This is a genomic window from Pseudomonas sp. 37 R 15 (genome assembly GCF_900004865.1).
Classification (GTDB): domain Bacteria; phylum Pseudomonadota; class Gammaproteobacteria; order Pseudomonadales; family Pseudomonadaceae; genus Aquipseudomonas; species Aquipseudomonas fluorescens_AM.
In genome coordinates this window covers 1-57,085 of the sequence record NZ_CVTV01000027.1, presented here as the reverse complement: position 1 = coordinate 57,085, position 57,085 = coordinate 1, and the positions used below count along the sequence as shown (strand labels likewise).

At 60.8% G+C, this 57,085-nt stretch carries 49 protein-coding genes and 1 pseudogene (1 of these 50 cut by a window edge); 29 read left to right on the top strand and 21 right to left on the bottom strand.

From position 1 onward, the window contains the following. Both BFQ04_RS08995 and BFQ04_RS08990 read right to left on the bottom strand, forming a co-directional pair. Positions 1 to 199: the beginning of an AAA family ATPase gene (locus BFQ04_RS08995; RefSeq protein ID WP_048725782.1), read on the bottom strand. Its footprint begins 647 nt before the window's first position; the window shows 199 of its 846 coding nt (coding positions 1-199); it begins with the start codon at positions 197 to 199; its stop codon lies off the left edge, out of view. Positions 200 to 410: 211 nt separating this feature from the next. Beyond that, complete coding sequence (locus BFQ04_RS08990) at positions 411 to 1,487, bottom strand: DUF748 domain-containing protein (RefSeq protein ID WP_065950509.1); 1,077 nt, start codon at positions 1,485 to 1,487, stop codon at positions 411 to 413. Between the two features lie 125 nt (positions 1,488 to 1,612). Here BFQ04_RS08990 and cysK point away from each other — a divergent pair, with 125 nt between their 5' ends. Beyond that, complete coding sequence (gene cysK / locus BFQ04_RS08985; protein ID WP_065950508.1) at positions 1,613 to 2,587, top strand: cysteine synthase A; 975 nt, start codon at positions 1,613 to 1,615, stop codon at positions 2,585 to 2,587. A gap of 250 nt (positions 2,588 to 2,837) precedes the next feature. After that, positions 2,838 to 3,776 carry an aspartyl/asparaginyl beta-hydroxylase domain-containing protein gene (locus BFQ04_RS08980; RefSeq protein ID WP_065950507.1) on the top strand — a complete coding sequence of 313 codons (939 nt, stop codon included), beginning with the start codon at positions 2,838 to 2,840 and terminating at the stop codon, positions 3,774 to 3,776. Positions 3,777 to 3,906: 130 nt separating this feature from the next. Here the strand turns inward: BFQ04_RS08980 and acnA are convergent, their stop codons facing one another. Continuing rightward, positions 3,907 to 6,648, bottom strand: a complete 2,742-nt coding sequence (acnA, locus tag BFQ04_RS08975; RefSeq protein ID WP_065950506.1) for an aconitate hydratase AcnA — start codon at positions 6,646 to 6,648, stop codon at positions 3,907 to 3,909. A gap of 191 nt (positions 6,649 to 6,839) precedes the next feature. On the opposite strand from acnA, the gene rlmM reads away from it, so the two are divergent. Both rlmM and tusA read left to right on the top strand, forming a co-directional pair. Continuing rightward, positions 6,840 to 7,916, top strand: a complete 1,077-nt coding sequence (gene rlmM, locus BFQ04_RS08970) for a 23S rRNA (cytidine(2498)-2'-O)-methyltransferase RlmM (RefSeq protein ID WP_065950505.1) — start codon at positions 6,840 to 6,842, stop codon at positions 7,914 to 7,916. Between the two features lie 126 nt (positions 7,917 to 8,042). Continuing rightward, positions 8,043 to 8,297, top strand: a complete 255-nt coding sequence (gene tusA, locus BFQ04_RS08965) for a sulfurtransferase TusA (RefSeq protein WP_065950504.1) — start codon at positions 8,043 to 8,045, stop codon at positions 8,295 to 8,297. Positions 8,298 to 8,387: 90 nt separating this feature from the next. On the opposite strand, the gene BFQ04_RS08960 is transcribed toward tusA, so the two are convergent. After that, entirely contained in the window at positions 8,388 to 9,791 is a 1,404-nt protein-coding gene (locus tag BFQ04_RS08960) for an MATE family efflux transporter (protein WP_065950503.1), read from the bottom strand. Positions 9,792 to 10,003: 212 nt separating this feature from the next. On the opposite strand from BFQ04_RS08960, the gene pdxB reads away from it, so the two are divergent. Continuing rightward, positions 10,004 to 11,146: a 4-phosphoerythronate dehydrogenase PdxB gene (pdxB, locus tag BFQ04_RS08955; protein WP_065950502.1), complete on the top strand. Its 1,143-nt coding sequence runs from the start codon at positions 10,004 to 10,006 to the stop codon at positions 11,144 to 11,146. Positions 11,147 to 11,200: 54 nt separating this feature from the next. On the opposite strand, the gene BFQ04_RS29635 is transcribed toward pdxB, so the two are convergent. Then, positions 11,201 to 11,374 (bottom strand): PA1571 family protein, encoded by a 174-nt coding sequence (locus BFQ04_RS29635; RefSeq protein ID WP_175413266.1) that lies wholly within the window; start codon positions 11,372 to 11,374, stop codon positions 11,201 to 11,203. A 244-nt stretch (positions 11,375 to 11,618) separates the two neighbouring features. Here BFQ04_RS29635 and BFQ04_RS08950 point away from each other — a divergent pair, with 244 nt between their 5' ends. After that, positions 11,619 to 13,385, top strand: coding sequence for an ABC transporter transmembrane domain-containing protein (locus BFQ04_RS08950; protein WP_065950501.1), 1,767 nt, complete (start codon positions 11,619 to 11,621; stop codon positions 13,383 to 13,385). Between the two features lie 64 nt (positions 13,386 to 13,449). Then, positions 13,450 to 14,205 (top strand): annotated as a pseudogene (locus BFQ04_RS08945) (Fic family protein); the annotation flags it as partial. An 86-nt stretch (positions 14,206 to 14,291) separates the two neighbouring features. Here the strand turns inward: BFQ04_RS08945 and BFQ04_RS08940 are convergent. Beyond that, positions 14,292 to 16,220: a transglycosylase SLT domain-containing protein gene (locus BFQ04_RS08940; RefSeq protein WP_065950499.1), complete on the bottom strand. Its 1,929-nt coding sequence runs from the start codon at positions 16,218 to 16,220 to the stop codon at positions 14,292 to 14,294. Between the two features lie 213 nt (positions 16,221 to 16,433). Between BFQ04_RS08940 and BFQ04_RS08935 the strand changes: the two genes are divergently transcribed. Then, on the top strand, positions 16,434 to 18,353 hold the full coding sequence (locus BFQ04_RS08935) for an ATP-binding cassette domain-containing protein (protein WP_065950498.1): 1,920 nt from the start codon (positions 16,434 to 16,436) through the stop codon (positions 18,351 to 18,353). A 181-nt stretch (positions 18,354 to 18,534) separates the two neighbouring features. On the opposite strand, the gene BFQ04_RS08930 is transcribed toward BFQ04_RS08935, so the two are convergent. Continuing rightward, on the bottom strand, positions 18,535 to 18,975 hold the full coding sequence (locus BFQ04_RS08930; protein ID WP_065950497.1) for a universal stress protein: 441 nt from the start codon (positions 18,973 to 18,975) through the stop codon (positions 18,535 to 18,537). 106 nt (positions 18,976 to 19,081) lie between these two features. Between BFQ04_RS08930 and BFQ04_RS08925 the strand changes: the two genes are divergently transcribed. From BFQ04_RS08925 to BFQ04_RS08895, 7 genes are all read left to right on the top strand, one after another. Continuing rightward, complete coding sequence (locus BFQ04_RS08925; RefSeq protein WP_065950496.1) at positions 19,082 to 19,519, top strand: hypothetical protein; 438 nt, start codon at positions 19,082 to 19,084, stop codon at positions 19,517 to 19,519. 572 nt (positions 19,520 to 20,091) lie between these two features. Further along, positions 20,092 to 22,239: a fatty acid oxidation complex subunit alpha FadB gene (gene fadB, locus BFQ04_RS08920; RefSeq protein WP_065950495.1), complete on the top strand. Its 2,148-nt coding sequence runs from the start codon at positions 20,092 to 20,094 to the stop codon at positions 22,237 to 22,239. Positions 22,240 to 22,268: 29 nt separating this feature from the next. Next, on the top strand, positions 22,269 to 23,444 hold the full coding sequence (gene fadA / locus BFQ04_RS08915) for an acetyl-CoA C-acyltransferase FadA (protein ID WP_024074080.1): 1,176 nt from the start codon (positions 22,269 to 22,271) through the stop codon (positions 23,442 to 23,444). 98 nt (positions 23,445 to 23,542) lie between these two features. After that, positions 23,543 to 23,779: a DUF1653 domain-containing protein gene (locus tag BFQ04_RS08910; protein WP_065886336.1), complete on the top strand. Its 237-nt coding sequence runs from the start codon at positions 23,543 to 23,545 to the stop codon at positions 23,777 to 23,779. A 114-nt stretch (positions 23,780 to 23,893) separates the two neighbouring features. After that, positions 23,894 to 26,515: a type I DNA topoisomerase gene (gene topA, locus BFQ04_RS08905; protein WP_053136569.1), complete on the top strand. Its 2,622-nt coding sequence runs from the start codon at positions 23,894 to 23,896 to the stop codon at positions 26,513 to 26,515. Between the two features lie 191 nt (positions 26,516 to 26,706). Further along, on the top strand, positions 26,707 to 27,228 hold the full coding sequence (locus BFQ04_RS08900; RefSeq protein WP_065950494.1) for a DUF6586 family protein: 522 nt from the start codon (positions 26,707 to 26,709) through the stop codon (positions 27,226 to 27,228). 63 nt (positions 27,229 to 27,291) lie between these two features. Continuing rightward, entirely contained in the window at positions 27,292 to 27,525 is a 234-nt protein-coding gene (locus BFQ04_RS08895) for a hypothetical protein (RefSeq protein WP_065950493.1), read from the top strand. 21 nt (positions 27,526 to 27,546) lie between these two features. Here BFQ04_RS08895 and sulA read toward each other — a convergent pair whose 3' ends face one another. Both sulA and lexA read right to left on the bottom strand, forming a co-directional pair. After that, the gene (gene sulA, locus BFQ04_RS08890) at positions 27,547 to 28,020 is read right to left on the bottom strand and encodes an SOS-induced cell division inhibitor SulA (RefSeq protein WP_065950492.1); all 474 of its coding nucleotides are present in this window, start codon (positions 28,018 to 28,020) and stop codon (positions 27,547 to 27,549) included. 10 nt (positions 28,021 to 28,030) lie between these two features. Then, entirely contained in the window at positions 28,031 to 28,639 is a 609-nt protein-coding gene (gene lexA / locus BFQ04_RS08885) for a transcriptional repressor LexA (protein WP_017137423.1), read from the bottom strand. A 263-nt stretch (positions 28,640 to 28,902) separates the two neighbouring features. On the opposite strand from lexA, the gene BFQ04_RS08880 reads away from it, so the two are divergent. Beyond that, on the top strand, positions 28,903 to 29,610 hold the full coding sequence (locus tag BFQ04_RS08880; RefSeq protein ID WP_065950491.1) for a TetR/AcrR family transcriptional regulator: 708 nt from the start codon (positions 28,903 to 28,905) through the stop codon (positions 29,608 to 29,610). A gap of 135 nt (positions 29,611 to 29,745) precedes the next feature. Further along, positions 29,746 to 30,756 carry a beta-N-acetylhexosaminidase gene (gene nagZ / locus BFQ04_RS08875; protein WP_065950490.1) on the top strand — a complete coding sequence of 337 codons (1,011 nt, stop codon included), beginning with the start codon at positions 29,746 to 29,748 and terminating at the stop codon, positions 30,754 to 30,756. 35 nt (positions 30,757 to 30,791) lie between these two features. Here nagZ and BFQ04_RS08870 read toward each other — a convergent pair whose 3' ends face one another. The 3 genes from BFQ04_RS08870 to mfd are packed head-to-tail and all read right to left on the bottom strand — an operon-like array spanning position 30,792 to position 37,516. Then, on the bottom strand, positions 30,792 to 33,479 hold the full coding sequence (locus tag BFQ04_RS08870; protein WP_065950489.1) for a DEAD/DEAH box helicase: 2,688 nt from the start codon (positions 33,477 to 33,479) through the stop codon (positions 30,792 to 30,794). A gap of 9 nt (positions 33,480 to 33,488) precedes the next feature. Continuing rightward, complete coding sequence (locus BFQ04_RS08865; protein WP_065950488.1) at positions 33,489 to 34,055, bottom strand: CsiV family protein; 567 nt, start codon at positions 34,053 to 34,055, stop codon at positions 33,489 to 33,491. Positions 34,056 to 34,066: 11 nt separating this feature from the next. Beyond that, the gene (gene mfd / locus BFQ04_RS08860; RefSeq protein WP_065950487.1) at positions 34,067 to 37,516 is read right to left on the bottom strand and encodes a transcription-repair coupling factor; all 3,450 of its coding nucleotides are present in this window, start codon (positions 37,514 to 37,516) and stop codon (positions 34,067 to 34,069) included. Positions 37,517 to 37,856: 340 nt separating this feature from the next. Here mfd and BFQ04_RS08855 point away from each other — a divergent pair, with 340 nt between their 5' ends. Then, the gene (locus BFQ04_RS08855) at positions 37,857 to 39,320 is read left to right on the top strand and encodes a glyceraldehyde-3-phosphate dehydrogenase (protein ID WP_065950486.1); all 1,464 of its coding nucleotides are present in this window, start codon (positions 37,857 to 37,859) and stop codon (positions 39,318 to 39,320) included. Positions 39,321 to 39,493: 173 nt separating this feature from the next. On the opposite strand, the gene BFQ04_RS08850 is transcribed toward BFQ04_RS08855, so the two are convergent. Continuing rightward, the gene (locus BFQ04_RS08850) at positions 39,494 to 40,027 is read right to left on the bottom strand and encodes a chalcone isomerase family protein (RefSeq protein ID WP_065950485.1); all 534 of its coding nucleotides are present in this window, start codon (positions 40,025 to 40,027) and stop codon (positions 39,494 to 39,496) included. A gap of 215 nt (positions 40,028 to 40,242) precedes the next feature. Between BFQ04_RS08850 and sthA the strand changes: the two genes are divergently transcribed. Next, a complete protein-coding gene (gene sthA / locus BFQ04_RS08845; protein ID WP_065950484.1) occupies positions 40,243 to 41,637 on the top strand; it encodes a Si-specific NAD(P)(+) transhydrogenase in 1,395 nt (464 codons plus the stop codon). A 42-nt stretch (positions 41,638 to 41,679) separates the two neighbouring features. Here sthA and BFQ04_RS08840 read toward each other — a convergent pair whose 3' ends face one another. Both BFQ04_RS08840 and BFQ04_RS08835 read right to left on the bottom strand, forming a co-directional pair. Further along, positions 41,680 to 42,402, bottom strand: coding sequence for a glycerophosphodiester phosphodiesterase (locus tag BFQ04_RS08840; protein ID WP_065950483.1), 723 nt, complete (start codon positions 42,400 to 42,402; stop codon positions 41,680 to 41,682). Positions 42,403 to 42,446: 44 nt separating this feature from the next. Continuing rightward, positions 42,447 to 43,025 carry a PilZ domain-containing protein gene (locus BFQ04_RS08835; RefSeq protein WP_065950482.1) on the bottom strand — a complete coding sequence of 193 codons (579 nt, stop codon included), beginning with the start codon at positions 43,023 to 43,025 and terminating at the stop codon, positions 42,447 to 42,449. A 94-nt stretch (positions 43,026 to 43,119) separates the two neighbouring features. Between BFQ04_RS08835 and BFQ04_RS08830 the strand changes: the two genes are divergently transcribed. The 3 genes from BFQ04_RS08830 to BFQ04_RS08820 all read left to right on the top strand — a co-directional run bounded on the left by BFQ04_RS08830 (position 43,120) and on the right by BFQ04_RS08820 (position 46,367). Further along, positions 43,120 to 44,370, top strand: a complete 1,251-nt coding sequence (locus BFQ04_RS08830; RefSeq protein ID WP_065950481.1) for a lipoprotein-releasing ABC transporter permease subunit — start codon at positions 43,120 to 43,122, stop codon at positions 44,368 to 44,370. A gap of 7 nt (positions 44,371 to 44,377) precedes the next feature. Beyond that, a complete protein-coding gene (lolD, locus tag BFQ04_RS08825; RefSeq protein ID WP_164484517.1) occupies positions 44,378 to 45,061 on the top strand; it encodes a lipoprotein-releasing ABC transporter ATP-binding protein LolD in 684 nt (227 codons plus the stop codon). Positions 45,062 to 45,122: 61 nt separating this feature from the next. Beyond that, positions 45,123 to 46,367 carry a lipoprotein-releasing ABC transporter permease subunit gene (locus tag BFQ04_RS08820; protein WP_065950480.1) on the top strand — a complete coding sequence of 415 codons (1,245 nt, stop codon included), beginning with the start codon at positions 45,123 to 45,125 and terminating at the stop codon, positions 46,365 to 46,367. Between the two features lie 117 nt (positions 46,368 to 46,484). On the opposite strand, the gene BFQ04_RS08815 is transcribed toward BFQ04_RS08820, so the two are convergent. Together BFQ04_RS08815 and BFQ04_RS08810 are read right to left on the bottom strand one after the other, a co-directional pair. Then, entirely contained in the window at positions 46,485 to 47,840 is a 1,356-nt protein-coding gene (locus BFQ04_RS08815) for a heavy metal sensor histidine kinase (protein ID WP_065950479.1), read from the bottom strand. Further along, the gene (locus BFQ04_RS08810) at positions 47,837 to 48,517 is read right to left on the bottom strand and encodes a heavy metal response regulator transcription factor (RefSeq protein ID WP_065950478.1); all 681 of its coding nucleotides are present in this window, start codon (positions 48,515 to 48,517) and stop codon (positions 47,837 to 47,839) included. The genes BFQ04_RS08815 and BFQ04_RS08810 overlap by 4 nt, the downstream gene beginning before the upstream one ends. A 257-nt stretch (positions 48,518 to 48,774) precedes the next feature. On the opposite strand from BFQ04_RS08810, the gene BFQ04_RS08805 reads away from it, so the two are divergent. Next, positions 48,775 to 49,287, top strand: coding sequence for a copper-resistant cuproprotein CopI (locus BFQ04_RS08805; protein WP_065950477.1), 513 nt, complete (start codon positions 48,775 to 48,777; stop codon positions 49,285 to 49,287). Between the two features lie 66 nt (positions 49,288 to 49,353). Continuing rightward, positions 49,354 to 50,184, top strand: a complete 831-nt coding sequence (gene queF, locus BFQ04_RS08800; protein ID WP_065950476.1) for an NADPH-dependent 7-cyano-7-deazaguanine reductase QueF — start codon at positions 49,354 to 49,356, stop codon at positions 50,182 to 50,184. 137 nt (positions 50,185 to 50,321) lie between these two features. On the opposite strand, the gene BFQ04_RS08795 is transcribed toward queF, so the two are convergent. Both BFQ04_RS08795 and BFQ04_RS08790 read right to left on the bottom strand, forming a co-directional pair. Continuing rightward, positions 50,322 to 50,588, bottom strand: coding sequence for a DUF4404 family protein (locus tag BFQ04_RS08795; RefSeq protein WP_065886358.1), 267 nt, complete (start codon positions 50,586 to 50,588; stop codon positions 50,322 to 50,324). 111 nt (positions 50,589 to 50,699) lie between these two features. Next, a complete protein-coding gene (locus BFQ04_RS08790; RefSeq protein WP_065950475.1) occupies positions 50,700 to 51,308 on the bottom strand; it encodes a phosphatase in 609 nt (202 codons plus the stop codon). A gap of 196 nt (positions 51,309 to 51,504) precedes the next feature. On the opposite strand from BFQ04_RS08790, the gene BFQ04_RS08785 reads away from it, so the two are divergent. Continuing rightward, complete coding sequence (locus BFQ04_RS08785; protein ID WP_065950474.1) at positions 51,505 to 52,194, top strand: MlaA family lipoprotein; 690 nt, start codon at positions 51,505 to 51,507, stop codon at positions 52,192 to 52,194. 63 nt (positions 52,195 to 52,257) lie between these two features. On the opposite strand, the gene BFQ04_RS08780 is transcribed toward BFQ04_RS08785, so the two are convergent. After that, positions 52,258 to 52,554, bottom strand: coding sequence for a PilZ domain-containing protein (locus BFQ04_RS08780; RefSeq protein ID WP_065950473.1), 297 nt, complete (start codon positions 52,552 to 52,554; stop codon positions 52,258 to 52,260). Positions 52,555 to 52,830: 276 nt separating this feature from the next. On the opposite strand from BFQ04_RS08780, the gene rssB reads away from it, so the two are divergent. Beyond that, positions 52,831 to 54,012, top strand: a complete 1,182-nt coding sequence (gene rssB, locus BFQ04_RS08775; protein WP_065932314.1) for a two-component system response regulator RssB — start codon at positions 52,831 to 52,833, stop codon at positions 54,010 to 54,012. Then, the gene (gene rssC, locus BFQ04_RS08770) at positions 54,012 to 54,494 is read left to right on the top strand and encodes an anti-sigma factor antagonist RssC (protein ID WP_017848891.1); all 483 of its coding nucleotides are present in this window, start codon (positions 54,012 to 54,014) and stop codon (positions 54,492 to 54,494) included. Before rssB ends, rssC begins: the two co-directional genes overlap by 1 nt. 200 nt (positions 54,495 to 54,694) lie before the next feature. On the opposite strand, the gene tal is transcribed toward rssC, so the two are convergent. Next, the gene (tal, locus tag BFQ04_RS08765; RefSeq protein ID WP_065893548.1) at positions 54,695 to 55,621 is read right to left on the bottom strand and encodes a transaldolase; all 927 of its coding nucleotides are present in this window, start codon (positions 55,619 to 55,621) and stop codon (positions 54,695 to 54,697) included. A 292-nt stretch (positions 55,622 to 55,913) separates the two neighbouring features. On the opposite strand from tal, the gene BFQ04_RS30375 reads away from it, so the two are divergent. Together BFQ04_RS30375 and BFQ04_RS08755 are read left to right on the top strand one after the other, a co-directional pair. Beyond that, complete coding sequence (locus BFQ04_RS30375) at positions 55,914 to 56,216, top strand: transposase (RefSeq protein WP_065949522.1); 303 nt, start codon at positions 55,914 to 55,916, stop codon at positions 56,214 to 56,216. Further along, on the top strand, positions 56,213 to 57,049 hold the full coding sequence (locus BFQ04_RS08755; protein ID WP_065949523.1) for an IS3 family transposase: 837 nt from the start codon (positions 56,213 to 56,215) through the stop codon (positions 57,047 to 57,049). The genes BFQ04_RS30375 and BFQ04_RS08755 overlap by 4 nt, the downstream gene beginning before the upstream one ends. The last annotated feature ends 36 nt before the right edge of the window (positions 57,050 to 57,085 follow it).

The following is a 57,085-nucleotide window of genomic DNA, read 5'->3' as shown; positions in this document are numbered from 1 at the left end:
GGTGCGCCTTGGTGGTGGACTTGATGTGCCAGGTGATCAACCTGGCGCCGAAGGACTCGGCCAGTTGCTCGGCGAGCATGGTCTTGCCGGTGCCCGGTTCGCCCTTGACCAGCAATGGCCGCTCCAGGGTGATGGCGGCGTTGACGGCCAGTTTCAGGTCATCGGTAGCCACATAGGCCTGGGTGCCTTCGAACTTCATCGGTCATTCCTCACATTCATCAATGCCCGACTATACCGCGCAGCCCCGGCGACTGTGAACGCAGACGAGTTATTCAGTCTCTGAATGGCCGGTCACGTCAGTCCGGTCAACGCAGTCAATGTGGCAGGGGGCTTGCCCCCGATAGCGGGGGGTCAGTCACAGATGTATAAACTGACACACCGCCATCGGGAGCAAGCCCCCTCCCACAGTTTTAATCGGCGCTAGGCTTGGGTTGTTCGTAGCGGGCATTGAAGGCCTGGATAAAGCCATTGCGCAGGATCGCGATCACCGCAGAAAACGCACTGACATTCTGCTGGTGCACGCTGCCGCTCAGCTCCACGCGGGTCGCGAACTGGTTCTTGCGCTGGTTCTTCAATACCGTCTCGCTGGCGCCGACCACGGCCTCCCAGATCGAGCGGAAGATGTTCTTGTCTTTGTTTTCCACGTCCTGCTGCCAGTCGAATACCTCGACATCGCGCAACAGTGGCTTGATGTAGCCGCTCAGTTGGCCTTTTTCGGCCTGGGCTTCGACCACCACATCGCCGGTGCCGGCCTTGAAGTCGAACTTGCCGTAGGCCGAGGCGAAGTCATTCATGCGCTTGAGTTGCAGGTCGCGGGCGCGAAAGCGGAACTCGAACTCTTCGAAATCACTCAGCGGGTCAAAGGTGGCGCTGGCTTCCAGTGGCGCCTGGCCTTGCAGCAGCGCCTTGCCCTCAAAGCGCGCGTCGCGCTTGCCCTGGACGTCCACCACGTTGGTCAGGTTGTAGAGACTGGCGTTGACCCCGGTGGCGTTGATATTCACCTCAGGCTTGGAGCTGAAGTTATGAAAGGCGATCTTGCCGTCTTCGATGCGCACTTCGTTGAGGGTGATCGGCAGCAGTTTGCTCAGTTGTGCCTGCCAGTCGGTGCCTTTACCGGTCTGGGACGCCTGCTTGTTGGCGCCGCCGTCGACGAAGTTGATCTCCGGTCGTACGAAATGCCCTTCGGCCACGACGGCATGGTCGTACCACAGTGAATGCCAGCTCACCGCGAACTCGATCAGCGGCGCCTTGACGAACGGCACCGGTACCTTGCCGTCCACCTTGACGATCTGCAGACCGTTGATCCGGTAGGCGCCGCGCCACAAGGCCAGGTCCACATCGGCAATTTCGCCACGGTAATCGCCCATGTCGGCGAGCTTTTCATTCAGGTAGTTACGCACCAGGTAAGGCAGCGCGATGTGTATGGCAACCAGGACCAGCACCAGCCCGGCGACGGTCCAGAGCGGCCAACTGTAACGACGTTTCATGGGGCAGTTCTCCTTGCTCGTAGGAGATTGACTGCTGCAAACGGCGCAACGTTCCTCCGACTGGACGCCTAGTGGCACGAGGCATACCCTTGGGGCCTTTCCGACATTGCCAAACAGGACCCGTCATGAGCCGCATCTTTGCAGACAACGCGCACTCCATCGGTAATACACCCCTGGTGCAGATCAACCGCATCGCACCGCGCGGGGTCACCATCCTGGCCAAGATCGAGGGACGTAACCCAGGCTACTCGGTGAAGTGCCGCATTGGCGCCAACATGATCTGGGACGCGGAAAGCAGCGGCAAGCTCAAGCCGGGCATGACCATTGTCGAACCGACCTCCGGCAATACCGGGATCGGCCTGGCGTTCGTGGCGGCGGCACGTGGCTACAAACTGCTGCTGACCATGCCCGCGTCCATGAGCATCGAGCGGCGTAAAGTGCTCAAGGCCCTCGGCGCCGAGCTGGTGCTGACCGAACCGGCCAAGGGCATGAAAGGCGCCATTGAGAAAGCGGGCGAAATCGTCGCCGGCGACCCGAGCACCTACTTCATGCCGGCCCAGTTCGAAAACCCGGCCAACCCTGCCATCCACGAGAAAACCACCGGCCCGGAAATCTGGAACGACACCGATGGCGCTGTGGACGTGCTGGTGGCAGGCGTGGGCACTGGCGGCACGATCACCGGTGTGTCGCGCTATATCAAGAACACCGCAGGCAAGCCGATCCTGTCGGTGGCGGTGGAACCGGCCGTGTCGCCGGTGATCACCCAGGCGCTGGCGGGTGAAGAGATCAAGCCCAGCCCGCACAAGATCCAGGGCATTGGCGCCGGTTTCGTGCCGAAAAACCTCGACTTGGCGATGGTCGACCGCGTGGAACTGGTCACCGACGACGAGTCCAAGGCCATGGCCCTGCGCTTGATGCAGGAAGAGGGCATCTTGTGCGGCATCTCCTGCGGCGCCGCCATGGCCGTGGCGGTGCGCCTGGCTGAAAAACCGGAAATGCAGGGCAAGACTATCGTGGTGATCCTGCCGGATTCGGGCGAGCGTTACCTGTCGAGCATGCTGTTCAGTGACCTGTTCACCGACCAGGAAAACCAGGCGTGAATCGGCTGTAGGAGCGAGCGTGCTCGCGAAAAACCTGAGAGCGCCACGTTGAATCAGTCAACCCGCGTTATCGTTGACGTTCTTCGCGAGCAAGCTCGCTCCTGCAGGGGCAAGGCGTGTTGATCCAGGTCAGCCGGTCGGCATGGGCCTTCTGCATAATGCGCCAAGTGTTTATCATGGCCGGCTGCTACGTCTGGTTTCCCTGCGACGGGAAGCTGTTGGCCAGGCGCTTATCTTCAGGAGTTGCTGCATGACCTTTTCTTTGGCCGCCAAATTGTCAGTGTTGCTGCTGTTTATCGGCAGTACGCTGTATGTGCACCTGCGCGGCAAGGCCCGTTTGCCGATGCTGCGCCAGTTCGTCAACCATTCGGCGCTGTTCGCCCCGTATAACGCCTTGATGTACCTGTTTTCCGCGGTGCCGTCCAAGCCTTACCTGGACCGCAGCAAGTTCCCGGAACTGGACGTGCTCAAGGACAATTGGGAAGTGATCCGCGAAGAGGCCATGCACCTGTTCGACGAGGGTTATATCCGCGCCGCCGAAAAGAACAACGACGCCGGTTTCGGCTCGTTCTTCAAGAAAGGCTGGAAGCGCTTCTACCTCAAGTGGTACGACAAACCGCTGCCATCGGCCGAAGCCCTGTGCCCGAAAACCGTGGCGCTGGTCAGCAGCATTCCCAACGTGAAAGGCGCGATGTTCGCGCTGTTGCCGGGCGGCAGCCACCTCAACCCGCACCGCGACCCGTTTGCCGGCTCTTTGCGCTATCACCTGGGGCTGTCCACGCCAAACTCCGACGACTGTCGCATCTTCGTCGATGGCCAGGTCTATGCCTGGCGCGACGGTGAAGACGTGATGTTCGACGAAACCTACGTGCACTGGGTGAAGAACGAGACTGAAAAGACCCGTGTGATCCTGTTCTGTGACATCGAGCGGCCGTTGAGCAATCGCCTGATGACCCGCATCAACCGTTGGGTCAGCAAGCAACTGGGACGCGCGACCGCGCCGCAGAACCTGGACGACGAGCGCGTGGGCGGGATCAACCAGGCGTATGCCTGGAGCAAGACCTTCAGCGACACGTTCAGCGGCCAGGTCAAGCAGTGGAAGCGCAAGCACCCCAAGGCCTACCGCATTGCGCGACCGGTGCTGGCAGTGCTTGTCCTGGTATTGCTGTGGAAGTGGCTGTTCGGCTGATTTGAAATGTGGAATACCGTCAATGTGGGAGGGGGCTTGCCCCCGATAGCGGTTGATCAGGTATAGATATTCAACCTGACACTCCGCCATCGGGAGCAAGCCCCCTCCCACATTGGTTTGGCAGTGTTGCTTAAGAGGCGATCAACTGGCGCAGCACATAGTGCAAGATCCCACCCGCCTTGAAGTATTCCACCTCATTCAAGGTATCAATCCGGCACAGCACCTCGATCTTCTCGCGGCTGCCATCTTCGCGCGTAATCACCAACGTCAGGTTCATCCGTGGTTCGATCTCGGCATCGGTCAGCCCGAGGATATCGATCTTCTCCTTGCCGGTGAGCTTGAGCGCCTTGCGGTTCTGGTCCAGCTTGAACTGCAGCGGCAGTACGCCCATGCCCACCAGGTTGGAGCGGTGGATACGTTCGAAGCTCTCGGCGATCACCGCCTTGACCCCCAGCAGGTTGGTGCCCTTGGCCGCCCAGTCGCGGCTCGAACCGGTGCCGTATTCCTGGCCGGCGATCACCACCAACGGGGTGCCCGATGCCTGGTACTTCATGGCGGCATCGTAAATCGCCATCTTCTCGCCGGTGGGGATATACAGGGTGTTGCCGCCTTCTTCGCCACCGAGCATTTCATTGCGGATACGGATATTGGCGAAGGTACCGCGCATCATCACTTCATGGTTGCCGCGACGTGAGCCGTAGGAGTTGAAGTCCCGTGGCTCCACGCCTTGCTCGCGCAGGTAACGGCCGGCGGGGCTGTCGGTCTTGATGTTGCCGGCGGGGGAGATGTGGTCGGTGGTCACCGAGTCGCCAAGCAGGGCCAGCACGTTGGCACCCTTGACGTCTTTGATCACTGGCAGTGGGCCGGCGATGTCGTCGAAGAACGGCGGATGCTGGATATAGGTGGAGTCCTGCTGCCACACGTAGGTCGCCGCCTGCGGTACCTCGATCGCTTGCCACTGTTCATCGCCGGCAAACACTTCGGCGTATTCCTTGTGGAACATCCCCGTGGTGACCTGGGCCACCGCGTCGGCGATCTCCTGGCTGCTGGGCCAGATGTCCCTCAGGTACACCGGGTTGCCGTGCCGGTCGTTACCCAGCGGCTCGCTGCTGATGTCGATACGTACCGTACCGGCCAGCGCGTAGGCCACCACCAGGGGCGGCGAGGCCAGCCAGTTGGTTTTCACCAGCGGGTGCACGCGGCCTTCGAAGTTGCGGTTGCCGGACAATACCGATGCGACGGTGAGGTCGGCTGTCTGGATGGCTTTTTCAATCGGCTCGGGCAGCGGCCCGGAGTTGCCGATGCAGGTGGTGCAGCCGTAGCCCACCAGGTCGAAACCGAGTGTGTCCAGATAGTGAGTGAGGCCGGCCGCGTTGTAGTAGTCGGTGACCACTTTCGAGCCAGGCGCCAGCGAGCTCTTGACCCATGGTTTGCGCGTCAGGCCTTTTTCCACGGCCTTCTTCGCCAACAGCCCGGCCGCCATCATTACGCTGGGGTTGGAAGTGTTGGTGCAGGAGGTAATGGCGGCGATGACCACGGCACCGTTTTTCAGGCGATAGGTGTTGCCTTCGTATTCATAGTCGGCTTCGCCCACCAGGTCGGCATTGCCCACGGCGACACCGCCGCCGCCTTCGCTTTCCAGGCGGCCTTCTTCCTTGCTGGTGGGTTTGAATTGCAGGTCGAGGAAATCACTGAACGCCTGGCCGACGTTGGGCAGGGCGACGCGGTCCTGCGGGCGTTTCGGCCCGGCGAGGCTGGCTTCGACGCTGCCCATGTCCAGGGCCAGGGTGTCGGTGAAGATCGGCTCCTGGCCGGCGTGGCGCCATAGGCCCTGGGCCTTGGTGTAGGCCTCGACCAGCTTGACGGTTTCCGCCGGGCGACCGGACAGGCGCAGGTAGTCCAGCGTCACCTCGTCGACCGGGAAGAAGCCGCAGGTGGCCCCATACTCCGGCGCCATGTTGGCAATGGTGGCACGGTCGGCCAGCGGCAGGTCGGCCAGGCCGTCGCCATAGAATTCGACGAATTTACCCACCACGCCTTTTTTGCGCAGCATCTGGGTCACCGTCAGCACCAGGTCGGTGGCGGTGATGCCTTCTTTCAATTTGCCGGTAAGCTTGAACCCGATCACTTCCGGGATCAGCATCGATACCGGCTGGCCGAGCATCGCCGCTTCCGCTTCAATGCCGCCCACGCCCCAGCCGAGTACGCCCAGGCCGTTGATCATGGTGGTGTGGGAGTCGGTGCCCACCAGGGTGTCGGGGAAGGCGTAGGTGCGGCCTTCTTCATCCTTGGTCCACACGGTGCGGCCCAGGTATTCCAGGTTGACCTGATGGCAGATGCCGGTGCCCGGTAGCACCACGCTGAAGTTATCGAAGGCGCTCTGGCCCCAGCGCAGGAAGGCGTAGCGTTCGCCGTTGCGCTGCATTTCGATATCGACGTTCTGCTCGAAGGCGTCGGCGTTGCCGAACTTGTCGACCATGACCGAGTGGTCGATCACCAGGTCGACCGGCGACAGCGGGTTGATGCGCTGCGGATCGCCGCCGGCCTTGGCCACGGCGGCGCGCATGGCGGCCAGGTCGACCACGGCGGGCACACCGGTGAAGTCCTGCATCAGCACACGGGCGGGGCGGTATTGGATTTCGCGGTCGGACTGGCGTTCCTTGAGCCAGGCGGCGATGGCCTTGAGGTCAGTGCCGGTGACGGTTTTGTTGTCCTCCCAGCGCAGCAGGTTTTCCAGCAGCACTTTGAGCGACATCGGCAGCTTGTCCAGGTCACCCAGGCTCTTGGCGGCTTCGGGCAGGCTGAAGTAGTGGTAGGTGTTGCTGTCTATTTGCAGTGTCTTAAGGGTTCTCAGGCTATCAAGGGATGACATTACATGACTCCTTATGATCCGCACGGCCACGGACCTGACGGGACGAACAGAGCGTTCAACTTAGCGCTGTTTTCATTAGCAGGCTAATAACTGGACTCTATCGCTGAGTCCAAGGTTCCGAACTCGGCTATCATGCGCGCGTTTTCATGACAGGTATTGCGATAGAGCAATCCAGTTGCCAGGAGATTCAATTGAACACCCTTTTTATGCACTGCCGCCCGGGTTTTGAAGGCGAAGTCTGTTCCGAGATCGCGGAACACGCCGCGCGCCTGAACGTATCCGGCTACGCCAAGGCCAAGACCGGCAGCGCCTGCGCCGAATTTGTCTGCACTGAAGAAGACGGCGCGCAGCGCCTGATGCACGGCCAGCGCTTCGCCGAGCTGATCTTCCCAAGGCAGTGGGCGCGCGGGGTGTTTATCGACCTGCCGGAAACCGACCGTATCAGCGTGATCCTCGCCCACCTGCGGGAGTTCCCGGTGTGCGGTAGCCTGTGGCTGGAGATGGTCGATACCAACGATGGCAAGGAACTGTCGAACTTCTGCAAAAAATTCGAAGTGCACCTGCGCAAGGCCTTGCTTAACGCGGGCAGGCTGGTGGACGACCCGAGCAAGCCGCGCCTGCTGCTGACGTTCAAGAGCGGCCGCGAAGTGTTCATGGGCCTGGCCGAGCCGAACAACTCGGCAATGTGGCCCATGGGTATCCCGCGTTTGAAGTTCCCGCGTGACGCGCCAAGCCGCTCGACCTTGAAGCTGGAGGAGGCCTGGCACCACTTCATCCCCCGCGAACAATGGGATGAACGCCTGCACGGCGACATGACCGGTGTCGACCTCGGCGCGGCCCCCGGTGGCTGGACCTGGCAGTTGGTCAACCGGGGCATGCTGGTGACCGCCATCGATAACGGCCCCATGGCCGAAAGCCTGATGGACACCGGCCTGGTGCAGCACTTGATGGCCGACGGTTTCACCTTCGTCCCCAAGCAACCGGTGGACTGGATGGTGTGCGACATCGTCGAGAAGCCTGCGCGCAACGCGGCGTTGCTGGAAACCTGGATCGGCGAGGGGCATTGCCGCGAGGCGGTGGTCAACCTCAAGCTGCCGATGAAGCAGCGTTATGCCGAGGTGAAGCGTTTGCTCGAGCGGATCGAAGACGGCTTCAAGGCCCGTGGCATTCGTGTGGAAATCGGCTGCAAGCAGCTGTACCACGACCGTGAGGAAGTGACGTGCCACTTGCGTCGACTGCTGGACGTAAAGAAACCCAAGAGACACTGATATCCAATGTGGGAGGCTGGCTTGCCTGCGATAGCGGTATCACTGTCGAAATGTATGTTGAATGTGCCCCCGTCATCGCGGGCAAGCCCCCTCCCACAGGGAGTCGGGTTCGTTTAGGAGTGAAGTATGAGTCTTGAATTGCCCGTCGACGGCATCCTCGACGCCACCGGCCTCAACTGCCCGGAGCCGGTCATGATGCTGCACCAGCACATCCGTGACCTGCCGGCGGGCGGCCTGCTCAAGGTGATCGCGACCGACCCGTCGACCCGCCGCGATATTCCCAAGTTCTGTGTGTTCCTTGACCATGAACTGGTCAGTCAGCAGGAAGAGGCCGGCACGTACCTTTACTGGATCCGCAAGAAAGCCGCCGAACCCTTGTAGGAGCGAGCTTGCTCGCGAAAAACGCTAACGATCACGCAGCGCTTCCGGTTTAACCCGGCGCTCTCAGGTTTTTCGCGAGCAAGCTCGCTCCTACACGGCGCGCGTAAGCGCGGTGCCTGCATGGATACGCCGGCGCGCACTGCGCGCCAGGCGCACCAGCAGCATGCCGGCCGCGCAACTCAGGCCCACGATCAGGCCCTGCCACAAGCCGCTTGGGCCGCTGGGTTCGCCCAGCCAGTCGGTCAGCCCGAGGGCGTAACCTACCGGCAACCCCACGCCCCAGTAGGCAAACAGGGTCAGTACCATGGTCACCCGTGTGTCCTGGTAGCCGCGCAGCGCGCCGGCGGCGGTCACCTGGATGGAGTCGGAGAACTGGAACAGCGCCGAGAACACGAGCAGCATCGATGCCAAGTGGATCACCACCGGGTCGGGGGTGTAGATCGCCGCAATCTGCTCGCGAAACACCAGCATCAGGCTGCAGGACAAGCAGGCATAGGCCAGCGCTGTGCCCATGCCAACGCCTGCGGCAAAGCGTGCTTCACGCGGTTCGCCACGGCCCAGGGCCTGGCCGACGCGCACGGTGACGGCCATGCTCAGGGAGTAGGGGATCATGAATACCAGGGAGCTGACATTCAGCGCGATCTGATGGCCGGACACCACCGTGGCGCCCAGGCTGCCCAGCAGCAGGGCAATGACGGCGAAGATGCTCGATTCGGCAAAGATCGCCACGCCAATCGGCAGGCCGATCCCCAGTACGCGTTTGATCACCGCCCATTGCGGCCAGTCAAAGCGCTTGAACAATTCACTGCTCTGATACGCCGCGCCCCAGCGCGTCCACCCGGCCAGGCCGAGCATCATCACCCACATCGCGATTGCCGTCGCCCAGCCACAGCCCACGCCGCCCATGGCCGGCAGGCCGAGATGGCCGTAGATGAAGATGTAGTTCAGTGGAATGTTCAGCGCCAACCCGCACAAGCCCATGACCATGCTCGGCCGCGTACGCCCCAGGCCGTCACTGAAGCAGCGAAACACGTAATACAGCGCAATGGCCGGCATCCCGGCCGCGATGCCATGCAGATAGCCCATGGACGGCTCGATCAGGTCGGGCTCGACCTTCATTGCGTGCAGTATCGGCTCGGCGCACAGCAACAACAGGGCGCCGCACAGGCCCACCACTACGGCCAGCCACAATGACTGGCGCACCAGAGGCCCGATTTCGTTGAACTTGCCCGCGCCATAGCGCTGCGCGACTTTCGGCGTGGTGGCCAGCAGGGTGCCCGTCATCAGCAAGTACACGGGGATCCAGATCGAGTTACCCAGGCCAACCGCCGCCAGGTCCTGGGGGCTGACCCGCCCGGCCATCACCGCGTCGACAAAGCTCATCGCGGTGGTTGCCAGTTGGCCGATGATGATCGGCAGGGCCAGCGTCAGCAGGCCGCGCACTTCCCGGCGGATGCGGGCGGGGCGGGTGAGGGTAGCGGTGGCAGTGTTCACGTACAGATGTCCAATAAAAAGGCAGTCGCAAGGACGGCGGATTCTACGCTTTGACGCAAGGGTCAGGAAAAAACCTGTGTTGCTGATTTGTAATGCGACTACGCAGGCACCCCCTAACCTGTGTGGTAGAAGGCTTGCCCCCTCCCACAGGGATCCCGGGTGTTACTTGAATCCCATGCCTGTACACTGCTGATCCGCCAAAGGAGCCTGCCATGCTGATTGTTGCCGACGAAAATATTCCGCTGCTCGATGCATTCTTCCGAGGGTTTGGCGAGATACGCCGCGTGCCCGGCCGCTCGATTGATCGTGCCACGCTGGAGCAGGCCGATGTGCTGCTGGTGCGCTCGGTGACCAACGTCAACCGGGCCTTGCTCGAGGGCTCGAAGGTGGGGTTTGTCGGCACCTGCACCATTGGCACCGATCATCTGGACCTCGATTATTTCCGGCAGGCCGGTATCCAGTGGTCAAGCGCGCCCGGCTGCAATGCACGGGGCGTGGTGGATTATGTGCTGGGCAGCTTGCAGACCCTGGCCGAAATCGAAGGTGCCGACCTTACCCGGCGTACCTATGGCATCGTTGGCGCCGGTGAGGTCGGCGGGCGGCTGGTCCAGGTGCTCAAGGGCCTGGGTTGGAACGTATTGGTCTGTGACCCGCCACGGCAGATCGCCGAAGACGGCGACTACGTGAGCCTGCAACAGATCATCGAGCAGTGCGACGTGATCAGCCTGCACACGCCGCTGATCAAGTCCGGCAATGGCGCCACCTGGCATCTGTTTGATCGCCAGCGCCTGGAACAACTCAAGCCCGGCGCTTGGCTGATCAACGCCAGTCGCGGCGCGGTGGTGGATAACGCCGCCCTGCGCGAAGTGTTGCTTGAGCGCGAAGATCTGCAAGCGGTACTGGATGTGTGGGAGGGTGAGCCGCAGGTGGATGCCGACCTGGCTGACCTGTGCGTACTGGCCACCCCGCACATCGCCGGCTACAGCCTCGACGGCAAGCAGCGCGGCACTGCGCAGATCTATCAGGCGTTCTGTGCCCACCTGGGCCAGGCGCCGAGCATTCACTTGAGCGACCTGCTGCCGCCACCGTGGCTGGCCGAGGTGCACCTGAACGCGTCGACCGACCCGGCCTGGGCGTTGGCGACCTTGTGCCGCAGCGTGTATGACCCGCGCCGCGATGATGCGGATTTGCGTCGCAGCCTTGTGGGAACGGTGGACGAGCAGCGCAAAGCCTTTGACTTATTGCGCAAGCATTACCCTGAGCGCCGCGAGATCGATGGCCTGAAGGTGCGCATCAACGGCGAGTCGGCCGTGTTGTCGAGCATGGTGACCGCACTGGGCGCGGTCTGCGTTTAGACAGCCGATAAAAAACCCGGCCACCTGGGCCGGGTTTGAAAGAGCGTCGGCGTTTCAGCCTTGCTGCGCAGGCTTGACCAGGCGCTGTTCCAGTTCGCTGCACGCTTGCTGGATCATCTCTTCGGTAATCTGCACTTCGAGGCCCTTGGCATCGATGTAAGAGCAAGGCAGCTCCTGCGGTTGGCGGATCACTTCAATCTTGGCATCGCTGCTGTTCTGCAAGGTCATGGCCTGTCTCCTCATCAGGTTGTGTACCTACTTTAATTCCCCCGCGTGACCGAGCTATTACAACTCCATACACGTTCACCGGTTCGAACACCCAGTCCACCAGAAACCGGCACATATTTCCAGATCAGTCTTAGACCGATAGCCTCTAGCGGCCTCTATCGGCGGGCATAATTAACCTGACTCATTGTTATTTACACAAGTTCCCCCAATGTTGAGGGTCAGACTCCGTCAGTGGTGAAGCCCTATGTTTTCAACCCGTCAACGCCGCGCAATTCGCTTGGCCAGCCGCTTTATTGCGCCCTATCGCTGGCAGGCGCTGGGCGCCCTGCTGGCGCTGATTGTCACCGCCGGTATTACCTTGTCCATGGGGCAAGGCATACGCCTGCTGGTCGACCAGGGGTTCATGACCCAGTCCCCGCACCTGCTCAACCAGTCCATCACGCTGTTCATGCTGCTGGTGCTGGGCCTGGCGGTGGGTACGTTCACGCGCTTCTACCTGGTGTCGTGGATCGGCGAGCGCGTAGTGGCGGACATTCGCCGGCAGGTGTTCAACCACCTGATTTACCTGCATCCCGGTTTCTACGAGAACAACCGCAGCTCGGAAATCCAGTCGCGCCTGACCACCGACACCACCTTGCTGCAATCGGTGATCGGCTCATCGCTGTCGCTGTTCCTGCGCAATGCCTTGATGGTCATTGGCGGTATCGTGCTGCTGTTCATCACCAACCCCAAGCTCACCAGCATTGTCGTGGTGGCATTGCCGTTGGTGCTGGCGCCGATCCTCATCTTCGGCCGGCGTGTGCGCAGTCTGTCGCGGCTGAGCCAGGACCGCATCGCCGATGTCGGCAGCTATGTTTCCGAAACCTTGGGCCAGATCAAGACCGTGCAGGCTTATAACCATCAGGCGCAGGACGAACAGCGTTTTGCCCTGACCGTGGAGGAGGCGTTTGCCACTGCGCGCAAACGCATCCTGCAGCGCTCCTGGTTGATTACCCTGGTGATCATGCTGGTGCTCGGTGCCGTGGGCGTGATGTTGTGGGTCGGCGGGATGGACGTGATCAACGGGCGCATTTCCGGCGGTGAGCTGGCGGCGTTCGTGTTCTACAGCCTGATCGTCGGCAGCGCCGTCGGCACCTTGAGCGAAGTGCTTGGCGAATTGCAGCGGGCCGCCGGCGCGGCAGAGCGGATTGGCGAACTGTTGCAGTCGAGCAACGAAATCCAGGCGCCGGCCAGCGGCAGCGTGCGCTTGCCGGAGCGTGTCAGCGGGGGCATGGCGCTTGAGGACCTGCGCTTTTCCTACCCGTCGCGGCCAGACAGCTACGCCATCGATGGCCTGAACCTGACGATCAACCCCGGCGAAACCCTCGCGCTGGTGGGCCCTTCCGGCGCGGGTAAATCGACGCTGTTTGACCTGCTGCTGCGCTTCTACGACCCCCAGCAAGGCCGCATCCTGCTCGAAGGCCAGCCGCTGACCGAACTCGACCCGCTGGACCTGCGCCGCCACTTCGCCCTGGTCTCCCAGAGCCCGGCGTTGTTTTTCGGCAGCATCGAGGACAACATCCGCTACGGTAACCCCACCGCCACCCGCGAACAGGTCGAAGCCGCTGCGCGTATCGCCCATGCCCACGACTTCATCCTGCAAATGCCCGACGGCTACCAGACCCACCTGGGCGACGGTGGCCTGGGCCTCTCCGGCGGTCAGCGTCAACGCCTGGCCATCGCCCGCGCGTTGCTGGTGGATGCGCCCATCCTGCTGCTCGACGAAGCCACCAGCGCCCTCGATGCCCAGAGCGAACACCTGATCCAGCAAGCCCTGCCGCAATTGATGCAGGGCCGTACCACCCTGGTGATCGCGCATCGCCTGGCCACGGTGAAAAACGCCGATCGGATTGCGGTGATGGACCAGGGCAAGCTGGTGGCCGTGGGCACGCATCAGCAGTTGATTGCGAGCAATCCGCTGTATGCGCGGTTGGCGGCGTTGCAGTTCAGTGATGGCGGGCAGGAGGAATGAAGCTGCAGTGTGCTTGCGCCTTAGGGCATCATATGGCCTTTCGATAAATGATCTGGATGAGGATATGAGCCGTTATCAACCTCCGTTGACGCTGACGACAAAGATGCTGGCTCTAGTGGCCGATATCAGTGAGCAGATCGGTCAGCTCTCGGCGGGCAATGATAGCCGCCAGACGCCTCAGCTGAGGCGCGGTAACAGGATTCGCACCATTCAGGCTTCGCTCGCGATCGAGAACAATACGCTCAGCGTCGAGCAAGTCACCGCTGTCCTGGAGGGTAAGCGAGTACTGGGCCTGCCACGGGAAATCCAGGAGGTGCGCAACGCCTTTGCAGCCTATGAGGCGATGCCGCACTGGACGCCGAGTGATCGTGCTGACCTGCTGAAAGCCCACGAACTGCTGATGTTCGGATTGATAGACGATGCCGGACGGTTTCGTCACTCGGGGGTTGGCATTTATCGCGGCGAGCAATTGGTCCATATGGCGCCGCCCGCGAGTCGCGTTGCGCAGCTGATCGATGATTTGCTGCAATGGCAGTCAGCTTCAGATTGGCACCCTTTGATCGCCAGTTGTGTATTCCATTACGAGTTCGAATTCATCCATCCCTTTGCAGACGGCAATGGACGAATGGGGCGGCTCTGGCAGACGTTGATACTCAGCCAATGGCGTCCGGCGCTCGCTTATCTGCCAGTGGAGGCGGTCATTCGGGATCAGCAGGATGCCTACTATGCTGCGCTTTCGGCGGCGGATCAGCAGGCAGAAGCGACGCCCTTTGTTGAATTCATGTTGCAAGCCTTGAGCCTGGCGCTGGCTGAGGCGGTGTAAAGCCGACTCATAAAAAATGCCCGCATCTCTCAATGCGGGCATTCCTCTTGAAGCTTCAAACTTGCCGCTTGAAGCTGCCCCTCTTACTGGTCATCAAAATACCGCTCATGCCAATCCACCAACGGCTGCGGCGAATTGAGCTTCTGCCCGTAGATCACCGAATAAGACAGCACGTTCTGCACATACTGGCGGGTTTCGTCGAACGGGATGCTTTCCACCCACACGTCGAAACTCAGGTGATCGGCACCGCGCAGCCATTGACGCACGCGGCCGGGGCCGGCGTTGTAGGCGGCGGAAGCGAGTACACGGTTGCCGTTGAACTGGCTGTGCACCTGGCTCAGGTAGGCGGCGCCGAGCTGGATGTTCTTGTCCGGGTCCAGTACCTGGGCCGGGGAAGCCAGGGGAATGCTGAACTTGCGTGCGGTTTCCTTGGCGGTACCGGGCATCAGTTGCATCAGGCCGCTGGCGCCGACGCCGGAGCGGGCATCGTCCATGAAGGCACTTTCCTGGCGGGTAATCGCGAACACCCAGCTCGAATGCAGGCCGCGCACCTTGGCTTCGCGCACCAGGGTGTCGCGGTGGGCCATCGGGAAGCGGATGTCCAGGTCGTCCCAATACTGCGCCTGACTGATCGTGCGGATCGCCGGGAAGTACCACTTCATGTCGTAGGCCAGCTTCGCCTGCGCGACCATTTCATCACGGTTGAAGTGACGGCTGACGTGGTACCACTCGCGGCGGCCATCGACGATCTGGCCACGGGCGTAGAACTCCAGGGCACGGCGCACGCCTGGGGTATTGCGCATTTTATTGACCAGCGCCTGGCTCATCACCAGCGGCTTGTTGTTCAACTGGTAAGGGGTCTTGGAACGGTCGGCGGCGAGGAAGCCGTAGAAGTCGCGCTCCTTGGCCACGTTTTTGTACAGCACCAGCGCCTGCGGGTTTTTCGGTTCGGCCAGCTCCAGGCTGCGCGCCTGCCAGTAGCGCCAGCGGTTGGTGGTGGCCAGGTCCTGGGGCAGCTTGCGGGTCAGTTGGTAGGCATCTTCCCAGCGCGCCAGGCGCAGCAGCAGGCGCAGGCGCCATTCCGAAACGGTGTTGTCACGCAACTCCGGGTCGTACTTGGTCATTACCTCCAACGCACGAGGGTCGTAGCGACGGGCGAGCGTCAGGCCGATTTCCCGGGCAATCGAGACTTTTTCGTCACGGGAGAAGTGCATGCTGCTGGCGTAGCCGTCCAGCAGGGCCATGGCCTTGTCCGGGTCCTGGCGGGCCAGTCGGCGCAGGCCCAGGCCCACGGCGTCGGACATGGCCTCGGTGGCCGGCAGGAAGCGCGACGGGTCGCTGAGCATGTCGGGTTTTTGCGCCACGTCGATCATCAGGCGGCCCTGGGCGCCGAGCGTCGGCAGGGTTTTCACCAGGCTGTTGGCCAGTGCGTAGTTGCGTGCTTCGGCGGCAAGCTTGGTGCGGTCCCAGATTTTTTGTTCGGTCAACTGACCGTCAGATGCCCATTGGCCAAAGGTCACATCACAGGCGGCCGGCTGGGATTTGCCGGTCATCCACAGCTTTTCGGCGGTCTTGTAGCCCTCGGCCTTGAGGTTGTGGGTCAGTTGGTACTGGCCATGCAGGCAGTCCAGCTCGACGAAGTTGAGCTTGGTATCGTAGTACTTTTCAAAGGTTTGCCAGTCACCCCGTTCGGCCAGCCAGCGCAACCAGCGCAGCTTCATCCAGTTGGCTTGGGGCAGGTCGCCGTTTTTGGCGAGGAACTGTTCGATTTCCTGGTTGCTCGCGGTTTTAAGCCGCGCGGTCAGTTCGTCATACGCCAGGTACGGCGTCAGCGGGTAGTCGGCCAGAGCCTGGCTGTATTGCATGTACGGGCCACTGTCACCCTTGGCGAGGGCGCGCTTGGCTTCATCGTAATATTGACGTTGGGTGGTGAGGTCCACGGCCTGGGCAGATTGAACGGCGGTGGCGGAAAGAAGCAGGCAGGATAAAAAGTTGAAAAGGCGACTGCGCATGAGACGTCCGTGCAGAGAAATCACGACTAGCACCGGCATCGCCGACACTGATTGCCCCTAGCTTAGCCTTTTGCCAGCGACCGGCGAAAGCTTTGCCGGCCGGTTGGTTCAAGTTCGCGGCAAATGTCCTGCAGAACGTGTCGGCAGCGAAAATGCAGGCCGCATCCCACCCTCAACTCAGGTAGAATGCGCGCCCAGTTTTTGGAGAAGCGTATGACCCTGCTCAAATTCAGCGATGTGTCCCTTGCTTTCGGCGCTATGCCGTTGTTGGACAAGGTGTCCTGGCAGATCGCCCGTGGTGAGCGGGTGTGCATCATCGGCCGCAACGGCACCGGCAAGTCGAGCATGATGAAGCTGGTAAAAGGCGACCAGAAGCCCGATGAGGGCTCTGTCTGGCGCGCTCCGGGCCTCAAGATTGGCGAATTGCCGCAGGAATTGCCGGTAGCCGACGAGCGGACAGTGTTCGACGTGGTTGCCGAAGGCCTGGACGGGGTTGGCGAATTGCTTGCGCAATACCATCACCTGGCGCAGAACTGCGTCACCGAAGCCGACCTGGACAAGCTGATGCATGTCCAGCAAGACCTCGAAGCCCGCGATGGCTGGCGCTTGCAGCAACTGGTCGACAGCACCCTGAGCCGCCTGCAACTGCCGGCCGACAAGACCCTCGCCCAGTTGTCCGGCGGCTGGCGTCGTCGCGTGCTGCTGGCCCAGGCCCTGGTGTCCGAGCCGGATCTGCTGCTGCTCGACGAGCCGACCAACCACCTGGATATCGGCGCCATTGCCTGGCTGGAAGAAGCCCTCAAGGATTTCCAGGGCGCCGTGCTGTTCATCACGCACGACCGTTCCTTCCTGCAAAACCTGGCCACCCGCATCCTCGAACTGGACCGTGGCGGCCTGATCGACTGGAACGGCGACTACGCCAGCTTCCTGGTGCACAAGGAAGCCGCACTCTCGGCTGAAGAGACCGCCAACGCGTTGTTCGACAAGAAACTGGCCCAGGAAGAAGTCTGGATCCGCCAGGGCATCAAGGCGCGTCGCACCCGTAACGAAGGCCGTGTGCGTGCGTTGAAAGCGCTGCGGGTTGAGCGCAGCGAACGTCGCGAACGCACCGGCAAGGCCAATATCCAGCTCGACACCGCCGACAAGTCGGGCAAGCAGGTGATGGTGCTGGAGAACGTCAGCTTCCATCATCCGGAAGGTCCGTTCCTGATCAAGGACTTCTCCATGGTCCTGGCGCGCGGCGACCGTATCGGCCTGCTGGGCGCCAACGGTACCGGCAAGACCACCTTGCTCAAGCTGATGCTCGGCGGTTTGCAGCCAACCAGCGGCACGGTGGAAGAGGGCACGCGTATCGACGTGGCTTACTTCGATCAGTTGCGCCACCAGTTGGACCTGGAGAAAACCGTGATCGACAACGTCGCCGAAGGTCGCGACTTTATCGACATCGACGGCCAGAGCCGCCACGTACTCAGCTACCTGGGCGACTTCCTGTTCAGCCCGCAACGTGCACGTACGCCGGTCAAAGCCTTGTCCGGTGGCGAGCGCGCGCGCCTGCTGCTGGCCAAACTGTTCAGCAAGCCGGCGAACCTGCTGGTGCTCGACGAACCGACCAACGACCTCGACGTGGAAACCCTCGAGTTGCTCGAAGAAGTGCTGTTGACCTTCAACGGCACCGTACTGATGGTCAGCCACGACCGGGCATTCCTCGACAACGTGGTGACCAGCACCCTGGTCTTCGAAGGTGAGGGCAAGGTACGCGAGTACGTCGGTGGTTATCAGGACTGGCTGCGCCAGGGCGGATCGCCGCGCCTGCTGGGCGTGACCGAGAGCAAGTCCGGCAAGGCCGACCTGACCTCTGCGGTCGTCGCGCCTGTGGCCGCCGCTGCTCCGGTACAGGAAGCTGCGCCCGCCACCAAGAAAAAGCTCAGCTACAAGCTGCAGCGCGAGCTGGAAGCCTTGCCGGGTGATATCGATGCCAAGGAACAGCAGATTGCGGCAGTAGAGGCCGAGATGGCTGACGCCGGTTTCTACCAGCGCCCGGCAGCGGAAACCGCTGCGGTCATCGCCTCCCTGGAGACGTTGAACCAGGAGTTGGAAGCGCTGGTTGAGCGTTGGGCCGAGTTGGATGCCTGAGTGATCGGCCCGCAATGAAAAAGCCCGGCGCTGTTCTATGAGCGCCGGGCTTTTTCATATGAATGCGATTCAAGTGTGGGAGGGGGCTTGCCCCCGATAGCGGTGTACCCGTCAGCAGATATATCAACTGACAGAATGCTATCGGGGGCAAGCCCCCTCCCACATTGGATCGCCATCGATCTTACGAACTTTTAACCAACTTGACGGCCAGCACATCACACGGCGCGCCATGCAGCACATCATTGGCAGTGGAGCCCAACAGCAACGCCAGGCCATGGCGGCCATGGCTGCCGACCACGATCAGGTCGCAGCCTTGCTCCTTGGCCAGATGATGGATTTCCTGGCGCGGCTGGCCGTAGGTGAGGTGGCACGCGTCTTTAGTCAACTGAGGATATTTGACGATCAACCGCTCAAGACGCTCCTTGGCCTGGTCAAATTGCTGTTGCTGCAACTGGGAAAGATCCATGGGCACGTCGCCGCCGAAGGCCATGGCCATCGGCTCAACGATATGCACCAGCGACAGTTTGGCGCCATTGGCAATTGACGATTCCTGCGCGCGCTTGATCACTGGATCGCACTCTTCGGTCAGGTCGACGGCGACCAGAATATGGGTATAGGGCATGGGGCGTTCCTCCAGGGAGACTGCAATAGGTTCAGTATGGCTGCTTTCAAGCGGATCGGCTTGCGTCAGGTCAAATCCGCTCATCTAGAAATTCGGGAGTACACATATGACGGTCTGGATAGTGGTGTCAATCCTTGTTGTGGTGCTGAGCCCTTTGGCATGGCTGCGCCCCTCGCGCCACCAGAGCGGGCGCATGGCGCTGCGCATGGAGGCGCGCCGCATCGGGCTGGCCATGCAACTGGCGCCCCAGGAATGGCCGCACTGGCTCAAGCAAGAGCCGCCGAGCCCCTGCGCGCAGTACTGCCGGCCACGGCGCGGCAACGCGCCGGCCATCTGGAGTTACTGGCAGTGGGAACCGGGTGTGTGGGTCAACCAATGGCGCGAGGTGTGCGTGGATGAGAAGTTGTTGCCGCATTTTTCAACGCTGCCGGCTAACGTCTACAAGGTCGAGGCGGACAAGCAAATGATCGCCTTGTACTGGGGCGAGAAGGGCGATGCCAGTGTGTTGAAGGATATCGACGCGCTGCTCAAAGCCCTGGCCTGATAGGACCCACTCATTGTAGGCGCGAGCTTGCTCGCGAAAAACCCGAGAGCGCCGCGTTAAAGCCGAGTTAGCTGCGTTATGGGTGGCGATTTTCGCGAGCAAGCTCGCGCCTGCAGAAAAACCGGAAGGCCGGGCAATAAAAAGCCCGACTCATCATCGGGCTGGAGCTGGCCAGGCAGGCCGGTAAATCCTCAGGTTGCGGTTAGCCTAGCCGCCAATCCCTTTCTGTACAGCCTTTTCCCACATCTTTCCTATTATTGATCCTGTGAATAGTTGGATATTGACGGCTTGCTATCCTGTGCTCCGGGTTCTGAACTGACTGGAAAGTCGCGTTTTTCCTAGCCTTTGGAGCGATTGACAATTGCCTGGAATTGGATGAAGGTGGCGTACCCAAATCAAACGGGCGTATGAATTGAGCGTTTGTCCTACAGACGGCTCTGACATAACCCCGACTATCGCACTGGCGGGTGTGCCTGGCGGATTGGCGTGAGCATTGATGCAGGTGTCAATGTCCAACCAGAGGCCAGCGTTCGGTGTGTACTGTTCAGCTTCCATATCGTGGAGATCAGTTGATGATTTACGAAGGTAAAGCCATCACGGTTAAGGCTCTTGAAAGTGGCATCGTCGAATTGAAATTCGACCTCAAGGGTGAGTCCGTCAACAAGTTCAACCGTCTAACCCTGAACGAACTGCGTCAGGCCGTAGACACCATCAAAGCAGATGCTTCGGTCAAGGGCGTGATCGTCTCCAGCGGCAAGGACGTGTTTATCGTCGGCGCTGACATCACCGAATTCGTCGACAACTTCAAGCTGCCCGATGCCGAGCTGGTGGCTGGCAACCTTGAAGCCAACAAGATTTTCAGCGATTTCGAAGACCTCAACGTACCCACCGTTGCTGCGATCAACGGTATCGCCCTGGGCGGCGGCCTGGAAATGTGCCTGGCGGCGGACTTCCGCGTCATGTCGACCACTGCCAAAATCGGCCTGCCTGAAGTCAAGTTGGGCATCTACCCAGGCTTCGGCGGTACCGTGCGCCTGCCGCGCATCATCGGTGCCGACAACGCCATCGAATGGATTGCCGCCGGCAAGGAAAACCGTGCTGAAGACGCGCTGAAAGTCGGCGCCGTCGATGCTGTGGTTGCCCCGGACAAACTGGCCGAAGCCGCGCTGAACCTGATCAAGGGCGCCATCAGCGGCGAATTTGACTACAAGGCCAAGCGTCAGCCGAAGCTGGAAAAACTCAAGCTCAACGCCATCGAGCAAATGATGTCGTTCGAAACCGCCAAGGGTTTCGTGGCTGGCCAGGCCGGCCCGAACTACCCGGCGCCGGTTGAAGCGATCAAGACCATCCAGAAAGCCGCGAACTTCGGTCGCGACAAAGCCCTGGAAGTGGAAGCTGCGGGCTTCGTCAAACTGGCGAAAACCTCGGCGGCCCAGAGCCTGATCGGCCTGTTCCTGAACGATCAGGAGCTGAAGAAAAAGGCCAAGGCCTACGACGAGATCGCCCGCGACGTGAAACAGGCCGCCGTACTCGGCGCCGGTATCATGGGGGGCGGCATCGCTTACCAGTCGGCGTCCAAAGGCACGCCGATCCTGATGAAGGACATCAACGAGCACGGTATCGAGCAGGGCCTGGCGGAAGCCGCCAAACTGCTGGTGGGCCGCGTTGATAAAGGTCGCATGACCGCTGCAAAAATGGCTGAAGTGCTTAACGGTATTCGTCCTACGCTGTCCTACGGCGATTTCGGCCACGTCGACTTGGTGGTCGAAGCCGTTGTCGAAAATCCGAAGGTCAAGCAGGCGGTATTGGCTGAAGTCGAGGCGCAGGTCAAAGACGACACCATCCTGGCCTCCAACACCTCGACTATTTCCATTTCGCTGCTGGCTCAGGCCCTCAAGCGTCCGGAAAACTTCGTCGGCATGCACTTCTTCAACCCGGTGCACATGATGCCGCTGGTGGAAGTGATCCGTGGCGAGAAGTCCAGTGAACTGGCCGTGGCCACCACCGTTGCCTACGCCAAGAAAATGGGCAAAAACCCGATCGTGGTCAACGACTGCCCGGGCTTTTTGGTCAACCGTGTGCTGTTCCCCTACTTCGGCGGTTTCGCCAAGCTGGTCAGCGCCGGTGTGGACTTCGTGCGCATCGACAAGGTCATGGAGAAATTCGGCTGGCCCATGGGCCCGGCGTACCTGATGGACGTGGTCGGCATCGACACCGGCCACCATGGTCGCGACGTCATGGCTGAAGGTTTCCCGGACCGCATGAAAGACGACCGTCGTTCGGCGATCGACGCGCTGTACGAGGCCAAGCGCCTGGGCCAGAAGAACGGCAAGGGTTTCTACGCCTACGAGGCCGACAAGAAGGGCAAGCAGAAGAAAGTAGCCGACCCGTCGGTGCACGAAGTGCTGGCCCCGGTCATCTACGAGCAGCGTGAGGTGTCGGACGAAGACATCATCAACTGGATGATGATCGCCCTGTGCCTGGAAACCGTACGTTGCCTGGAAGACGGCATCGTCGAGACCGCCGCCGAGGCCGATATGGGCCTGGTGTACGGTATTGGTTTCCCTCCATTCCGTGGTGGTGCGCTGCGTTACATCGATTCGATCGGTGTGGCCGAGTTCGTTGCCCTGGCTGACAAATACGCTGATTTGGGCCCGCTGTACCACCCGACCGCGAAGCTGCGTGAGATGGCCAAGAATGGCCAGAGCTTCTTCGGTTAAGCGCCCAATCGACTAGAGCGAGAATATTTATGAGCTTGAATCCAAGAGACGTCGTGATTGTCGACTTCGGTCGCACGCCGATGGGCCGCTCCAAGGGCGGCATGCACCGCAACACCCGCGCCGAAGACATGTCGGCGCACCTGATCAGCAAGCTGCTGGAACGCAACGTCAAGGTTGACCCGAACGAAGTCGAGGACGTGATCTGGGGCTGTGTGAACCAGACCCTGGAACAGGGCTGGAACATCGCGCGCATGGCGTCGTTGATGACCCAGATCCCGCACACCGCGGCCGGCCAGACCGTGAGCCGCCTGTGCGGTTCGTCGATGAGCGCGCTGCACACCGCTGCGCAAGCGATCATGACCGGCAACGGCGATGTGTTCGTGGTCGGCGGCGTGGAGCACATGGGCCACGTCAGCATGATGCACGGCGTCGACCCTAACCCGCACATGTCGCTGTACGCGGCAAAAGCCTCGGGCATGATGGGCCTCACCGCGGAAATGCTCGGCAAAATGCACGGCATCACCCGTGAAGCCCAGGACGCGTTCGGCCTGCGTTCCCACCAGCTCGCCCACAAGGCGACCGTGGAAGGCAAGTTCAAGGATGAAATCATCCCGATGAACGGCTATGACGAGAACGGTTTCCTCAAACTGTTCGACTACGATGAAACCATCCGTCCGGACACCACCCTGGAAAGCCTGGCGGCGCTGAAGCCGGCGTTCAATCCAAAGGGTGGCACCGTGACGGCCGGTACGTCGTCCCAGATCACCGACGGCGCTTCGTGCATGATCGTGATGTCGGCGCAGCGTGCCCAGGACCTGGGCATCCAGCCGCTGGCGGTGATTCGTTCGATGGCTGTGGCGGGTGTGGACCCGGCGATCATGGGCTATGGTCCGGTACCGGCCACACAAAAAGCCTTGAAGCGCGCGGGCCTGACCATCTCCGATATCGACTTCTTCGAGCTCAACGAAGCTTTCGCCGCACAGGCCCTGCCCGTGCTGAAAGATCTGAAAGTACTCGACAAGATGAATGAGAAGGTTAACCTGCACGGCGGCGCGATTGCCCTGGGCCACCCATTCGGTTGCTCCGGTGCACGCATCTCCGGCACATTGCTTAACGTGATGAAGCAAAATGGCGGCAACCTTGGGGTTGCAACCATGTGCATTGGTCTCGGCCAAGGTATTTCCACCGTCTTCGAACGCGTTTAACCGTTCGCTTGACGGAAGCCGGGGCCCAGTGCCCCGGTTTTTGTTTTTTGGATTTTTTTAATATTTTTTTTCAACAAATTTTGTACGAGGGCCAGAGCATGAAAGTCGAACCAGGGCTCTACCAACATTACAAGGGGCCGCAGTACCGCGTTTTCAGCGTGGCACGGCATTCCGAAACCGAAGAAGAAGTGGTGTTTTACCAAGCCCTGTATGGCGAATACGGCTTTTGGGTGCGCCCCTTGAGCATGTTCCTGGAGACCGTCGAAGTTGACGGCGAGCAGGTCCCGCGCTTTGCTTTGGTCCAGGCAGAACCCAGTCTTTTTTCAGGGCAATAACCACAGGTCGCGCAGAATACTGCGCTTGACCTCATCTTGTTGCCACTATATATAGCGTTGCCGCGACAGGCGCCAACTGCCTTTCACTTCTCGAATTCAGGAATTTTCCGATCCATGGGCAAATCGCTGGTCATTGTGGAATCCCCGGCTAAGGCCAAGACCATCAACAAGTACTTGGGCAACGAGTACGTGGTGAAGTCGAGTATCGGCCATATCCGAGACCTGCCCACCAGCGGTTCGGCTAGCGCCAGCAAGGAGCCTGCCGCCAAGCGCGGCAAGGCGGCTGCGGGCGAAGGTCCGGTGCTCACCCCTAAAGAGAAAGCGCGCAAGCAGCTGGTCTCACGCATGGGTGTGGACCCTGACCATGGCTGGAAGGCCAAGTACGAAATCCTTCCGGGCAAGGAAAAGGTCATCGAAGAGCTGCGCCGGCTTGCCAAAGATGCCGACACCATCTATCTCGCAACGGACTTGGACCGCGAAGGGGAGGCTATTGCCTGGCACCTGCGGGAAGCCATCGGCGGTGACGACAGCCGCTACAAGCGCGTGGTATTCAACGAAATCACCAAGAAAGCCATCCAGGAAGCCTTCTCCAAGCCGGGCGAACTGGACATTGACCGCGTCAACGCCCAGCAGGCCCGACGTTTCCTCGACCGCGTGGTGGGTTACATGGTCTCGCCGCTGCTGTGGGCGAAAATTGCCCGTGGCCTGTCCGCCGGTCGTGTGCAATCGGTTGCGGTGAAGCTGGTGGTGGAGCGTGAGCGTGAGATCCGCGCGTTCAACCCCGAAGAGTATTGGGAAGTCCACGCCGACCTCGGCACCGCCAAGGGCGCCAACGTGCGCTTTGAAGTGGCCCGCGAAAAAGGCGAGGCCTTCAAGCCGCTGAACGAAGCCCAGGCCATGGCTGCGCTGGAAAAGCTCAAGGCCTCCAGCTACAGCATCGTCAAGCGTGAAGACAAACCGACCAGCAGCAAGCCGTCGGCACCGTTCATCACTTCCACCCTGCAGCAGGCCGCGAGCAACCGCCTGGGCTTTGGTGTGAAGAAAACCATGATGATGGCCCAGCGTCTGTACGAAGCGGGTTACATCACCTACATGCGTACCGACTCGACCAACCTGTCGCAAGACGCGGTGGCGATGGCGCGTACTTATATTGAAAGCGAATTTGGCAAGAAGTACCTGCCGGAAAAGCCCAACGTCTACAGCAGCAAGGAAGGCGCACAGGAGGCTCACGAAGCGATTCGCCCCTCCGACGCCAACACCGAGCCCAGCAAGCTGAGCGGCATGGAGCGCGACGCTGAACGCCTCTACGAGCTGATCTGGCGTCAGTTCCTGGCTTGCCAGATGCTGCCGGCGCAATATCTGTCGACCACGGTAAGCGTGGGCGCCGGTGATTTCGAGCTGCGTGCCAAGGGCCGTATCCTCAAGTTCGACGGCTATACCCGTGTGATGCCGCAGATCGCCAAGCCTGGCGACGACGATGTGCTGCCGGATATGGCTCAGGGCGATACGTTGAAGCTGATCAAGCTCGACCCGTCCCAGCACTTCACCAAGCCGCCGGCGCGTTATTCGGAAGCCAGCCTGGTCAAGGAGATGGAGAAACGCGGTATCGGTCGTCCTTCGACCTATGCGGCGATCATTTCCACGATTCAGGACCGTGGCTACGTGGCGCTGCACAACCGTCGTTTCTATTCGGAAAAGATGGGCGATATCGTCACCGAGCGTCTGTCCGAGAGCTTCTCCAACCTGATGGACTACGGCTTCACCGCCGGCATGGAAGAGAACCTCGATGACGTGGCCCAGGGCGAACGCGACTGGAAAAACGTGCTGGACGAGTTCTACGGCGACTTCAAGAAAAAACTCGAAGTGGCCGAGAGCCCTGAGAGTGGTATGCGCGCCAACCAGCCGGTCATGACCGACATTCCGTGCCTCACCTGCGGCCGGCCGATGCAGATTCGTACCGCCTCCACCGGCGTGTTCCTGGGGTGTTCGGGCTACAGCCTGCCGCCCAAAGAACGCTGCAAGGCCACCGTCAACCTGGTACCGGGCGATGAAATCGCCGCGGATGACGAGGGTGAATCGGAGTCGCTGGTGCTGCGTGGCAAGCACCGTTGCCCGATCTGCAGCACGGCGATGGATGCCTATCTGCTGGATGAAAAGCACAAGCTGCACATCTGCGGTAACAACCCGGATTGCAACGGCTACGAGATCGAAGAGGGCACCTACCGCATCAAGGGCTACGAAGGTCCGAGCCTGGAGTGCGATAAGTGCGGCAGCGAGATGCAGCTCAAGACCGGGCGTTTCGGCAAGTTCTTCGGTTGCACCAACCCGACCTGCAAGAACACCCGCAAGCTGCTGAAAAGCGGTGATGCGGCGCCGCCGAAAATGGATCCGGTGAAGATGCCCGAGCTCAAGTGCGAGAAGGTCAACGACACCTATATCCTGCGCGACGGTGCTTCGGGCCTGTTCCTGGCCGCCAGCCAGTTCCCGAAAAACCGCGAGACCCGTGCACCGCTGGTGCTGGAGATCGTGCCGCACAAGGACGAGATCGATCCCAAGTACCACTTCCTGTGTGAAGCGCCGAAGAAGGACCCGGATGGTCGCCCAGCCGTGATCCGCTACAGCCGCAAAACCAAGGAGCAGTACGTGCAGACCGAAGTCGACGGCAAGCCTACCGGCTGGAAGGCGTTCTACGACGGTGGTAAGTGGAAGGTCGAGGACAAGCGCCAGGGCGCTTGATTGAGTAATCTGGGAAATACCAAGGCCGCCTTTATAGGCGGCCTTTTCTTGGTGTAGGAGCGAGCTTGCTCGCGAAGGTCGTTAACGATGACGCGAGAAATCTGATACACAGTGGTGCTCTAAAGTTTTTCGCGAGCAAGCTCGCTCCTACAAGCCAGCATCAGGCCTAATTCGTTGTGGAGATTGCCGTCATGGCCAACGAACTCTATACCCGTACCAATCAGAAAATTTATTTCGCGGGTTTGTCCCTGGAGGCCCTTGGCCGTGCCGAGGTGGGGAAGGAGATGAATGCCATCGCGCTGGTCCAGGCGGGGCGTGAAGCCGCTTTGTTTCACCTGTACGGCGCCTTGCTGGGGCTATGCCATGAAATCGCCGGGTTCTACCGCCTGCCCCAGGCAGGTTCGCCCCGTGCTGAAATGATCATGACCCGGGAAGTATTGGACACCATGGCTATCCCGGAATTGGCCGAGTTGGTGGAAATGGCCCAGAGCCCGGACAGTTGGGTAGCGCGCCTGCTCAAGGCACATGCCGACATGTTCCAGCCGCCCCGTGTCCCTCATGTACCCAAGGGTGATGTGACGCAGCCATTGATCATGGCGGTTTCGTTGGAAGCGGAGGAACCCAAGCCTTTGAGTCGCGAAGAGCTGGAAAGCTGGCGCCAGGCGCTGAAAAAGCTGGCATTGCGCTTTCGCGAAGGCCTGAACGAGTGCTGAGCGGGCAAGCCTGCACGCGACAACACTGATATAATCCCACGCTTTCGTGGAGAACAGACTTTTATGCCAACGTCCTTTCTGGAAATTGTTGAACTGCCTGACGGCCGAATCGAGCTGCGCCGGGCTGAGGACGAAGGTTCTCTGGTCACCCTGAACTTCTCCGAAGACGCAAAAGCGTTCCTGCAAGGCCAGCATGTGGAAGTGGCTAAAGCCATGTTGAGCGTCGGGGTGCAAATGGCCGGTCGCCTGGCTGAAGGCGAGCCGGAAAAGGACGATGGCCCAAGGGTTCTTCACTGAGCCCGGTGTAACCGTTCACCCTTATCCCAATCGAATATTCAAGCTCTGCGCATCACCTGTGTGAGCGGCACTGATCAACTGCTGCTTGGCCGTTGCGCTCAACGGGTTCAGCCAGCTCACCACGGTATGGCTGCGGCCCAGGCGCAAGGCTTCACAGGTCAACTGCTGGGCACTCTGTGCGCCCCTTGGCTGCAGCAACAGAATCCTTTCACGGTTGAGGCCGGCATCCCGTAGCCAAGCCTGGGTCAGGCTGGCGGGCGGGGCGATCAGGGTCAACCAGCGCGCGTCCTGCTCTTGACTGAGTTCGCGAAGGATCGGCGCCAGCAGGCTCAAGCAGCTCCCGGCAGCACCACGCAACGACAATTCACTGAATACCTCGGGTTCACAGCTCCAGGGAGCTTCGACCGTTTCCTTGAGGAGGGGCGCAAGGGGTTGAGCCATGAAGGCCTCGAACAGCGACAGTTGTGTGTGTTGTGGGGTGTGCACGAGCTGCATGATGTCTCCTTTAGCGGCGAATGACGCCGACACTCAAGCCTTCGATCACCAGGTCCTGGTCTTTGAGGTTCACTTCAATCGGCGCGAACTCCGGGTTCTCGGCCATAAGCCAGACCTTGCTGCCTTCACGCTTGAAGCGTTTGACGGTGACTTCATCGCCGATCCGGGCCACGACGATCTGGCCATTGCGGGCTTCGCGGGTGGTGTGAACGGCCAGCAGGTCACCGTCGAAAATGCCCACGTCCTTCATACTCATGCCGTGCACACGTAGCAGGTAGTCGGCACGAGGATGGAAGAAGGTCGGGTTGATGTTGCAGGATTCCTCGACGTGCTGTTGCGCCAGGATCGGTGCACCAGCGGCCACTCGACCGATGATCGGCAGCGTCGATTCGTCGGCCTTGGCTTCGAAACCAGGGATGCGTATACCGCGTGAAGCCCCTGGGGTCATTTCGATCGCGCCTTTGCGAGCGAGGGCCTTAAGGTGTTCTTCAGCAGCGTTGGGAGACTTGAAACCCAGTTCCAACGCGATTTCGGCGCGTGTCGGTGGATAACCGTTGTCATCAAGGCAGCGCTTGATAAAAGCCAGAATCTCAGCTTGGCGTGGCGTCAGTTTTAGCATGTTGATCGCTCTGTCTTTTTATACAGTGACTGGGATTATATACAGTGAATCGCGCTTGGCAATCATCCTTTTTTGCGCCTCCGCTGGACGGTCATTCATCCGCGTTACTGCAAGGCGAAGATAGCGCTGCCTACAGACCGTGGAGGATGTGATTAAATAGCGACGAAATAGATGACTGCCCGGCCGGAAAACGGGCGCGCAGGCTTGACAAGACATACCCTGAAACGTATGTTTCAAACAAGTGTTTGTCAGGCGGAGTAGCCATGGCCCAGTCGGAAACCGTTGAACGCATTCTCGATGCTGCCGAGCAGTTGTTCGCGGAAAAAGGATTTGCTGAAACTTCATTGCGGCTGATCACCAGCAAGGCCGGGGTCAACCTCGCCGCCGTGAACTATCATTTCGGCTCAAAAAAGGCCCTGATCCAGGCGGTGTTTTCGCGCTTTCTGGGGCCGTTCTGCGCCAGTCTCGACCGTGAACTCGAACGTCGCCAGGCTAAAGCCGATAACACGCCAAGCCTGGAAGAACTGCTGGAAATCCTGGTTGAGCAAGCCCTGGTGGTTCAACCGCGCAGCGGCAATGACCTGTCTATCTTCATGCGCCTCCTGGGCCTGGCGTTCAGCCAGAGCCAGGGTCACTTGCGACGTTACCTGGAAGACATGTACGGCAAGGTATTCCGTCGCTATATGTTGTTGGTCAATGAAGCCGCTCCGCGCATTCCTCCGATCGAACTGTTCTGGCGCGTGCACTTCATGCTCGGCGCCGCCGCCTTCAGCATGTCCGGGATCAAGGCGCTGCGCGCGATTGCCGAGACCGATTTCGGCGTCAATACGTCCATCGAGCAGGTGATGCGCCTGATGGTGCCGTTCCTCGCCGCAGGCATGCGCGCCGAAACCGGTGTGACCGATCAGGCCATGGCTGTGGCCCAATTGCGCCCGCGCAGCAAATCCACACCCGCCCTCGCCAAGGTTTGACCGTCGCGGGTGTGCGTGGCCGCTTGCATCCGCTAAGCTAGCCGCCATGCCGATTTCAGCTATTTACGCGCAACCCGTTGTACTTACCGTACCTGGTAGGAGTGACGGGTTGTGCGCGTTATTTAAGGAAGATTTATGACTGCTGCCCTGCAAGGTTCTTTGATGGTCGACGTTGCCGGTACCTGGCTGACGGCCGAGGATCGCCATCTGTTGCGCCAACCTGAAGTGGGCGGCTTGATCATTTTTGCGCGCAACATCGAGCACCCGCGCCAGGTCCGCGAGTTGAGCGCGGCGATCCGTGCGGTGCGCCCGGACCTGCTGCTGGCGGTCGACCAGGAGGGCGGACGCGTGCAGCGCCTGCGCCAGGGCTTCGTGCGCCTGCCGGCCATGCGCGCGCTGGCGGATAAACCCAACGCCGAGTCCCTGGCCGAACACTGTGGTTGGATCATGGCCACCGAAGTGCTGGCCGTGGGCCTCGACCTGAGTTTTGCGCCGGTGCTTGACCTCGATTACCAGCGCAGCGCCGTGGTCGGCACTCGCTCGTTCGAAGGCGATCCCGAGCGCGCTGCCGTGCTCGCCGGTGCCTTTATCCGTGGGATGAACAGCGCCGGCATGGCTGCCACCGGCAAGCACTTTCCCGGTCACGGCTGGGCCGAGGCCGATTCCCACGTTGCGATTCCCAATGACGAGCGCAGCCTGGAACAGATTCGCGCCAATGACCTGGTACCGTTCGCACGCCTGAGCAGGCAATTGGCCGCCGTGATGCCCGCCCATGTGATCTACCCGCAGGTGGACAGCCAGCCGGCCGGTTTCTCACGCCGCTGGTTGCAGGACATCCTGCGCGGCGAGTTGCAGTTCGACGGGGTGATCTTCAGTGATGACCTGTCCATGGCGGGCGCCCATGTGGTGGGCGATGCGGCGAGTCGCATCGAGGCGGCGCTGACGGCCGGTTGTGACATGGGGCTGGTGTGCAATGACCGTGCGGCTGCCGAGCTGGCGCTGAGTGCGGCGCAGCGGATGAAGGTCACCCCGTCGGCGCGGATTGCACGTATGCGGGGTCAGGCAGTTGCGTCGACGGACTATAAGCAGGATCCGCGTTGGTTGACAGCGCTTAGCGCGTTGCGCGATGCGCAGTTGATCGACTGAAGACTGCGTCGCGCCCATCGGGGGCAATCCGACAGTCAGCGCTTTTCCTGCTTATTGGGCAACGGCGCAAACAGCGCCTCGATATCCTCATTACCCAACTGCCAGTCCCCAGTCGTACGCCCGTCCAGTACACCCGCTGCCAGGTCGGACTTCTCCTTCTGCAAGTGCTGGATTTTTTCCTCCACCGTGCCCCGGGCTATCATCTTGTACACGAACACCGGCTTTTCCTGCCCGATGCGATACGCACGGTCGGTGGCCTGGTTTTCGGTGGCGGGGTTCCACCACGGGTCGTAGTGGATCACGGTGTCGGCTTCGGTCAGGTTCAGGCCGACGCCGCCCGCTTTGAGGCTGATCAGGAAAATCTGCAGTTTGCCGCTCTGGAAGTCCTTCACCGGTGTGCGCCGATCACGGGTCTGGCCGGTCAGCAAGGCGTAGGCGATTTCGCGTTTCCTCAGTTCAGCCTCAATCAAGCTCAGCATCGACGTGAACTGCGAGAACAACAGTATCCGCCGCCCCTCGGCAAACAATTCCTCAAGCATCTGCATCAGGCTGTCGAGCTTGCCCGAGCTGCTGCCGCGGGCGGGTAGAGTGGCGTCGTTGACCAGGCGCAAATCGCAGCACACCTGGCGCAATTTGAGCAGTGCCTCAAGGATGATGATCTGGCTGCGGGCCACGCCCTTGCGGGTAATCTCGTCGCGGACCTTTTTATCCATGGCCAGGCGCATGGTTTCGTACACGTCGCGCTGTGCTTCATTAAGATCGACCCAGTGGATGATCTCGGTCTTGGGCGGCAGTTCCGTGGCCACCTGCTCTTTGGTGCGGCGCAGCAGGAACGGTTTGATCCGACCGTTGAGGTGCTGCAATCGCACTTCACTGGCGCGTTTTTCAATCGGCACGCGGTAATCGCGGTTGAAGCTTTTCACGTCGCCCAGCCAGCCCGGCAGCAGGAAGTGGAACAGCGACCACAGTTCGCCCAGGTGGTTTTCCAGTGGGGTGCCGCTCAGGCACAGGCGCTGCCGTGCATTCAGCTCGCGGGCCGCTTGAGCCGCCTTGCTGGTGGGGTTCTTGATGTATTGGGCTTCATCGAGAATCAGCACGTGCAAGGGCAGGGCGGCGAGATGTTCGATGTCCTTGGGCAGGAGGGCGTAGGTGGTCAGCAGCAGGTCGTGGTCCTGCAGATTGGCGAAGTGCTTCTTGCGCCCGGCACCGTAAAGCGCCAACACCTTCAGTTGAGGGGTGAAGTGCGCCGCCTCATCGAGCCAGTTGGGGATCAGGCTGGTGGGCATCACCACCATGCACGGCCTGTCCAGACGACCGGCGGCTTTCTCGGTAAGAATATGCGCAAGGGTCTGCAAGGTTTTACCCAGGCCCATGTCATCCGCAAGAATTCCACCCACCTCCAATTGGCGCAGCGACTGCATCCAGCTCAGGCCTTCCAGTTGGTAAGGGCGCAAGGTTGCATTCAAGCCTTCAGGCGCCACACAGGTGAAATCCTTGATGTCACGCAGACGCTGGGCAAAGTTGCGGATCTTCTCGCCGCCTTCCCATTGCAGCGGCAGGTCTTCCAGCGGGTTCAGGCGAATGGCATCGGCCTTGGCCAGGCGCAACGTGGTGCTGCCGGCTTCCTGCAGGTAGAACTCGCCGAGCGTCGCCAGTACCGGTTTCAAGCGTCCATAAGGCAGCGCCACCTGCAGCGGACCGTGGCCGTTGGGCAGGCCGGGAATATTCACCAGGATGAGTTCATCATCGCGACGTCGGGCGAGTTTTTCCGGATTGAGGATCTCGGTGTGGGAGCGCATCAAGTTGAGCAGGATCGGCAGCAGGCTCAGCTGTTCGCCGTTGACGATAATCCCAAGCTCCAGGTCGAACCAGTCACGCTCGGGGGCTTCATCGACGCTGGCGTACCAGTCGTCTACCGGGCTGAGGTCGAAACCGAAGTCTTCATCGATCTGCAGCTCCCAGTCCTCGGCCCGCAGCGCGGGGGATGCGTTGAGGGTGAAATTCAACCAGGCGCTGTCATTGACCATCTCGAACAGTTCGCCGGCACTCTCCGGCAGCGCCTTGCTCTGGCGCGTGGCGATCTTGAAGCCGAGCAGGCGCAGTTGCTCGCGATACGCTTGTTCCAGCTCCGGATGGCGCTTGATGCGCAGGCTCTGGGTTTCCTGGCGCACGATGATGTCGGCGTTCTTTTGCCCGCTGACATAATTGCCCAGATAGTTGAACGACAGCGCCGCGCGATGCTGGATGTAACGCTGCATCTTGCCATTGCGCGGCTCGAACGCGCTGAACTCCACACTGGCCAGCCACAGGCGCGGCACGGGGCGCACATCCTCCATGACCACCTGCGGCAGCACCACGCGGTTATCCAGTACCGCCTGGAGTTTGCCCAGCAACTCGGCGTCCTGGGCCGCCGCCGGGTAGGCCAGGGTTTCCTGGACCTTGAGCAGCACTGCAGCGATATGTTTGCAGTTGGTGTGCACCGGGCAGGTACAGCGGCTGTCCACCAGAATCAGCATGCCCTTGGCCGATTCGCGCAACGAGATGGTTTGCCGGTACACGTTGCTGCCCGACCCTTCGCAACTGGCGGTGATAGTGCTGTCGCCGGACTCGACGATGCGCACCCGATTCTCCAGCGCATAACGCCGCCCGCGCTCCAGGCTTTGTTCCTTAAAACGATTGGCCCAGGAAGGGGCCAGGGGTTTGGTCAGTGATGACGGGGGCATGGCGCTGGATCAGTCCTGCAGGTCGGGCGGTGGTGCGCTGGGCGGCTTGGCGGTCAGCGAGGTGATCTTGATCAGCAGCGCCAAGTGGCCGCCATCCAGGTAGTTGAGCTGGTTGTTCTTGGTGCGTACATCCTTCTGGCTCAAGTGTTCGCTGGCGATCACGCTGCCGTTGCTGTCGAACTGGTTGATCCAGAAGTCGGCATCGATGTCGGTGAAACGACCCAGCTGCAGGTTCAACACACCCTCGATAGGGAATTGGCCGAACTGCTCCTGGCCGTCAGTGATGGCGATCTTCACCGGTTGCTCGCCCAGGTTCTGTTCCCAGGCTTTGTGCGCGAGCACGGTGTAGTTGGAATCGGCGCGCAGCTTGTCGACGATGTTACCCAGGCGCGGCGGGCTCATCCGCTCGCCCAGGCGCGGCGCACCGCCATCCCAGTTTTCCGGGGCCGCGCGGCTGTTGATCACAGGCTCCGCATTCTGGCGCACCAGGATCATTTCCACCTGGTAGGGGCTGTCGGCAAAGGCTGAAGGCGCGAGTACCACCAACAACAGGCTCAGAATGCGGAACACGCGCATGGAGGCGTCCTTCAAGCGGATTTCGGAATGAGGCGCTCAAACAGCGCCTCCAGGGTATTGAAGCGTTCTTCGGCACGTTCCATCGGCACCATGAACTTGAACAGCGTAGCCCCTTCGAACTTGTAGCGGTTGGGCTGGCCCTGGATCAGCTTGATCAGTACCAACGGGTCCACCGGCGTCTGGGCTTCGAATTCGATACGCCCGCCTTGCGGCCCGGCGTCGACCTTCTTGATGCCCAATTGCTCGGCCTGCAACTTGAGCAGGGTCAGGCGCACCAGGTTCTTGGTCGGCTCCGGCAACAGACCGAAGCGGTCGATCATTTCCACTTGCAGGTCCTTGAGACCTTCTTCGTCGGTGGCCGAGGCAATGCGCTTGTACAGGATCAGCCGCGCATGCACATCCGGCAGGTAGTCTTCGGGAATCAGCGCTGGCAGGCGCAGGTTGATTTCCGGGCCACCGCCCAGCGGTTGATCGAGGTTCGGTTGCTCGCCCTTGCGAATGGCTTTCACCGCGCGTTCCAGCATCTCCATATAGAGGGTGAAACCCACCGCCTGGATCTGCCCGCTCTGGCCGTCGCCGAGCAGTTCGCCGGCGCCACGGATTTCCAGGTCGTTGGTGGCCAGCACAAAGCCTGCGCCCAGGTCCTGGGTGTTGGCGATGGCTTCCAGGCGCTTTTCTGCATCGCTGGTAATTTGCTGGCGCGGCGGCGTCAGCAGGTAGGCATAGGCTTGGTGGTGGCTACGCCCGACGCGGCCGCGCAACTGGTGCAACTGGGCCAGGCCGAACTTGTCGGCGCGCTCGATGATGATGGTGTTGGCGCTGGGCACGTCGATACCGGTCTCGATGATGGTCGAGGCGATCAGCACGTTGAAGCGCTTGTGGTAGAAGTCGCTCATCACCTGTTCGAGTTCGCGCTCGCGCATCTGCCCGTGGCCGATGGCGATACGCGCTTCCGGCACCAGTTCGGCGAGGTCGGCGGCGCACTTCTCGATGGTCTTCACATCGTTGTGCAGGTAATACACTTGGCCACCGCGCAGCAATTCGCGCAGCAGCGCTTCCTTGACCGTGCTTTTGTTCTGCTCCATCACGAAGGTGCGCACCGACAGGCGGCGCGCCGGCGGCGTGGCGATGATCGACAGGTCGCGCATGCCCGACACCGCCATGTTCAGCGTGCGTGGAATCGGCGTGGCGGTGAGGGTGAGGATGTCGACTTCACTGCGCAGGGCCTTGAGTTGCTCCTTCTGGCGCACGCCGAAGCGGTGTTCTTCGTCGATGATGACCAGGCCCAGGTTCTTGATCTTCACATCGTCCGACAGCAGCTTGTGCGTGCCGATCACGATATCGATCTTGCCTTCGGCCAGGTCGGCAATCGCGGCATTGACTTCCTTGGCCGATTTGAAGCGGCTCATCACTTCCACCGTCACCGGCCAATCGGCAAAGCGGTCGCGAAAGCTGTTGTAGTGCTGCTGGGCGAGCAGGGTGGTTGGCACCAGAATCGCGACTTGACGGCCACCGTGCACCGCAATGAAAGCTGCGCGCATCGCCACTTCGGTCTTGCCGAAGCCCACATCGCCGCACACCAGGCGGTCCATCGGCTTGGGCGCGAGCATGTCGGCGCGCACCGCTTCGATGGTGGTCTGCTGGTCGGGGGTTTCTTCGAAGGCGAAGCCGGCGCTGAAGGTGGCGTAGTCGGCTTTCGGGTCGGCGAACGCATAACCTTCGCGCGCGGCACGGCGGGCGTAGATGTCGAGCAATTCGGCAGCCACGTCGCGCACCTGTTCGGCGGCCTTGCGCTTGGCTTTCTGCCAGGTTTCGGAGCCCAGGCGATGCAAGGGCGCCAGCGCGTCATCGCTGCCGGTGTAGCGCGCGATCAAGTGCAGGCTGGCCACCGGCACGTAGAGCTTGGCGCCTTCGGCGTATTCCATGGTAAGGAATTCGGCGGCCTGGTTGTCGATTTCCAGGGTTTGCAAACCGAGGTAGCGGCCCACGCCGTGGTCGATGTGCACCACGGGCGCGCCTTCGCGCAGTTCGGTGAGGTTCTTGATCACCGCATCGTTATTGGCATCGGCGCGTTTTTCGCGGCGGCGACGCTGCATCACGCGTTGGCCGAACAGCGGGCTCTCGGCGATCAGTGCCAGGGCCGGATCATCCAGCAACAGGCCTTCATCCAACGGTGCGATGGTGATCGCCAGGCGTTCTTTACTGTTTACAAAATCCGGCCAGCTGTCGACGGTCTTCGGTCGCAGCTTCAGGCGCTCCAACAACTCCAGCAGCACCTCGCGGCGGCCGGCGGACTCTGCGGTAAACAGCACGCGGCCAGGGAAGTCGCCGAGGAAGTTGGACAGCGCCTCCAGCGGCTGTGTGGCTTTGGCCTGGATAGCCAAATCCGGCAGCGCCGCTGCGGGGAAGCGCTCGCGGCCACTGCCGGCGTCCACATCCTGCTGGCTGGCCACAACGCGCGGCCAGCTTTTCAGGCGGGCGAAGCAGTCTTCGACCGGCAGGAACAATTCGGCAGGCGGCAATAAAGGCCGGGACGGGTCGACGCGGCGCTCTTCGTAGCGGTTGCGTACGTCGTTCCAGAAGTTTTCCGCCGCCTGTTCGATGCCCGGCAGCGAGAACACCTGGGTGTCCTGGGGCAGGTAGTCGAAGAGGGTGGAGGTTTCATCGAAGAACAGCGGCAGGTAGTACTCGATACCGGCCGGGGTAATCCCGCTACTCAAGTCCTGGAAGATCGGGCAACGGCGGAAGTCCACGTCGAAGCGCTCGCGAAAGCGCGCCTTGAAACGCGTGACCGCGTCTTTTTGCAGGGGAAATTCCCGTGCCGGCAGCAACTTGATCGACTCGACTTTATCGATGGAGCGCTGGTTTTCCGGGTCGAAGGTGCGCAGCGTTTCGATCTCGTCATCGAACAGGTCGATGCGATACGGCAACTTGCTGCCCATCGGGAACAGGTCGATCAGCGCACCGCGCACCGCAAACTCACCGTGCTCGTACACCGTGTCGACGCAGCGGTAGCCGCTGGCCTCCAGGCGCGTGCGCATCTGCTCCACATCAAGCTTCTGGCCGATGTCCAGCACCAAGCTGCTGCCGAGCAGGAATTTGGTCGGCGCCAGGCGATGCAGGGCAGTGGTGATCGGCACCACCAGCACGCCGTGAGCCAGTTCCGGCAGGCGGTACAGGCTGGCGATGCGCTGGGAAATGATGTCCTGGTGCGGCGAGAACAGGTCGTAGGGCAGGGTTTCCCAGTCCGGGAAATGCAGCACCGGCAAATCGGGGGCGAAGAAGCTCAGCTCCTGCTCCAACCGTTCGGCGCTTTGGCTGTCGGCGGTCAGCAGCAGGGTAAAGCGCTTGGCTGCACTGGCAGCCTCGGCAATGGCCAGGCTCAGGGCGGCACCGGGCAGGTTGCCCCAGTGCTGTTTACCTGCCGCGGCAGGGAGTAGCGGTAGACGCAGAACGGGCACGGAAGGTTGAGCTCCAAGCGTTGCGACAAAGTCGGTAATTGTAACGGCCTGAGGTGCCGCCTGTCAGTTGCTGACTGCGCCTATTACGGTTTGTTGGAAATGTAGTGGCTAAGACAAACAATCGTGGGTTTTGACTCAATATGTAGTGCCAAAATGCGCGAATGTTTAGGAGGGTTACGGACAAGTCGGCCTGCTCGTGAAACTAGTGGCCTTCTGGAACCCGCGTATTTCCTGGGCTGTAGCGCGGTGGTATTTTTTTGCAAGGGGTTTTTGTTGCCTGTCGCGCATTGCTCAACGGTCAGTCGGACGACATAATGTAGCCCCTTTTTTCAGCCCCTACATGTGGAAGGTTCCCGTGACTCAGAAGCCCGACCAGTGTCTTGGTGAATGGATCGACCGTGAAGCACTCGCTGAAGCGATGATTCCGCTTATCGGTCAGCTGTACCGCAATAACAATGTGGTGAGCTCGATCTATGGCCGCAGCCTGATCAACCAGTCCGTCATCGCGATTCTCAAGGCGCACCGCTTTGCGCGCCACCGTTCTGCCGACGACAGCGAACTCTCCGTCCACGAAACATTCCCACTGCTCAAGGCCATGAGCGAGCTCAAGCTCGGCGCGGCTTCGGTCGACCTGGGCAAGCTGGCCTACAAATTCCGCAAGGAAGGCGCGGGTCGCAGCGCCGAGCAGTTCGTGCGTGAAGAAATGGCCGAGGTGATCGGCCAGCAAAACGCCGCTGCCCGCAAAGGCACCGACGTGGTGCTCTACGGCTTCGGTCGTATCGGCCGCCTGCTGGCGCGCATCCTGATCGAAAAAACCGGCGGCGGCGACGGCCTGCGCCTGCGTGCCATCGTGGTGCGCAAAGGCGCCGAGAACGACCTGACCAAGCGCGCCAGCCTCTTGCGCCGCGATTCGGTACACGGTCCGTTCAACGGCACCATCGTCATCGACGAAGCAAACAACACCATCACCGCCAACGGCAACCTGATCCAGGTGATCTACGCGAAGAACCCATCCGAGGTGGATTACACCCAGTACGGCATCAAGGACGCCCTGCTGGTGGACAACACCGGCGTATGGCGCGATGCCGAGGGCCTGGGCCAGCACCTTGCCTGCCCGGGTGTCGACCGCGTTGTTCTGACCGCGCCTGGCAAGGGCAAGCTCAAGAACATCGTGCACGGTATCAATCACGCCGAAATCACTGCTGACGACAAGATTGTGTCCGCCGCTTCCTGCACCACCAACGCCATCGTGCCGGTGCTCAAAGCTGTGAATGACAAGTTCGGCATCGTCAACGGCCACGTCGAGACTGTTCACTCCTACACCAACGACCAGAACCTGATCGACAACTTCCACAAGGGCGACCGCCGTGGCCGCAGCGCCGCGCTGAACATGGTGATCACCGAGACCGGTGCCGCCACCGCTGCCGCCAAGGCCCTGCCTGAGCTGGCCGGCAAGCTGACCGGTAACGCGATCCGGGTACCGACGCCGAACGTGTCGATGGCCATTCTCAACCTGAACCTTGAGAAAGCCGCCACCCGTGAAGAGATGAACGAGTACCTGCGCTACATGGCGCTGCACTCCGATCTGCACAAGCAGATCGACTTCGTCAATTCCCAGGAAGTGGTGTCTACCGACTTCGTCGGCTCGCGCCACGCCGGTGTGGTGGACGCCGAAGCGACCATCAGCCAGGACAATCGCGTTGTGCTGTACGTGTGGTACGACAACGAGTTCGGCTACAGCTGCCAGGTGGTTCGCGTGATGGAAGACATGGCCGGGGTCAACCCGCCGGCGTTTCCGCGCTAAGCCTGAGTGTTGAATGAAAAAGGCCCCGACTGGTTCGGGGCTTTTTTATGCCTGCGGGTTTTGTGGTGCCTGGGAGGGCCTCATCGGGGGCAAGCCCCCTCCCACAGTTTGATTTGTGAACACATACCAATGTGGGAGGGGGCTTGCCCCCGATGGCGGTGTTAAGGCCGACCCTAATTGAGCAACTGGCCGCGCAACTCATCAGACAGCCCACTGGGCGCCAGCCAGATGCCCAGGTAAGCCCTCGCCAGTGCGTCATCGCCACTGCTGAACACCACCTGGCCATTGATCTCCAGGTTCAAACCACGGCCCGGGCGAAAATCCAGGGCATAGCGGTCACCGCTGCGAATATCCCGAAAGCGGGCGTGTAGCTTGTCTATCTCTGGATTCAAGCCGGCATTGGCTTGCTGGCGTTCCAGGGTGGCGCTGGCCGCCTTGATCACATCCGCGCGATCGATGTTGCGAAAGTAATACAGCATCAGGCGCAACGCTTTCTGTTGGTCCCAGGCTTGCTTTGCGGTCAGATCAGCAGGCGCGTACAGCGCCGCCGCATACACATCCGCCCAGAGATAATTGAGCACCGCCTGGTTTTTCAGCGCCAACCCCTCGACCTGCGCGGGGAAGCCAGCCTGCTTGAGTCGATCTGCATCACTGGCCCGGGCCGTGATCGACATCATCAGCATCAAACCGATAAAGAGTTGTCGCATAATGGCTGATCCTTGAATCGACGCTGCTTTGCGCCCTGTTAGTATGGCAACACTGGCCTACGACGCGACCAAGGGTTAATGTGCGCGGCGTTGAGCCTTATATAGACTGTGCCCCGGTTCACACACTTGAGCCAAATTGTCCTTCATGCCCGCTGGCCGCGGCATGATTTAGCCAGGCGCCCAACCGTACGCCTGGCCTGTTCTGAGGAGTACGCATGGCTGTCTACAACTACGACGTGGTGGTACTGGGTTCCGGCCCGGCTGGAGAAGGCGCGGCGATGAACGCTGCCAAGGCAGGACGCAAGGTGGCGATGGTCGACAGCCGTCGCCAGGTCGGCGGCAACTGCACCCACCTGGGTACCATCCCGTCCAAGGCGTTGCGTCACTCCGTGCGCCAGATCATGCAATTCAACACCAACCCGATGTTTCGGGCGATTGGTGAGCCGCGCTGGTTCTCGTTCCCGGACGTGTTGAAAAGCGCCGAGAAAGTCATTTCCAAGCAAGTCGCGTCGCGCACCGGCTTCTATGCCCGCAACCGCGTCGACCTGTTCTTCGGCACCGGCAGCTTCGCCGACGAGCAGACCGTCGAAGTGGTCTGCGCCAACGGCGTGGTCGAGAAACTGGTGGCCAAGCACATCATCATCGCCACCGGCTCGCGCCCATATCGCCCGGCGGACATCGATTTCCACCACCCGCGTATCTACGATAGCGACACCATCCTGAGCCTGGGTCACACCCCGCGCAAACTGATTATCTACGGCGCTGGCGTGATCGGCTGTGAATACGCCTCGATCTTCAGCGGCCTGGGTGTACTGGTGGAGCTGGTGGACAACCGTGACCAGTTGCTGAGCTTCCTCGACTCGGAAATTTCCCAGGCGTTGAGCTACCACTTCAGCAACAACAACATCACCGTGCGTCACAACGAAGAGTACGAGCGCGTTGAAGGCCTGGACAACGGGGTGATCCTGCACCTCAAGTCCGGCAAGAAGATCAAGGCCGATGCCTTGCTGTGGTGTAACGGGCGTACCGGCAACACCGACAAGCTGGGCATGGAGAACATCGGGGTCAAGGTCAACAGCCGTGGCCAGATCGAGGTGGACGAGAACTACCGCACCTGCGTGACCAACATCTACGGCGCCGGTGACGTGATCGGCTGGCCAAGCCTGGCCAGCGCCGCCCATGACCAGGGCCGCTCGGCGGCCGGCAGCATTGTCGACAACGGCAGCTGGCGCTACGTGAACGACGTGCCGACCGGGATCTATACCATTCCCGAGATCAGCTCGATCGGCAAGAACGAGCACGAACTGACCAAGGCCAAGGTGCCGTACGAAGTGGGCAAGGCGTTCTTCAAGAGCATGGCGCGTGCGCAGATTGCCGGTGAGCCGCAAGGCATGCTGAAGATCCTGTTCCACCGTGAAACCCTGCAAGTGCTCGGCGTACATTGCTTCGGCTACCAGGCGTCGGAGATCGTGCACATTGGCCAGGCGATCATGAATCAGCCGGGTGATCTGAATACGCTCAAGTATTTCGTCAACACCACGTTCAACTACCCGACCATGGCCGAAGCCTATCGGGTAGCGGCCTACGACGGCCTCAACCGGCTTTTTTGAGCGGCTCCGGCCGGTGGCCTGAGCCGGCCGGGGAGACCGATTTCAGTAATTCCCGAGGGTGGCAGTGGCCAAACCGGGAAAGTCTGTAATCAGGCTATCTACGCCGAAGTCGGCGAGCCTGCGCATCAGCGCAGGTTCGTTGACCGTCCACACGGATACATGCAAACCCTGGCGCTGGGCTTTTTCCAGCCGCTCGGGGGTGCACAGCGTCCAGTTCAACGCCAGATACTCACAGCCATAGTTCTGCGCGACCTTCAACGGGTCGAGCCAGGCATATTCGGCAACCAGCCCGCGTGACAGGTCGGGTGTGAGTTCAACCGCCGCTTTGAGCACTTCCCGCGAACTTGAGGTGACGGTGACTTTGTCCATCAGGCCAAAGCGCACGGCCATCTCGCGGATCGCCAGCACGGTGGTGGCGGCGCGGGTGCGCGAAGCGCTTTTGACTTCCAGCTGCCAGTGGTCGAAGTCGCACTTTTCGAACAATTCCTCCAGGCGCGGAATCGGGCAGGGGCTGACCCAGCCCGGGCCGCCTTTGCGCGCATCCATGTTCACCAGGTCCGCCGCCGAGTACTCGACGACTTTGCCGCGTCGGTCGGCCGTGCGCTTGAGGGTGGGGTCGTGGATGACCATCAGTTCGCCGTCCATGGACAGGTGCAGGTCCAGTTCGCAGCGGCGTACGCCGTGCTTGAGGCATTCCTGAAAGCTGGTCAGGGTATTTTCCGGTGCTTCGCCTTTGGCACCGCGATGGCCGTAAATCAGGGTCACAGTTGCTCCTTTGCGCCAGGATGGCTGGCGTCGTGAATACGCATTCAGAGATCGTCGCTTTGTTCTCGCGCCAGGCGGCGTTCCTGGGCCTGTTTCTGCAGGATGTAGCGCGCCAGCAGCTGGCGTTGGGCGTCGGTCATGGATTCGAATTCCGTGCCCACATCGAAGCCGTCGCCCTTGGGATCGCAATGGGTCACGCGCGCGCGCAACAGCAGGCCGAGCGCCTGGGGCATCAGCACCAGCTTGACCGCCAGGTGCGTGTCGGGAGCCAGCGGCGTAGGGTGCTGGAAATCGATGCCGCCTTCGGAAAGGATCACCGGCTGCGGCGCGCCTACCTCACTGAGCAGCCCGCGGGCCATGACCTGGCTGAGCAGGTCCAGGCGCTTGTTCTGCACTTTGAGGAACGCCGCCAGGCTGCGGTCTTTTTCGTTGATCTGGCGCAGCAGGTGCTGGGCTTCGAATTCGCTGAGGTGCAATTCACTGAGCAGATTGAACAGCGGCGAATCATCCAGCAACACTTCCTTGCTCGCCGCGTCGGGAGCCGACAGGCTTTTGATTTGGAGTGCGATCATGTCGTCGATACGGTAGTATTCGCGGCGCTCTTCTTCATCTAATGTCGACATGGCGAACCCCAGGTAACGGTAATGGTCTGAGTGTAAAGCTGCTGACCAGACCCCGCCACCGGGACGTCTTCTTTTCCTCCGAACAAGCCCCGACATGTTCAGACCTCTCTTCGTATTTATCGGCACGCGTTATACCCGTGCAAAGCGTCGCAATCATTTTGTGTCGTTCATTTCCCTGACCTCGATGATCGGTCTCGCCCTGGGCGTGGTCGTGATGATCGTGGTGCTGTCGGTGATGAACGGCTTCGATCATGAGATGCGCACCCGCGTGCTGGGCATGGTGCCCCACGCGACCATCGAGGCCGATGCGCCCATCAGCGACTGGCAAAGCCTGGCCGCCAAGGTCAAGCAGAACCCCAAGGTGCTGGCCGTTGCGCCGTTTACCCAGATGCAGGGGCTGCTGACCAATGACGGCAAGGTGCAGAAGATCCTGCTCAATGCCGTCGACCCGGCCCAGGAGCGCAACGTCTCGATCATCGACAAGTTCATGCTGCAGGGCAGGCTTGATGACCTGGCGCCCGGCAGCTTCGGCATCATCATCGGCGACAAGGCGGCGGCCAAGCTCGGCGTAAGCGTTGGCGACAAGCTGACCTTCGTCGCGCCGGAGGTCACCGTGACCCCGGCCGGCATGTTCCCGCGCATGAAGCGTTTTACCGTGGTCGGCACCTTTCATGTGGGCGCCGGCGAGATCGACGGCTACCTCGGGTTGACCAATCTCACTGACCTGGCCCGCCTGCATCGCTGGCAGCCGGACCAGGTGCAGGGCCTGCGCCTGAAGTTCAACGACCTGTTCGATGCGCCACGCGGCGCCTGGGAGATTGCCCAGCATCTGGGTGAATCCGAGTACTACGCCCGCGACTGGACCCGCACCCACGGCAACCTGTACCAGGCCATCCGCATGGAAAAAGCCATGATCGGCCTGCTGCTGTTGCTGATCGTCGCCGTGGCCGCCTTCAACATCATCTCCACGCTGGTGATGGTGGTGAATGACAAGAAGGGCGACATCGCCATCCTGCGCACCCTGGGCGCCACGCCGGGCCAGATCATGGCGATCTTCATGGTGCAGGGCACGGTGATCGGCGTGGTCGGCACCCTGATCGGCACCGCCGTCGGCATTCTCGCCGCGTTGAATGTCAGCGCCGCCATCGCCCTGCTTGAACAAGTGCTCGGACACAAATTCCTCAACGCCGACGTCTATTTCATCGACTACTTGCCCTCCCAGGTTCAGGCCCAGGACGTGCTGATGGTGGGCGGTGCCGCGTTGGTCCTGAGTTTCCTTGCCACCCTGTATCCAGCCTGGCGCGCGGCACGTACCCAGCCAGCACAGGCATTACGTTATGAGTGAATCGGGCATGAGTGAAAAAGCAATCCTGAGCTGCCGCAACCTGGGCAAATCCTACGAGGAAGGCCCGGAATCCGTGGTGGTGCTGGCCAACCTGCAACTTGAACTGCACCCCGGCGAGCGCGTGGCGATCGTCGGCAGCTCCGGTTCCGGTAAAAGTACCTTGCTCAACCTGTTGGGCGGCCTCGACACGCCGTCCCAGGGCAGTGTATGGCTGGCCGGTGAAGAACTCTCGGCCCTGAATGAAAAGGCCCGTGGTCAGTTGCGCAACCGCTCGTTGGGTTTTGTGTACCAGTTCCACCACCTGCTGCCGGAATTCACCGCCCTGGAAAACGTGTGCATGCCACTGCTGATCGGCAAGACCGCGATCCCCGAGGCGCGCCAGCGTGCCACCGCCTTGCTGGAGCGCGTCGGCCTCGGCCATCGCCTGGAGCACAAGCCGGCCGAGCTGTCCGGCGGTGAGCGCCAGCGCGTGGCCATCGCCCGTGCGCTGGTGAACAACCCAGGCCTGGTGATGCTCGACGAGCCCACCGGCAACCTCGATTCCCACACGGCCCAGGGCATCAAGGACTTGATGCTGGAGCTGAGCACCCAGATGCGCACCGCGTTCCTGGTGGTGACCCACGACATGAGCATGGCCCGTCAGATGGACCGCGTACTGCATTTGCAGGAAGGTCATCTGGTCGCTATCTGAGTGGCTGCAAGCCCGGTTTTTCGAGGCCGGGCTTTTTTATTTTTTCAGGCGGTGCACGCGAATGTTCAGACCGTTATCGATTTTCATCGGCACGCGCTATACCCGCGCCAAACGCCGCAACCGTTTTGTCTCGTTTATCTCGATGACCTCGATGATCGGCCTCGCCCTGGGCGTCTTGGCGATGATCGTGGTGCTCTCGGTGATGAACGGCTTCCAGCGCGAAATGAGCTCGCGCATCCTTGGCATGGTGCCCCACGCTACCATCGTCGGCGTAAAGCCGATCGATGACTGGCAGCCGGTGGCCGCTGCCGCGATGAAGAACCCGCAAGTGACGGCGGCGGTACCGTTCACACAGATGGATGGCATGTTCTCCTATAAGGGCGCGATGCAGCCGATTGAGATCAGCGGCGTCGACCCGGCCCAGGAAGGCAAGGTGTCGATCGTGGCCCAGCATATCGTGCGCGGCAAACTGGACGACCTGAAACCCGGCGAGTTCGGTGTGGTGATCGGCGACATCACCGCACGCCGCTTCCGCCTCAATGTCGGCGACAAACTGACCTTGATCGTGCCGGAAATCAGCACCGCGCCGGGCGGCATTACCCCACGTATGCAGCGTTTGAACGTGGTGGGTATCTTCAAGGTGGGTGCCGAACTGGACGGTTCCATGGCCTTGATCAACATGGCCGACGCGGCCGAAATACAGCATTGGCAACCCAACCAGGTGCAGAGCGTGCGCCTGGCGGTGACCGACCTGTACGCGGCGCCCAACGTCTCGGCGGATATCGCCGCCAGCCTCGGCGCGGCGTACAAGGCCGACGACTGGACCCACACCCAGGGCAGCCTGTTCAGTGCGATGAAGATGGAAAAGACCATGATCGGCCTGTTGCTGCTGATGATCGTCGCGGTGGCCGCCTTCAACATCATTGCCACCTTGATCATGGTGGTGAACGACAAGGGCGCCGACATCGCGATCCTGCGTACCATCGGCGCCACGCCTCGGCAGATCATGGCGATCTTCATGGTGCAGGGCACGGTGATCGGCGTGGTCGGCACCCTGATCGGCGGCGTGCTGGGCGTGATTGCGGCGCTGAACGTGAGCGAACTGGTGGGCTGGCTGGAGCGGGTGAGCGGGCAGCATATCTTCAGTTCGGACGTGTACTTCGTCAGTAACCTGCCGTCCGAGCTGCAAGGTGGCGATGTGTTGCTGATTTGCTCGGCGGGGTTTGTGCTGAGCTTCCTGGCGACGATTTACCCGGCATATCGCGCGGCGAAGATCGAGCCGGCGCATGCGCTCAGGTATTCGTAGTCGTTGAGACCGCTATCGGGGGCAAGCCCCCTCGCACATTTTGACCTCATTTCTCCTGAATAAATGCGGTCCACTGTGGGAGGGGGCTTGCCCCCGATAGCGCCGGCCCGGCTTGCATCAATCTCCCCTGGGTAACTCAATCACAAACCGTGTCCACCCCGCCTCAGATTCACAATAAATCCTCCCCCCGTGCGCTCGCACAATCGATTGGGTAATCGCCAGCCCCAGCCCCGCATGCTCGCTGCTGCCCTCGCGCCGCGCCGGATCGGCCCGGTAGAAGCGATCGAACAGTTTAGGTAATACATCTTTCGGAATACCTTCCCCGGTGTTCTCAACCGTCAGCCTCACGCCGCGTTCATCCTCTGCCAAGCGCACCCGCACCTCGCCGCCCGCCGGGGTAAACCTGAGTGCATTCTCCAACAGATTGGACAGGGCCCTGCGCAACATGCCGCGATCACCGGCCGCGTGGGCGTGGCCTTCACACCCCAACGAAACCTGTGCGTCTTCGGCCAGCAGCGCAAAAAACTCCAGCAGCGCCTCGACTTCATCGGCCAGTGCCAGAGGTTCGCACTTGGGCATCAGCAAACCGTGATCGGCTTTGGCCAGGTACAGCATGTCGTTGACCAATTGCGCCATCCACTGCAATTCCTCCAGGTTGCTGTGCAGCGCTTCACGGTAATCCTCCAGTGGGCGCGGCTGGGTGAGGATGACCTGGGTCTGGGTCAGCAGGTTCGACAGCGGTGTGCGCAGTTCATGGGCGATATCGGCGGAGAAGGCCGAGAGGCGCTGGAATGCGTCGTCCAGACGGCCCAGCATGGCATTGAAGGTCTGCGCCAACTCCGCCAGTTCGACCGGCATCTGTTGCTGCGGCAAGCGTTGCGTCAGGGAGTGGGCGGACACGCCGGCGGCGACTTCGCCCATACGCCGCAAGGGCCGTAACCCGCTGCGCGCCGCCCAGGCGCCGAGCAGCGCGGTGGCCAGGGCCGAGAGGCCGACGGTCAGCCAGATCAAGCGCTGCATGCGTTGCAGAAAATGCTGGTGGTGGGTGATGTCGAGTATTAGGGTCAACTGCGCTGAGCCAGGTTGGCCGGGGCTCAAGGGCGCGTTGTACACGCGATAGGCGGTGCCTGCCTGTTGCAGACTGTGCAGGCCGGGTGCGTCGGGCAACGCAACGCCCGGCGCCTGGTCAAGCCAGCGCTGGCCGGCTGCGGTTATGCGCAAGGTGAGGTCGGGTTGATGGCTGAGGTCGGCGCGCAGTTGGGGCTCGCGTTGGGCGAAGGCCTGCGGCGAGTCGACACCCTGCAACGTGTTGCGCAGCACCACCAGCCGGCTGTCCAATTGCTGTTGGTCCAGCTCGATAAAGTGCGCCTCGCTGGCGTGGTTGAACAACACGCCGGCGAGCAGCGAAACCACGGCGGTGCACGCGGCAAACAGCAGTGCCAGGCGGCTGGCGAGGGAAAGGCGCTGGATCACGTGAAACGCTCCTCCAGTACATAGCCCATGCCGCGCACGGTGTGTATCAGCTTGTTGGGAAAGGCATCGTCGACTTTCAGGCGCAGGCGGCGGATCGCCACTTCGATGATGTTGGTGTCACTGTCGAAATTCATGTCCCACACCTGCGAGGCGATCAGCGACTTGGGCAGCACTTCGCCCTGGCGGCGCAGCAGCAGCTCCAGCAGGGAAAACTCCTTGGCGGTGAGGTCGATGCGCTGGCCGCTGCGTTCGACGCGGCGGCGGATCAGGTCCAGGCGCAGGTCGGCCAGTTGCAGGTGGGTGTCCTGCGGCGCGCTGCTGCCACGCCGTAACAGGCTGCGCACGCGGGCGAGCAGCTCGGAGAAGGCGAAGGGCTTGACCAGGTAATCGTCGGCGCCCAGCTCCAGGCCGTGGACGCGATCCTCCACCGCGTCGCGTGCGGTAAGAAACAACACCGGCATGTCGAGGCCGGCGCTGCGCACCGCTTGCAGGATTTGCCAGCCATCACGGCCGGGCAGCATCACGTCGAGGATCAACAAGTCATAGTCGCCGGTCAGCGCCAGGTGCTGACCGCTGGTGCCGTCGGCCACCAACTCGGTGGTAAACCCGGCTTCTGCCAGGCCCTGGCGCAAATAGTGGCCGGTTTTCGGTTGGTCTTCGACGATCAGCAGTTTCATGTAAGGCTCTTGGCAAAGGATGGACGCTTCCCTGTAGGCGCGAGCTCGCTCGCGAAAAACGTCAACGATAACGCGTACTCTCTGGCTTGACGCGGCGTGCTGATGTTCTTCGCGAGCAAGCTCGCTCCTACCACAATAAGCGGCTGAGCGCGCCAACGGGGTAACCTGACAAAGTTGTAATCTAGCAGTCAGCTCGCTGGCAGCGGGCTTATCTTAGAGTGCTGCCCAAGCGGGTTATGTATTTTTGGAGAAGAGAGATGGCGTTGCGTACACCCCTGTTGCTGGCGGGCTGCCTGCTGGCGTTGAGCTTCAATGCACTGGCTGATGCGTCTCGCACCTACGCGTTTGGCCAACCGGCACCGGCTGACAAAGCCACACGTACGGTGGAGGTGACGCTGCAGGATATTTCCTTCTCGCCCAAGTCCCTGGACGTAAAGGCCGGTGAGACCGTTCGTTTTGTACTGGTCAACAAAGGCCAGTTGCTCCACGAATTCAACCTGGGCGACGCGGCCATGCACGCCGAACATCAGAAGGAAATGTTGCAGATGCAGGCCAGCGGCATGCTCACGGCCACCGGTATGGGCGCTATGGACCACAGTAAAATGGGGCATGGTGCGATGAAGCACGATGATCCCAATAGTGTGCTGGTCGAGCCCGGCAACACCGCCGAGCTGACCTGGACCTTTACCAAGGCCACGGGCCTTGAGTTCGCCTGCAATCTTCCCGGCCATTACCAGGCGGGCATGGTCGGCACGCTGACCGTTGAGTAAGGCGTTCCTTAAGGGCGGGAGCAAAGGCTGGTAGACTGGCGCGGTTTATTTAGCCAGGTTTCCGCCATGCATCCCGCAGCCGAACATTCGCCGCTGGGCAAGTCCAGTGAATACATCTCCACGTACACCCCTTCGTTGCTGTTCCCGATCCCTCGCGCCGCCAAATGGGCCGAACTGGGCCTGAGCGCCGAGACCCTGCCTTACAAGGGTGTGGATTTCTGGAACTGCTTCGAACTGTCCTGGTTGCTGCCGTCCGGTAAGCCGGTGGTGGCCATCGGTGAGTTCAGCATCCCTGCCGACTCGCCGAACATCATCGAGTCCAAGTCCTTCAAGCTGTACCTCAACTCGTTGAACCAGACCGCGTTCGCCGACACCCACGGTCTGGAAGAGACCCTGCGCAACGACCTCAGCGCCGCCGCCGGCAAGCCGGTCAGCGTACGCCTTCGGAGCCTGGCCGAAATCGAGGCGCAAGGCGTGATGGCGTTGCCGGGCGTGTGCATCGATGATCTGGATATCAACGTCAGCAGCTACGAACATCCGCGCCCGGAACTGTTGCGCTGTGATGACTCGCGTGTGGTGGAGGAGAGCGTGCACAGCCACCTGCTCAAATCCAACTGCCCGGTCACCAGCCAGCCCGATTGGGGCAGTGTGGTGGTGGAGTACCGCGGTGCGGCGCTGGATCACGCCAGCCTGTTGGAGTACCTGGTGAGCTTCCGTCAGCACTCGGACTTCCATGAGCAGTGCGTGGAACGCATCTTCCTGGACTTGCAGCGCTTGCTCAAACCGGAGAAGTTGACCGTGTATGCGCGGTATGTGCGGCGGGGTGGGCTGGATATCAACCCGTATCGCAGTACCGAGGATGTGGCGTTCCAGAACGTACGCCTGGCGCGCCAGTAAGCCTGCACACAAACCAAATGTGGGAGGGGGCTTGCCCCCGATTGCAGGGGTTCAGACACAGATGCTGTGACTGACACTCCGCTATCGGGGGCAAGCCCCCTCCCACATTTTGCATCGGTGCTTGGTTGGCTGGCAGGTTAGATGCCGATGTTGCCCAGGGTGATCATGATATTGCGCAATGTCCCGGAAATGACCGGGTGTTCAGCGTCGAACTCTATGGCCGCTTGATTCACGTCGTCGGAAATACTGGGCGACTGGGTGGCCGGCTCCAGTTCAAGTTGCACTTCAAACTTGGCAATCAAGGCTTCCAGCGCTTCACGTTTTTCTTCCGGCAGCGGCGGTTCCTGTTCCAGCTGCCCGCGCAGGATCTCGACCTGTTCTTCCAGTTTTTTGCGATCAGGCATGACATTCTTTCCTTTTATCGATAGGCACTGGCATAGACCGCGGCACGCCGGGAAAGGTCTACGAACTGACCTGTAGATTAATCCACCGGCGCCAACTGTGCATGATCCTTGTCAGGGCTTCTCGCCTTTGAGGCGGCGCAGGCGGATGTCGGCCAGGCACGTGCCGAGTTCGCCGAGGTGATCGATCACCGAGTGCACACCTAATCCATAGAGCGCCACGGTGGCTTTGCCGCGCTTGTACTCGCGTTCCTTTTCGCTCAGCGCCTGCCATTGCTCCGGTGCCACGCCGCACAGCGAGCCACAGGAGGCCAGGCCGATGGTCCACAGCCCGGCGTTCAAGCCCGATTGCAGCAGGCGCGGTTCGCCGCTGACCAGCACACAGCCCTCCAGGCGTTCGATGTTCAGCTCCATCAAGGCTTGCCAGCAGGCGTGGGGCGCCGGCCAGCGGATGGTGGAAGGCGAGGTGGCCCTGAGCCAGGCGGGCAGGGTAGCGGCCAGTGGGGCGGTGACAGAGGCGGGTAGTTCATCCAGCCAGGCGCAGGGCACGCCTTGTTCCTTCAGGCTGCGCAGGATTTTCAGCGCCCCGGGCGTGGCCTGCGAGTCTGGGGTGGGTGTGTCGCTACGGGCCTGGGAACCGAAGTCCACCAGGCAGCCACTCAGGCCAAACAACACGGCGGTCAACGCGGGGGCAGTGGCGACGGCTATCTCGGCATGTGGCATCTGAACGTCCCTGAAATAGCTGCAACGCTATCGGGGCGGCATGACAAGTGGATGACATGAGGGCGTATTTGTAGGAATTTTGTCCAAATCATGAAAGTCGTTTCCATGCGGCTGCCTAAATCGACACTTCCGTCATATACTGACGGCCTTATTCAGGGCATAGCGCCCATGACAGACCATTCAAGGAGCAAAAGCTATGCGCTGGAGCCAGTACTTCGCTCAGTTGTCGCTGTGTGCCACCGTCCTGTTGGCACCGTTCGCCGCCCAGGCCGCGACGGAAGATGATCCATGGGAAAGCGTCAACCGCCCTATCTTCACCTTCAACGACACCGTTGACACCTACGCCCTCAAGCCAATCGCCCAGGGTTACCAGTTCGTCACCCCGCAATTGGTGCAGGACGGCATTCACAACTTCTTCCGCAACATCGGCGATGTCGGCAACCTGGCCAACAACGTGCTGCAACTCAAGCCGCATAACGCTGGCGTCGACACGGCCCGTCTGCTGGTCAACACCACGTTCGGCGTGCTGGGCTTTATCGATGTCGGCACCAAAATGGGGCTGCAGCGCAGCGATGAAGACTTCGGCCAGACCCTCGGCTACTGGGGCGTCGGCAGCGGTCCTTACGTGATGATCCCGTTGCTCGGCCCAAGCACGTTGCGTGACGCGCCTTCCAAATACGTGGACAGCTACACCCAACCGTACCGCTACATGAACGATATCGGCTGGCGCAACAGCACCTTTGGCCTGAACGTGGTCGACGTCCGTGCCAGCCTGCTCGACAGCGAGAAGCTGATCAGCGGCGACAAGTACACCTTTATCCGTAACGCTTACCTGCAGAACCGTGAGTTCAAGGTCAAGGACGGCAAGGTTGTCGACGACTTTTAAGCTGTGACGTTTTGAAATGAAAAAAGGCGACCTTTGAACGGTCGCCTTTTTTGTGCGCGCTGATCAGCGCATTTTCAAAATCTTCAGGCCCAGATGCTGTTCGTCGCCCGCTGCCCTGGCCCACACCACCTCTGTATCGGCTTCAAGGCCTTTGAGTGCGGCGTGCTCGGAATCAATGCGCACGGTAAGCAAGTCACCGACACTGAACTGGCGAGGTGCCTGCACCTGCATGCCGGAGCTGGAAAGGTCCAGGCAGACCCCTGCAATTTCCTGCCCGGCGTGGATCAAGGACACATCGGCATCCACCCGCATGCGGATGAAGTCGCGTTTTTCGGCGTAGTCGCGCTCATGTTCGCTCACAGCATCCATCCTTACTTTGGGTTGTGGTCATGAGCGTTCTTATAACTCCCGGTGATTTGCGGTGTAAAGACGTTCGGCGACCATCGGCATGAGCTTGAAACCCCTCACGGATGGGAGTACCGTCTGCGCCTTAGAAGGGCACCTCTGCTTTACGGTTGTGCATGGGGTAAATCCCAATGCTTTGTAGGACAGAGAGGCTAGAAAGCGAATCCAGTACGTGAGCCCGGCCATTGTCGAGCCACCTACGCCAACCTAATTCTGGCGCCGTTTGCCCACATGCAAAAAACCAGTGCCACGCTGCTGATAATCGATGACGACGAAGTAGTGCGCGCGAGCCTCGCGGCCTATTTGGAAGACAGTGGCTTCAGCGTCCTGCAGGCCGGCAACGGCCAACAGGGTCTCCAGGTATTCGAGCGCGACCAGCCCGACCTCGTGATCTGCGACCTGCGCATGCCCCAGATGGGCGGCCTCGAGCTGATTCGCCAGGTGACCGAGCTTGCTCCGCAGACGCCGGTGATTGTCGTGTCCGGTGCCGGGGTCATGAACGACGCCGTTGAAGCCCTGCGCCTGGGCGCCGCCGATTACCTGATCAAACCCCTGGAAGACCTGGCGGTGCTGGAACACTCGGTGCGTCGCGCCCTGGACCGTGCACGCCTGCTTCAGGAAAACCAGCGCTACCGCGAAAAGCTCGAGACCGCCAACCGCGAGCTTGAAGCCAGCCTGAACCTGCTCCAGGAAGACCAGAACGCCGGTCGCCAGGTGCAGATGAACATGCTGCCGGTGAGCCCCTGGACCATCGACGATTTCCAGTTCGCGCACCAGATCATCCCGTCGTTGTACCTGTCGGGGGATTTTGTCGACTATTTCCGTGTGGATGAACGGCGTGTGGCGTTCTACCTGGCCGACGTGTCCGGCCACGGTGCATCTTCCGCGTTTGTCACCGTGTTGTTGAAGTTCATGACGACGCGGTTGTTGTTCGAATCCAAGCGCAATGGCACCTTGCCGGAGTTCACCCCCTCCGAGGTGCTGGGCCACATCAACCGGGGCCTGATCAGCTGCAAGCTGGGCAAGCACGTGACGATGGTGGGCGGCGTGATCGATGAAGAAACCGGTCTTTTGACCTACAGCATTGGCGGTCACCTGCCGATGCCGGTTTTATACACTCCTGACAGTGTGCGTTACCTGGAAGGGCGTGGCCTGCCAGTGGGCTTGTTCAATGAAGCCACCTATGAAGACCACATCCTGGAACTGCCGCCGACCTTCAGCCTGACGCTGATGTCCGACGGCATCCTGGACCTTCTTCCAGAGCCTACACTCAAAGAGAAAGAAGCCGCCTTGCCCCAAAAGGTCAAGTCGGCGGGCGGCAGCCTGGATGGTCTGCGGCAGGTTTTTGGATTGGCCACGCTAGGGGAGATGCCGGATGATATCGCCCTATTGGTGTTGAGCAGGAATCTTTGATGAGTACCGGAAGAATCCAATTCGCCGAGCAAGACGGGACCTTCGTCCTGAAGTTTGTCGGTGAAGTGCGCCTGACCCTGTGTTCGGCGCTGGATGCGACGATCGAGCGGATCTTCACAGCGCTGAACTTCTCGGCGATCGTGATCGATCTGACCGAAACCCGCAGCATCGATAGCACCACCCTGGGCCTGTTGGCCAAGTTGTCCATTCTGTCGCGGCAGAAGGTCGGCCTGTTGCCGACGGTTGTCACCACCCACGAAGACATCACCCGGCTGCTGCAGTCCATGGGTTTTGACCAGGTGTTCAACATCGTTGACCGCCCGATCCCCTGCCCGGAATGCCTGACCGACCTGCCGTCGCAGGACCAGTCCGAGGAAATCGTGCGGATCAAGGTGCTCGAAGCGCACAAGATCCTCATGGGCCTGAACGAGTCCAACCGCGAAGCCTTTCACGACCTCGTCAACGCCCTCGAGCGCCACTGACGACCTCCCTGCCGGAACACATTTCAATGTGGGAGGGCGCTTGCCCCCGATTGCAGAGGTTCACACACAGACTCTGTGCCTGACACCCCGCTATCGGGAGCAAGCCCCCTCCCACATTTGATTTGTGACTGGCTAGAGACTGGCGCACACAAAAAAGGGCGGCACCCGCGAGGGTGCCGCCCTTTTTGTCGCCGTCCGCCTTACAACTTGGCAGTCAACAACGCCTCCAGCTTCTCCTGATCCCGCGCAAACTGACGAATCCCCTCCGCCAGCTTCTCGGTCGCCATCGCGTCCTCGTTGGACTCCCAACGGAACTGCGCCTCCGTCATATGCACGCGCGCTTCACCGGCATGGCCTGGCGACAACTTGCGCTCCAGCTTGCCTTCATCCGCCGCCAACTTCTCCAGCAGGTCCGGGCTGATGGTCAGGCGATCACACCCGGCCAACTCCTCGATCTGGCTCAGGTTGCGGAAGCTCGCACCCATCACCACAGTTTTGTAGCCATTAGCCTTGTAGTAGTTGTAGATACGCGTCACCGACTGCACGCCCGGGTCATCGGAACCGGTGTAGTCGTTGCCGTTGGCCTTCTTGTACCAGTCATAGATACGGCCCACGAACGGCGAAATCAGGAACACACCCGCTTCAGCGCAGGCCACCGCCTGGGCGAAGGAGAACAGCAGGGTCAGGTTGGTCTGGATACCTTCTTTTTCCAGCTTCTCGGCGGCGCGGATGCCTTCCCAGGTGGAAGCGATCTTGATCAGCACACGGTCACGGCCAACGCCTGCTTTGTCGTACAGGTCGATCAGACGGTGCGCACGCTTGAGTATCGCGTCTTCGTCGAACGACAGACGGGCATCCACCTCAGTGGAAATACGGCCCGGCACTACTTTCAGGATCTCTTGACCCACCGCCACCGCAAACCGGTCACTGGCCAGGCCCACGTCGCCGTTGCAGTCCTGCACACACTCATCCAGCAGCTTGGCATAGCCTGCGATCGACGCGGCCTTGAGCAGCAGGGAAGGGTTGGTAGTCGCGTCTTGCGGCTTGAGCTTGGCGAGGGTAGAAAAATCGCCGGTATCGGCTACGACGGTGGTGAATTGCTTGAGTTGTTCCAGCTTGGAAGTCATGGGCGTGCTCTGTCCTTTGGGTCTGATGACATTACCCGAGCGCTGGCAAGCGCTCAAGGGCGCAAATGCGTCAGGTCGTTTGCGCAGGGCAACAACCTGAAAACAGCCGTTTGAATACCGGCCGTACTGCTCAATAGGAGGCCAGAATCCATGGCAGGTTCAACCCAACTGCCCGATAGCGCCTTCATAGCCAAACACCACCCCAAATGTGGGAGGGGGCTTGAACTGGCCTAATGATTTTGGACACTTCAATCGGGCGCTATGATAGCGCCCAAATCTGAGGTGTTTGGTTATGCGTAAATCTTATTCGAGTGAGTTCAAGCTCAAGGCTGCCAGCATGGTGTTGGATGAAGGTCAGCCGGTTACCGAGGTGTGTGCCACCCTGGATATCGGCCCCACAGCCCTGCGCCGCTGGGTCGATCAAGTGCAAAAAGAACGCTTGGGCTCGACCCCGGTAGGGGCCAAGGCGATTACTGCTGATCAACGAGAAATCCAGAGGCTCAAAGCTCTGCTCAGAGAGAAAGACCTGGATATCGAAATTCTAAAAAAGGCCAGTGCTCTCCTGCTTTTGGACGCCAAAGATCATTCACGTTGATCGATGAGCTGGACGAGCAGTACGGCGTTAAAAGGTGTTGCCAGGCGTTTGGGGTCAACCGCAGTAGCTTCTACGCCTGGCGCCAGCGCCAAGGCAGAGCAAATCCTGAGAGGGATAAGCTCAAAGCCGCGCTGGTCAGGCACCACAAGGCGTCCAGAGAGTCGGCCGGTGCACGTACGTTGTCCAAGGAGCTACAAGCCAAAGGGCATCGTATCGGGCGTTATATGGCTCGCAGTTTGATGCGCGAAGCTGGCATCGCCAGCCGTCAGCGCAGGCGCCATAAGTACAGGTCGCCGGGCGTGGAGGCCTTGGTGGCGCCGCACGTGCTCAAGCGAAAATTTGATGTGACGGCGGTTAATCAGGTGTGGTGTGGCGACGTGACATATATCAAGGTCGGCAAGCGGTGGATGTACTTCGCCGCCGTTCTGGATTTGTACGCTCGCAGGATCGTGGGCTGGTCGTTCTCGATGATTTCTGATGCCAACCTGACCTGCGAAGCGCTACGCATGGCGGTTGAGCTACGCGGCCATCCCCAGGATGTGTTGTTTCATTCTGACCAAGGTTGTCAGTACACCAGTCATAAATTCCGAAACGAGCTGCTGAAACAGGGGTTTAGGCAGAGTATGAGCCGTAAAGGCGAATGCTGGGACAACGCCCCGATGGAGCGTTTCTTTGGCAGCTTGAAATCAGAGTGGGTGCCTGAAACGGGCTACAAACTGGAACATGAGGCCCGAGCAGACGTGCAGCGCTATGTCTCGCGCTACAACATCAGCAGGCCTCATAGCTACAACGACTACCGGTCGCCGGTCGTGAAGGAAAGGTTGGCGGCGTGAACCTTAATCAGTGTCCAAGATTACTTGACCAGTTCA

Bases quoted from the DNA above. Each gene is read 5' to 3' on its own strand.
- BFQ04_RS08990 (WP_065950509.1), bottom strand. From the start codon at position 1,487: ATGAAACGTCGTTACAGTTGGCCGCTCTGGACCGTCGCCGGGCTGGTG.
- cysK (WP_065950508.1), top strand. From the start codon at position 1,613: ATGAGCCGCATCTTTGCAGACAACGCGCACTCCATCGGTAATACACCC.
- BFQ04_RS08980 (WP_065950507.1), top strand. From the start codon at position 2,838: ATGACCTTTTCTTTGGCCGCCAAATTGTCAGTGTTGCTGCTGTTTATC.
- acnA (WP_065950506.1), bottom strand. From the start codon at position 6,648: ATGTCATCCCTTGATAGCCTGAGAACCCTTAAGACACTGCAAATAGAC.
- tusA (WP_065950504.1), top strand. From the start codon at position 8,043: ATGAGTCTTGAATTGCCCGTCGACGGCATCCTCGACGCCACCGGCCTC.
- pdxB (WP_065950502.1), top strand. From the start codon at position 10,004: ATGCTGATTGTTGCCGACGAAAATATTCCGCTGCTCGATGCATTCTTC.
- BFQ04_RS29635 (WP_175413266.1), bottom strand. From the start codon at position 11,374: ATGACCTTGCAGAACAGCAGCGATGCCAAGATTGAAGTGATCCGCCAA.
- BFQ04_RS08950 (WP_065950501.1), top strand. From the start codon at position 11,619: ATGTTTTCAACCCGTCAACGCCGCGCAATTCGCTTGGCCAGCCGCTTT.
- BFQ04_RS08940 (WP_065950499.1), bottom strand. From the start codon at position 16,220: ATGCGCAGTCGCCTTTTCAACTTTTTATCCTGCCTGCTTCTTTCCGCC.
- BFQ04_RS08935 (WP_065950498.1), top strand. From the start codon at position 16,434: ATGACCCTGCTCAAATTCAGCGATGTGTCCCTTGCTTTCGGCGCTATG.
- BFQ04_RS08930 (WP_065950497.1), bottom strand. From the start codon at position 18,975: ATGCCCTATACCCATATTCTGGTCGCCGTCGACCTGACCGAAGAGTGC.
- BFQ04_RS08925 (WP_065950496.1), top strand. From the start codon at position 19,082: ATGACGGTCTGGATAGTGGTGTCAATCCTTGTTGTGGTGCTGAGCCCT.
- fadB (WP_065950495.1), top strand. From the start codon at position 20,092: ATGATTTACGAAGGTAAAGCCATCACGGTTAAGGCTCTTGAAAGTGGC.
- fadA (WP_024074080.1), top strand. From the start codon at position 22,269: ATGAGCTTGAATCCAAGAGACGTCGTGATTGTCGACTTCGGTCGCACG.
- BFQ04_RS08910 (WP_065886336.1), top strand. From the start codon at position 23,543: ATGAAAGTCGAACCAGGGCTCTACCAACATTACAAGGGGCCGCAGTAC.
- topA (WP_053136569.1), top strand. From the start codon at position 23,894: ATGGGCAAATCGCTGGTCATTGTGGAATCCCCGGCTAAGGCCAAGACC.
- BFQ04_RS08900 (WP_065950494.1), top strand. From the start codon at position 26,707: ATGGCCAACGAACTCTATACCCGTACCAATCAGAAAATTTATTTCGCG.
- BFQ04_RS08895 (WP_065950493.1), top strand. From the start codon at position 27,292: ATGCCAACGTCCTTTCTGGAAATTGTTGAACTGCCTGACGGCCGAATC.
- sulA (WP_065950492.1), bottom strand. From the start codon at position 28,020: ATGCAGCTCGTGCACACCCCACAACACACACAACTGTCGCTGTTCGAG.
- lexA (WP_017137423.1), bottom strand. From the start codon at position 28,639: ATGCTAAAACTGACGCCACGCCAAGCTGAGATTCTGGCTTTTATCAAG.
- BFQ04_RS08880 (WP_065950491.1), top strand. From the start codon at position 28,903: ATGGCCCAGTCGGAAACCGTTGAACGCATTCTCGATGCTGCCGAGCAG.
- nagZ (WP_065950490.1), top strand. From the start codon at position 29,746: ATGACTGCTGCCCTGCAAGGTTCTTTGATGGTCGACGTTGCCGGTACC.
- BFQ04_RS08870 (WP_065950489.1), bottom strand. From the start codon at position 33,479: ATGCCCCCGTCATCACTGACCAAACCCCTGGCCCCTTCCTGGGCCAAT.
- BFQ04_RS08865 (WP_065950488.1), bottom strand. From the start codon at position 34,055: ATGCGCGTGTTCCGCATTCTGAGCCTGTTGTTGGTGGTACTCGCGCCT.
- BFQ04_RS08855 (WP_065950486.1), top strand. From the start codon at position 37,857: ATGTGGAAGGTTCCCGTGACTCAGAAGCCCGACCAGTGTCTTGGTGAA.
- BFQ04_RS08850 (WP_065950485.1), bottom strand. From the start codon at position 40,027: ATGCGACAACTCTTTATCGGTTTGATGCTGATGATGTCGATCACGGCC.
- sthA (WP_065950484.1), top strand. From the start codon at position 40,243: ATGGCTGTCTACAACTACGACGTGGTGGTACTGGGTTCCGGCCCGGCT.
- BFQ04_RS08835 (WP_065950482.1), bottom strand. From the start codon at position 43,025: ATGTCGACATTAGATGAAGAAGAGCGCCGCGAATACTACCGTATCGAC.
- BFQ04_RS08830 (WP_065950481.1), top strand. From the start codon at position 43,120: ATGTTCAGACCTCTCTTCGTATTTATCGGCACGCGTTATACCCGTGCA.
- lolD (WP_164484517.1), top strand. From the start codon at position 44,378: ATGAGTGAAAAAGCAATCCTGAGCTGCCGCAACCTGGGCAAATCCTAC.
- BFQ04_RS08820 (WP_065950480.1), top strand. From the start codon at position 45,123: ATGTTCAGACCGTTATCGATTTTCATCGGCACGCGCTATACCCGCGCC.
- BFQ04_RS08810 (WP_065950478.1), bottom strand. From the start codon at position 48,517: ATGAAACTGCTGATCGTCGAAGACCAACCGAAAACCGGCCACTATTTG.
- BFQ04_RS08805 (WP_065950477.1), top strand. From the start codon at position 48,775: ATGGCGTTGCGTACACCCCTGTTGCTGGCGGGCTGCCTGCTGGCGTTG.
- queF (WP_065950476.1), top strand. From the start codon at position 49,354: ATGCATCCCGCAGCCGAACATTCGCCGCTGGGCAAGTCCAGTGAATAC.
- BFQ04_RS08795 (WP_065886358.1), bottom strand. From the start codon at position 50,588: ATGCCTGATCGCAAAAAACTGGAAGAACAGGTCGAGATCCTGCGCGGG.
- BFQ04_RS08790 (WP_065950475.1), bottom strand. From the start codon at position 51,308: ATGCCACATGCCGAGATAGCCGTCGCCACTGCCCCCGCGTTGACCGCC.
- BFQ04_RS08785 (WP_065950474.1), top strand. From the start codon at position 51,505: ATGCGCTGGAGCCAGTACTTCGCTCAGTTGTCGCTGTGTGCCACCGTC.
- rssB (WP_065932314.1), top strand. From the start codon at position 52,831: ATGCAAAAAACCAGTGCCACGCTGCTGATAATCGATGACGACGAAGTA.
- rssC (WP_017848891.1), top strand. From the start codon at position 54,012: ATGAGTACCGGAAGAATCCAATTCGCCGAGCAAGACGGGACCTTCGTC.
- tal (WP_065893548.1), bottom strand. From the start codon at position 55,621: ATGACTTCCAAGCTGGAACAACTCAAGCAATTCACCACCGTCGTAGCC.
- BFQ04_RS30375 (WP_065949522.1), top strand. From the start codon at position 55,914: ATGCGTAAATCTTATTCGAGTGAGTTCAAGCTCAAGGCTGCCAGCATG.